The sequence below is a fragment of the Streptomyces sp. NPDC029041 genome, from assembly GCF_040637515.1.
Lineage (GTDB): Bacteria > Actinomycetota > Actinomycetes > Streptomycetales > Streptomycetaceae > Streptomyces.
On record NZ_JBEZWO010000006.1, the window covers coordinates 228,782 to 281,356 of the forward strand.

39 protein-coding genes and 1 pseudogene (1 of these 40 running past the window's edge) are annotated in these 52,575 nt (G+C 70.6%); 16 read left to right on the forward strand and 24 right to left on the reverse strand.

Going from position 1 to position 52,575, the window contains the following annotated elements:
* Both AB0F04_RS17195 and AB0F04_RS17200 read right to left on the reverse strand, forming a co-directional pair.
* A protein-coding gene (locus AB0F04_RS17195; protein WP_362042330.1) for a GMC oxidoreductase crosses the window boundary here: on the reverse strand, nt 1-1,323 show its 5' portion. The gene continues 234 nt to the left of window position 1, outside the view; the window shows 1,323 of its 1,557 coding nt (coding positions 1-1,323); the start codon lies at nt 1,321-1,323; its stop codon lies beyond the left edge, outside the window.
* 24 nt (nt 1,324-1,347) lie between these two features.
* Nucleotides 1,348-2,814, reverse strand: coding sequence for an aldehyde dehydrogenase family protein (locus AB0F04_RS17200; protein WP_362042332.1), 1,467 nt, complete (start codon nt 2,812-2,814; stop codon nt 1,348-1,350).
* Nucleotides 2,815-3,071: 257 nt separating this feature from the next.
* Here AB0F04_RS17200 and AB0F04_RS17205 point away from each other — a divergent pair.
* From AB0F04_RS17205 to AB0F04_RS17215, 3 genes and pseudogenes are all read left to right on the forward strand, one after another.
* Nucleotides 3,072-3,831 (forward strand): annotated as a pseudogene (locus AB0F04_RS17205) (DUF4142 domain-containing protein).
* Nucleotides 3,832-3,917: 86 nt separating this feature from the next.
* Nucleotides 3,918-4,688: a TIGR04222 domain-containing membrane protein gene (locus AB0F04_RS17210; RefSeq protein WP_362042334.1), complete on the forward strand. Its 771-nt coding sequence runs from the start codon at nt 3,918-3,920 to the stop codon at nt 4,686-4,688.
* 115 nt (nt 4,689-4,803) lie between these two features.
* Nucleotides 4,804-6,414: an alpha/beta hydrolase gene (locus tag AB0F04_RS17215; protein WP_362042336.1), complete on the forward strand. Its 1,611-nt coding sequence runs from the start codon at nt 4,804-4,806 to the stop codon at nt 6,412-6,414.
* A gap of 1 nt (nt 6,415) precedes the next feature.
* On the opposite strand, the gene hemQ is transcribed toward AB0F04_RS17215, so the two are convergent.
* Nucleotides 6,416-7,147, reverse strand: a complete 732-nt coding sequence (gene hemQ / locus AB0F04_RS17220; protein WP_362042337.1) for a hydrogen peroxide-dependent heme synthase — start codon at nt 7,145-7,147, stop codon at nt 6,416-6,418.
* Nucleotides 7,148-7,151: 4 nt separating this feature from the next.
* Nucleotides 7,152-8,597 carry a protoporphyrinogen oxidase gene (hemG, locus tag AB0F04_RS17225; protein ID WP_362042339.1) on the reverse strand — a complete coding sequence of 482 codons (1,446 nt, stop codon included), beginning with the start codon at nt 8,595-8,597 and terminating at the stop codon, nt 7,152-7,154.
* Nucleotides 8,598-8,756: 159 nt separating this feature from the next.
* On the opposite strand from hemG, the gene AB0F04_RS17230 reads away from it, so the two are divergent.
* Nucleotides 8,757-9,749 (forward strand): DUF4349 domain-containing protein, encoded by a 993-nt coding sequence (locus tag AB0F04_RS17230; RefSeq protein ID WP_362042340.1) that lies wholly within the window; start codon nt 8,757-8,759, stop codon nt 9,747-9,749.
* A gap of 27 nt (nt 9,750-9,776) precedes the next feature.
* Entirely contained in the window at nt 9,777-11,165 is a 1,389-nt protein-coding gene (locus tag AB0F04_RS17235; RefSeq protein ID WP_362042342.1) for an FAD-dependent oxidoreductase, read from the forward strand.
* A 126-nt stretch (nt 11,166-11,291) separates the two neighbouring features.
* On the opposite strand, the gene AB0F04_RS17240 is transcribed toward AB0F04_RS17235, so the two are convergent.
* On the reverse strand, nt 11,292-11,624 hold the full coding sequence (locus AB0F04_RS17240) for a hypothetical protein (RefSeq protein ID WP_053667853.1): 333 nt from the start codon (nt 11,622-11,624) through the stop codon (nt 11,292-11,294).
* A 114-nt stretch (nt 11,625-11,738) separates the two neighbouring features.
* Nucleotides 11,739-12,806 carry a uroporphyrinogen decarboxylase gene (gene hemE / locus AB0F04_RS17245; protein ID WP_362042344.1) on the reverse strand — a complete coding sequence of 356 codons (1,068 nt, stop codon included), beginning with the start codon at nt 12,804-12,806 and terminating at the stop codon, nt 11,739-11,741.
* 102 nt (nt 12,807-12,908) lie between these two features.
* Between hemE and AB0F04_RS17250 the strand changes: the two genes are divergently transcribed.
* From AB0F04_RS17250 to AB0F04_RS17260, 3 genes are all read left to right on the forward strand, one after another.
* On the forward strand, nt 12,909-13,583 hold the full coding sequence (locus tag AB0F04_RS17250; RefSeq protein WP_362042345.1) for a DUF3000 domain-containing protein: 675 nt from the start codon (nt 12,909-12,911) through the stop codon (nt 13,581-13,583).
* A gap of 356 nt (nt 13,584-13,939) precedes the next feature.
* Nucleotides 13,940-14,602: a response regulator transcription factor gene (locus tag AB0F04_RS17255; RefSeq protein ID WP_003993737.1), complete on the forward strand. Its 663-nt coding sequence runs from the start codon at nt 13,940-13,942 to the stop codon at nt 14,600-14,602.
* 187 nt (nt 14,603-14,789) lie between these two features.
* Nucleotides 14,790-16,079, forward strand: a complete 1,290-nt coding sequence (locus AB0F04_RS17260; protein ID WP_362042347.1) for a ribonuclease D — start codon at nt 14,790-14,792, stop codon at nt 16,077-16,079.
* Nucleotides 16,080-16,163: 84 nt separating this feature from the next.
* On the opposite strand, the gene AB0F04_RS17265 is transcribed toward AB0F04_RS17260, so the two are convergent.
* The 3 genes from AB0F04_RS17265 to AB0F04_RS17275 are packed head-to-tail and all read right to left on the reverse strand — an operon-like array spanning nt 16,164 to nt 19,254.
* A complete protein-coding gene (locus AB0F04_RS17265; RefSeq protein WP_362042348.1) occupies nt 16,164-16,994 on the reverse strand; it encodes a carbohydrate ABC transporter permease in 831 nt (276 codons plus the stop codon).
* Nucleotides 16,991-17,941: a sugar ABC transporter permease gene (locus AB0F04_RS17270; RefSeq protein WP_362042349.1), complete on the reverse strand. Its 951-nt coding sequence runs from the start codon at nt 17,939-17,941 to the stop codon at nt 16,991-16,993. Before AB0F04_RS17270 ends, AB0F04_RS17265 begins: the two co-directional genes overlap by 4 nt.
* The gene (locus AB0F04_RS17275; RefSeq protein ID WP_362042351.1) at nt 17,941-19,254 is read right to left on the reverse strand and encodes an ABC transporter substrate-binding protein; all 1,314 of its coding nucleotides are present in this window, start codon (nt 19,252-19,254) and stop codon (nt 17,941-17,943) included. The genes AB0F04_RS17270 and AB0F04_RS17275 overlap by 1 nt, the downstream gene beginning before the upstream one ends.
* A 163-nt stretch (nt 19,255-19,417) precedes the next feature.
* Here AB0F04_RS17275 and AB0F04_RS17280 point away from each other — a divergent pair, with 163 nt between their 5' ends.
* From AB0F04_RS17280 to AB0F04_RS17295, 4 genes are all read left to right on the forward strand, one after another.
* Nucleotides 19,418-21,823 (forward strand): glycoside hydrolase family 2 protein, encoded by a 2,406-nt coding sequence (locus tag AB0F04_RS17280; protein WP_362042353.1) that lies wholly within the window; start codon nt 19,418-19,420, stop codon nt 21,821-21,823.
* Nucleotides 21,820-22,854 (forward strand): LacI family DNA-binding transcriptional regulator, encoded by a 1,035-nt coding sequence (locus AB0F04_RS17285; RefSeq protein ID WP_362042355.1) that lies wholly within the window; start codon nt 21,820-21,822, stop codon nt 22,852-22,854. The genes AB0F04_RS17280 and AB0F04_RS17285 overlap by 4 nt, the downstream gene beginning before the upstream one ends.
* 208 nt (nt 22,855-23,062) lie before the next feature.
* Nucleotides 23,063-24,280 (forward strand): acetyl-CoA C-acyltransferase, encoded by a 1,218-nt coding sequence (locus AB0F04_RS17290; RefSeq protein WP_362042357.1) that lies wholly within the window; start codon nt 23,063-23,065, stop codon nt 24,278-24,280.
* Nucleotides 24,277-26,406 carry a 3-hydroxyacyl-CoA dehydrogenase NAD-binding domain-containing protein gene (locus AB0F04_RS17295; protein ID WP_362042359.1) on the forward strand — a complete coding sequence of 710 codons (2,130 nt, stop codon included), beginning with the start codon at nt 24,277-24,279 and terminating at the stop codon, nt 26,404-26,406. Before AB0F04_RS17290 ends, AB0F04_RS17295 begins: the two co-directional genes overlap by 4 nt.
* A gap of 134 nt (nt 26,407-26,540) precedes the next feature.
* On the opposite strand, the gene AB0F04_RS17300 is transcribed toward AB0F04_RS17295, so the two are convergent.
* Entirely contained in the window at nt 26,541-27,560 is a 1,020-nt protein-coding gene (locus AB0F04_RS17300; protein ID WP_362042361.1) for a hypothetical protein, read from the reverse strand.
* 66 nt (nt 27,561-27,626) lie between these two features.
* On the opposite strand from AB0F04_RS17300, the gene AB0F04_RS17305 reads away from it, so the two are divergent.
* On the forward strand, nt 27,627-27,998 hold the full coding sequence (locus AB0F04_RS17305; protein ID WP_362042363.1) for an NTP pyrophosphohydrolase: 372 nt from the start codon (nt 27,627-27,629) through the stop codon (nt 27,996-27,998).
* A 39-nt stretch (nt 27,999-28,037) separates the two neighbouring features.
* On the opposite strand, the gene AB0F04_RS17310 is transcribed toward AB0F04_RS17305, so the two are convergent.
* From AB0F04_RS17310 to ngcE, 9 genes are all read right to left on the reverse strand, one after another.
* Nucleotides 28,038-29,552 (reverse strand): amino acid permease, encoded by a 1,515-nt coding sequence (locus AB0F04_RS17310; RefSeq protein ID WP_362042365.1) that lies wholly within the window; start codon nt 29,550-29,552, stop codon nt 28,038-28,040.
* 146 nt (nt 29,553-29,698) lie between these two features.
* The gene (gene dxs / locus AB0F04_RS17315) at nt 29,699-31,621 is read right to left on the reverse strand and encodes a 1-deoxy-D-xylulose-5-phosphate synthase (protein ID WP_362042367.1); all 1,923 of its coding nucleotides are present in this window, start codon (nt 31,619-31,621) and stop codon (nt 29,699-29,701) included.
* Nucleotides 31,622-31,803: 182 nt separating this feature from the next.
* Complete coding sequence (locus AB0F04_RS17320) at nt 31,804-33,096, reverse strand: sugar ABC transporter permease (protein WP_362042368.1); 1,293 nt, start codon at nt 33,094-33,096, stop codon at nt 31,804-31,806.
* Nucleotides 33,093-33,884 (reverse strand): ATP-binding cassette domain-containing protein, encoded by a 792-nt coding sequence (locus tag AB0F04_RS17325; RefSeq protein WP_362042370.1) that lies wholly within the window; start codon nt 33,882-33,884, stop codon nt 33,093-33,095. Before AB0F04_RS17325 ends, AB0F04_RS17320 begins: the two co-directional genes overlap by 4 nt.
* A gap of 188 nt (nt 33,885-34,072) precedes the next feature.
* A complete protein-coding gene (locus tag AB0F04_RS17330; protein WP_362042813.1) occupies nt 34,073-35,173 on the reverse strand; it encodes a sugar ABC transporter substrate-binding protein in 1,101 nt (366 codons plus the stop codon).
* A gap of 133 nt (nt 35,174-35,306) precedes the next feature.
* The gene (locus tag AB0F04_RS17335; RefSeq protein WP_362042372.1) at nt 35,307-36,518 is read right to left on the reverse strand and encodes an ROK family transcriptional regulator; all 1,212 of its coding nucleotides are present in this window, start codon (nt 36,516-36,518) and stop codon (nt 35,307-35,309) included.
* 459 nt (nt 36,519-36,977) lie between these two features.
* On the reverse strand, nt 36,978-37,901 hold the full coding sequence (locus AB0F04_RS17340) for a carbohydrate ABC transporter permease (RefSeq protein WP_362042374.1): 924 nt from the start codon (nt 37,899-37,901) through the stop codon (nt 36,978-36,980).
* Nucleotides 37,902-37,904: 3 nt separating this feature from the next.
* A complete protein-coding gene (locus tag AB0F04_RS17345) occupies nt 37,905-38,831 on the reverse strand; it encodes a sugar ABC transporter permease (protein ID WP_362042376.1) in 927 nt (308 codons plus the stop codon).
* Between the two features lie 44 nt (nt 38,832-38,875).
* Nucleotides 38,876-40,330, reverse strand: a complete 1,455-nt coding sequence (gene ngcE / locus AB0F04_RS17350) for an N-acetylglucosamine/diacetylchitobiose ABC transporter substrate-binding protein (RefSeq protein ID WP_362042378.1) — start codon at nt 40,328-40,330, stop codon at nt 38,876-38,878.
* A gap of 368 nt (nt 40,331-40,698) precedes the next feature.
* Between ngcE and AB0F04_RS17355 the strand changes: the two genes are divergently transcribed.
* Both AB0F04_RS17355 and AB0F04_RS17360 read left to right on the forward strand, forming a co-directional pair.
* Nucleotides 40,699-44,496, forward strand: coding sequence for a GH92 family glycosyl hydrolase (locus AB0F04_RS17355; RefSeq protein ID WP_362042379.1), 3,798 nt, complete (start codon nt 40,699-40,701; stop codon nt 44,494-44,496).
* Between the two features lie 20 nt (nt 44,497-44,516).
* Nucleotides 44,517-46,499 carry an alpha-glucuronidase gene (locus AB0F04_RS17360; RefSeq protein ID WP_362042381.1) on the forward strand — a complete coding sequence of 661 codons (1,983 nt, stop codon included), beginning with the start codon at nt 44,517-44,519 and terminating at the stop codon, nt 46,497-46,499.
* Between the two features lie 22 nt (nt 46,500-46,521).
* On the opposite strand, the gene AB0F04_RS17365 is transcribed toward AB0F04_RS17360, so the two are convergent.
* From AB0F04_RS17365 to AB0F04_RS17385, 5 genes are read right to left on the reverse strand one after another with little or no spacing between them, the layout of a single operon-like run.
* Complete coding sequence (locus AB0F04_RS17365) at nt 46,522-47,205, reverse strand: hypothetical protein (RefSeq protein ID WP_362042383.1); 684 nt, start codon at nt 47,203-47,205, stop codon at nt 46,522-46,524.
* The gene (locus AB0F04_RS17370; protein ID WP_362042385.1) at nt 47,202-47,324 is read right to left on the reverse strand and encodes a hypothetical protein; all 123 of its coding nucleotides are present in this window, start codon (nt 47,322-47,324) and stop codon (nt 47,202-47,204) included. Before AB0F04_RS17370 ends, AB0F04_RS17365 begins: the two co-directional genes overlap by 4 nt.
* Nucleotides 47,321-48,976 carry an extracellular solute-binding protein gene (locus tag AB0F04_RS17375; protein WP_362042386.1) on the reverse strand — a complete coding sequence of 552 codons (1,656 nt, stop codon included), beginning with the start codon at nt 48,974-48,976 and terminating at the stop codon, nt 47,321-47,323. Before AB0F04_RS17375 ends, AB0F04_RS17370 begins: the two co-directional genes overlap by 4 nt.
* 43 nt (nt 48,977-49,019) lie before the next feature.
* On the reverse strand, nt 49,020-49,892 hold the full coding sequence (locus AB0F04_RS17380; protein WP_362042388.1) for a carbohydrate ABC transporter permease: 873 nt from the start codon (nt 49,890-49,892) through the stop codon (nt 49,020-49,022).
* On the reverse strand, nt 49,886-50,878 hold the full coding sequence (locus AB0F04_RS17385; protein ID WP_362042389.1) for an ABC transporter permease subunit: 993 nt from the start codon (nt 50,876-50,878) through the stop codon (nt 49,886-49,888). Before AB0F04_RS17385 ends, AB0F04_RS17380 begins: the two co-directional genes overlap by 7 nt.
* 231 nt (nt 50,879-51,109) lie before the next feature.
* Here AB0F04_RS17385 and AB0F04_RS17390 point away from each other — a divergent pair, with 231 nt between their 5' ends.
* Nucleotides 51,110-52,096, forward strand: a complete 987-nt coding sequence (locus tag AB0F04_RS17390; RefSeq protein WP_362042390.1) for an acetylxylan esterase — start codon at nt 51,110-51,112, stop codon at nt 52,094-52,096.
* Nucleotides 52,097-52,575 lie beyond the last annotated feature (479 nt).

Below are 52,575 nucleotides of genomic sequence, written 5' to 3' on the forward strand. Positions count from 1 at the left end.
GCCGTACTCCGACAGGTCGGCGTCGGAGAGGACGTCCGGGCCGGGCGCGACCTCGCGGACGAGCCAGTCGCGCAGCGGGGCGGTCGCGGCGACCTCGCGCGCCACCTTCAGGCCGTCCACGATGGTGCGCTCGTCGTGGCCCTCGGGGTCGGTGAAGTACCGGAAGTCCAGGGCGGGGTGCTCGGCCGGGTTGTTGCTGCGCAGCCACATGCGGCCGGTGGAGCGGGCCCGCGGCACGTTCGGCGTCATGCACACCCCGTGCCGCGGTACGGGGTAGCCGAGGCGTTCGGTGTTGACGGTGAACGGCACCTGGTAGAAGTGGAACATCAGGTCGGGGCGCGGCTGGCTCTTGTCGCGGCGCAGGAACAGGCCGGCGTCGGAGTCCATCGCGGAGTTGGGCGGCAGCGGCCCCGCGGTCTCCCAGACGATCACGGACTCGGGGTGGTCCAGCAGGTTCTCCCCGACGCCGGGCAGGTCGGCCCGTACCGCGATGCCCAGGGCGCGCAGGTCGTCGGCCGGTCCGATGCCGGAGAGCAGCAGCAGGCGCGGGGTGTCGATGGCGCCCGCGCACAGCAGGAGTTCGCGCTCGGCGCGCACGGTGGCGGGTTCGCCGTCGGCGCCCCGGACCGCGACCCGGGTGAGCCGGCCGGAGGCGTCGGGGATCAGCCGGTGGGCCCAGGTCTCCAGTTTCAGTGTGAGGTTGGGCCGGTCCAGCACCGGGTGGACGTAGGCGACGGACGCGGAGGAGCGCAGGTTGCCCTCCGGCTGGTAGGCCAGCGAGAAGAAGCCGGTGCCGTCGGTGAAGGGTTGGGCGTTGAAGTCGTCGACGACGGGGACGCCCAGGGCGCGGGAGGCCGCGGTGACGAAGTCCTCCGCGATGGGATTGCGGTCGGCCTCGGCCACCGGGACGATCCGTGTGAGCAGCCGGTCGCGGTAGGGCAGGATCGTCGCCGGGTCCCAGCCGGAGCAGCCGCCGCTCACCCAGTCGTCGAGGTCCTGCGGCAGCGGCAGGAAGCTGATCAGGGTGTTGTGCGAGGAGCAGCCGCCGAGCACACGGGCCCGGGAGTGCAGGATGTGCGAGTTGCCGCGCGGCTGCTCCACGGTGGTGTAGCCGTAGTCGTACTCCGAGCCGAGCAGGTCGATCCAGTTGCGCAGGCGCAGGATGCGCTCGTCGCCGACATCGCTGGGGCCGCCCTCGATGACGCAGACGCGGCAGTCGGGGTCCTCGCTCAGCCGGGCGGCGAGCACACAGCCGGCGGTGCCGCCGCCGACGATGACGTAGTCGTAGGCGGACTCGTCGCCGTGCGCGGGAGTGGTGGCCATGCGGTGCCTTTCTTCGGTGGCCGGTCAGCCCTTGAACCAGCCGGAGGGGGCGGGGGCGAGGTTCTGGTAGATGTGCTTGGCCTCCTGGTACTCGCGCAGCCCCGTGGGGCCGAGTTCGCGCCCGACGCCGGAGCGGCCGAAGCCGCCCCACTCGGCCTGCGGTACGTAGGGGTGGAAGTCGTTGATCCACACGGTTCCGTGCCGCAACCGCTGGGCGACGCGCTGGGCGCGGCTCGCGTCCGAGGTCCACACGCCGCCGGCCAGGCCGTAGCGGGTGTCGTTGGCCAGTTCCACCGCCTCGTCCTCGCTGCGGAAGCGCTCGACGGTGACCACCGGGCCGAAGACCTCCTCCTGGACGATGCGCATAGACCGGTCGCAGTCGGCGAAGATCGTCGGCAGCAGGAAGAACCCGCGGCTGAGGGCCGGGTCGTCGGGGCGGGTACCGCCGGTGACGAGCCGGGCGCCCTCCTCCTTGGCGACGGCGATGTAGCCCTCGACCTTCTCGCGGTGTTCGGCGGAGCTGAGCGGTCCGCTCTCGGTGCCCTCCTCCATGCCGTTGCCGAGCCGGATCGCGCGGGCGCGCTCGGCGACGGACTCGACGAACCGGTCGTGCAGCGCGTCCTCGACGAGCAGGCGCGAACCGGCCGAGCAGACCTGCCCGGAGTGCAGGAAGGCGGCGTCGAGGGCGTAGTCGACGGCGGCGTCGAAGTCCGCGTCGGCGAAGACGATGTTGGGGTTCTTGCCGCCCAGTTCCAGGGCGATGTTCCGCGGCCCCTCGGCGGCGCTCGCCATGATGGCCCGGCCGGTGTGCAGGCCGCCGGTGAAGGAGATCAGGTCGACGTCGGGGTGGCCGGTCAGGGCCGCGCCGACGGTCGCCCCGGAGCCCAGCACGAGGTTGGCGACGCCGGGCGGGGCTCCGGCTTCCTCGATGAGCCGGATCATGGTGATGGTGGTGAGGGGTGTGGTCTCGCTGGGTTTCAGGACGAAGGTGTTGCCGGCGGCGAGGGCCGGGGCGACCTTCCAGGAGGCCTGCAGCAGCGGGTAGTTCCAGGGGGCGATGAGCGCGCACACGCCGACCGGCTGGTAGACGACGCGGCTGAGGACGTCCGGGCCGACGTCGACGACCCGGCCGCCGTCCTTGCCCGCGAGTTCGGCGTAGTAGCGGAAGGCGTTCGCCACGTCCTCCACGTCGATGCGGGCCTCGGCGAGCGTCTTGCCGGTGTCGAGGGTCTCGGTGCGGGCGATGTCCTCCCGGTCGCGCAGCAGCAGGTCGTGCACGCGCAGCAGGAGGTCGGCCCGGCGGCGGGAGGGGGCGTTCGCCCAGTCCTCCTCGGCGAAGGCGCGCCGGGCGGCGCGCACGGCACGGTCGACGTCGGTGGCATCCGCCTCGTCGACGGTGGTGACGACCGAGGCGTCATAGGGGTTGACCACCTCGCGCCGGCCACCGCCCGCCGCCTGCGTCCACTGGCCGTCGATGTACAGCTCACCCACCGCGGGGCCTCCTTCGCGTCCGGCCGGAGCCCGATCGGCTCGACGGTCAGCAACATGGCCCATCGCACGGGCGGCGGCCACGGGGCACACCGCCGCGACGGCGTCCGGGCGGCCCAGAGGACCCGGGTGGGCTAGTCGCCCGGGTCACGGCCTGCGCGCTCGAGTGCCCGTACGGCAGTTGGCGTAGACCCGGAAGTCACATGTCACTCCGCACCCGAAGCGCACTGGCGTGCGGTGCCGTGTCAGGAGGCACCACCATGCGACCGCGACCCCCCGTCAAGGGCCGAGGCGTCTTCAGCGGCACCGGACTCGTCGTCATGTGCCTGACGGCCACGCTCGCCGCGCTGGTCTTCCCGGTCTGGTCGTACACGGACCGGCCGGGACCGGTACCGAACGCGCTGAGCGCCCAGACCCTGCGGACGAGCCACGGTCCGCTGTCCGCACTGGACCAGGACTTCCTCACGAAGGTCCGGCTGGCGGGACTGTGGGAGCTGCCCGCGGGGCGGCAGGCACAGTCGAAGGGGACGACACCGGCCGTACGGACGGCCGGCCGGCATCTCGTCGAGGGGCACCGGTTCCTGGACGAGCGGGTCCGCGGCGTCGCCGCCCGGCTGCACCTCGGCCTGCCCGACGAGCCCAGCACTCGGCAGAAGCAATGGCTGGACCGGCTCGGCCGGGCGCGAGGAGCACGGTACGACCGCGAGTTCGCCACCCTTCTGCGGCTGGCGCACGGCCGGGTGTTCCCGCTCGTCGCCCAGGTCCGGGCGAGCACTCGCAACACCCTGGTGCGCGAACTCGCCGACGACGCCAACACGACCGTCTCGACCACATCAAGGCGTGGAGGCAACGGGCTGCGTCGACTTCGACGCCGTGGCCCGCGACTTGGCCGACGCCGGCGCTCCCCCGGCCACCGGCCCGGGGCCGGCCGTCCCGCCGGCCACGCCGCCTTCCGCACCCTCGTCGCCCTCGCCCGCGTACACGCTCCCGCCGCCCGCCTACAGTCCGCCACCGGGCTGAAGCGGAACGTCACATACCGACAACACTCGGTCCGGATTGTGAACAAGGCATGGTGTTTTCGGGACCGTGTCACATACAAACAACATATGCTCTGGGTTCTTTTCCTGCTGGCGGCCTGGGCCGTGGCCGGCACGGCGTGCACGCGTCTGTGCCTGGCCGCCGTACGCGCCGCAGCCGTGGAGGCGGACACCGGCTCCGGTCGTGAACTCACCCTGTACGAGGCCGCGTTCCTCTCCGGCGGCCCCCGCCGGGTCGCCGACGTCACGCTGGTCGCGATGGCCCGTCAGCGCCGGCTGCTCCTGGCGCACACCGGCTGGGCCACGGTGGTCGACCCACGCGGGCGGGACGAGATGGAGCGGTCGGTGATAGGGGCCATCGGTCCCGCGGGGCAGTCCCGGATCGCGCCGGTGCGGTCCACGGCCGCCGCGGCCGACGCGGTGCGCGGGATCGCCGACGGGCTGGTGCGCGCGGGGCTCGCGGTGCCGGACAGCGCCCGTACGACGGTCGCGTCGGCCGTCCGGCAGGTGCGCGTGGCCGCCCTCGCCGTCCTCGGGCTGGGCGTGGCCGCGCTGCTGACGCCCGCTCCACCGGACATGCCGCGGCATCTGGTCGCCTTGTGGTTCGCGCTGCCGCTCGCCCTGGCCCTGAGCTGCCTGGCCGTCGCCCGGGTCGAGATCCACCCCTACTCCCGCTGGGCCTCCCCGGCCGGGCGGCGGTTGCTCGGCACGCTGACCCGGACCGCGGACGGCACCGCCGACGACCGCACGTATCTCACCTCGGTGGCCGTGCGCGGCGTCAGCGCGATCGGCGAACCGGACCTGCGCGCCGCGTTCGCGCACCGCGAGTCGCACGACTGACCGGACGGGGGCGCACACGGGGCACACAGCCCGACACCGGCGGACGGTGCTTGCCTTCCCCCCCTCACCGAACGAAACATCCCTTTCGTCGCCACCGTGCATCGAAGGGATACGCATGAGAGCCGCCCTCCTCTACTCGGCCGCCGGGTCGTTGCTGCTGAGCACCCTCGTCGGGGCCCCGGACATCAAGGATCCGGCGGGGGCGGCGGAGCGGCGCGGCGCCGCCGTGGCGGCCGCGCGGGCCAGGGCGGCCGGTGTCGACTTCGGCCCCTGCCCCGACGCGCAGGACCTGCCCGGCAGCATGCGGTGCGGCACGGTACGCGTCCCGCTGGACTACGCCCGCCCGGACGGCGAGCAGATCGAACTCTCCGTCAGCAGGGCCCGGGCCACGCGGAAGGACCCGCGCCGCGGCGGGCAGCCCGTCGGGCGGCAGGGCGCCCTGGTCTACAACCCGGGCGGGCCGGGCGCCACCGGCCTGTACTTCCCGCTGATCGGCCTGCTCCCCGAGTGGAAGCGGATCGCGGCCGCGTACGACCTCGTCGGCTATGCCCCGCGCGGGGTCGGCCGTTCGGCGCCGCTGTCGTGCACGGACCCGAAGCGGTACTTCACGGGGCCCTCGCAGTCACCGGCCCACCCCTCGGAGTCGTACAAGGAGGAACGCGTCGCACGGGCGAAGGCGTACGCGCGCGGCTGCGCCGAGCGCGTGGGCGACTCCCTGCGGCATTACCACTCCCTCAACAACGCCCGCGACCTCGACGTGCTGCGCGCCGCGCTCGGCGAGGAGCGGCTGACCTTCATGGGCTCGTCGTACGGGACGTACTTCGGTGCCCTGTACGCCACGATGTTCCCGGGGCACGTGCGGCGGATGGTGTTCGACTCGGTGGTCCACCCCGGGCCCCACCGGATCTGGTATCGCAACAACCTCGCCCAGTCGGCGGCGTTCGAGCGCCGCTGGGCGGACTTCCGGACCTGGGTCGCCCGGCACCACGGCGTGTACGGGCTGGGCGCGACCGCGCGGGAAGTGCTGCGCAGCTACCGGCGGGCGAGCGCGCGGCTGGCCGCCGAACCGGCCGGCGGGAAGGTCGGACCGGGCCAGCTGCAGGGGGCGTTCCTGCAGGCCGGGTACTACGACGACCAGTGGCCGCACCGCGCGCACGCGCTGTCGGCGTACCTCAAGGGTGACCCCAAGCCCCTGATCGAGCAGGCGGGACAGCAGCCGGAGGCGGCTGCCGAGGCGGAGAACGCACGCGCGGTGTACCTCGCCGTCGAGTGCAACGACGCCCCCTGGCCCACGGACTTCACGGTGTGGGACCGGGACAACACCCGGCTCGCGCGGATGGCGCCCTTCGAGACCTGGGACAACGTGTGGACGAACCTGCCGTGCGCCTACTGGCGGGCGCCCCGGCAGCGGCCGCTCGACGTCGGCACCGGCCCGGGCGAGCTGCCGCCGACGCTGATCCTGGCCGCCGAGCGGGACGCCGCCACCCCGTACGACGGGGCCCTCGACCTCCACCGCCGTCTCGCGGGCTCGGTCCTGGTGACGGAGCGGGACGCCGGCGCCCACGGACTGGCGGGCGGCCCGAACGGCTGCGTCAACGGCCACGTGGAGGCGTATCTGCTGGAGGGACGGCTGCCGGGCCGGCGTACGGACTGCGCCCCGCACGCCGAGCCGAAACCGACGGCCCCGGACAGGCCCGGGGCCTCGGCTCTCAGAGGCGTCCGCTGAGTCAGGCCAGCGAGGCGACCAGCTCGGCGACGTCCTTGCGGCGGCCCGTGTAGAACGGCACCTCCTCGCGGACGTGCATACGGGCCTCCGAGGCGCGCAGATGACGCATCAGGTCGACGATGCGGTACAGCTCGTCGGCCTCGAAGGCGAGGATCCACTCGTAGTCGCCGAGGGAGAACGAGGCGACGGTGTTGGCGCGCACGTCCGGGTAGCCGCGGGCCATCTTGCCGTGGTCGGCGAGCATGCGGCGGCGGTCCTCGTCGGGCAGCAGGTACCAGTCGTAGGAGCGCACGAAGGGGTAGACGCTGACGTAGTCGCGGGGCGTCTCGTCGGCGAGGAACGCCGGGATGTGCGCGCGGTTGAACTCGGCGGGACGGTGCAGCGCCATGTTCGACCAGACGGGCTCCAGGGCGCGGCCCAGCTTCGTCCGGCGGAAGAGGTTGTACGCCTCCTGCAGCGCGTCGCTGGTCTCCGCGTGCCACCAGATCATGAGGTCGGCGTCGGCACGCAGGCCCGAGACGTCGTAGGTGCCGCGGACCGTCACGTCCTTGGCGGCGAGCTGGTCGAACAGCTCCTGGACCTCGTCGGCGTACCCGGCGCGGTCCTCGGGGAGGACGTCCTTCAGCTTGAAGACGGACCAGAGCGTGTAGCGGATGACCTCGTTGAGGTCCTTGGCCAGCTTGCCCTTGTTCGGGATCCTGCCGGACTCGGGGGTAGGGGCGTCGTTGCTCATGGCCTCATTCTCCCGCTCCGCCGTGCAGGCTCTGCACCGGGTGGGCGGTGAGCTCCTGCACAGTGACCGGGTCACCGTGGACCTGGTCGACGGCGGCGTACGCGCTCGCGATGCAGGCGGGGATGCCGACGCCGTCGTACGCGGCGCCGCAGACGGCGAGGCCGGGGAGGCGGGCGATGTGCTCGCGGATGCGGGCCACGCGCGCGTGGTGGCCCACGGGGTACTGGGGCAGGCCGTCGTCCCAGCGGGTGACGCGGGTGGCGACAGGGGTGGCGTCGAGGCCCGTCGCCGCCTTCAGGTCCTGCCGGGAGACGTCGGCCAGCTCGCTGTCGTCGCGCTCGAGGATCTCCGTCTCGCCGTACCGCCCGACGGAGGTGCGCAGGACGACCAGGCCGGGGTTCTCGTCGGCGATCCAGCCCCACTTCTGCGAGGCGAACGTGGACGCCTTGATGGTGTGGCCGTCGACCGGCGGTACGAGGAAGCCGCTGCCGTCGGGCAGGGCCGTCTCGCTGCGCCGGTAGGCGAGGGTGACCAGGGCCATGGAGGCGTACTCGACGCCGTCGAGCCCGGCGGCGGCCCCGGGGCTCTCGGCGCGCAGCAGCCGGGCGGCCTCGGGGGCGGGCGCGGCGACGATCACGGCCTCCGCGAACCACTCGCGCTCACCGGAGACGACGTGCCAGCCGCCTTCCGGGGTGCGCCGCAGCCCGGTCACGGCCGTACCCGTGAGGATCTCGCCCCCGCGGGCCAGGACCGACTCCGCCACCGCGAGGGGCAGGGTGCCGACGCCGCCCCGGATGCCCATGAAGACCGGGCCGGTCTGCCGGGCCGCCGCCGCCTTGGCCTGGAGCTCGCGGACTCCCGCCGTCAGGGAGGTGTGGCTCCGGGCCACCTGGAAGAGCTGCGGGACGGCCGCACGCATGGAGATGCGGTACGCGTCACCCGCGTACACCCCGCCGAGCATGGGCTCCAGCAGGCGGTCGACGACCTCGCGGCCGAGGCGCTGCGCCACGTACTCCCCGACCGCCACGTCGTCGCCGACCTCGGTGCGGGGCAGCTCGGCGTCCCGCCCGATGCGGGCGAGGCCCTCCTCGGACAGCACCCCGGCCAGGGCGGACGCGGTGCCGGGCACGCCCATCACGTGCCCCTTGGGGAAGGGGCGCAGGGCACCGCGGGTCCACAGCGAGGCCGTCGCCGTGGCCGGGGGCTGGAGGCGGTCGGCGAGGCCCACCTCGCGGGCGAGCTCCACCGCCTCGGGGCGGCGGGCCAGCAGCGATTCGGCGCCGAGGTCCACGCGGGCGCCGGCGACCTCGCCGGGCAGCAGCTTGCCGCCGACCCGGCCGGAGGCCTCCAGCACGGTCGCCCGCGCCCCGCGGTCCAGCAACCGGTGTGCGGCGGCCAGCCCCGCGATACCCGCTCCGATGACGACGACCCGCCCTTGGATTTCGCGCATGCCCCCAGCCTCTCAGACCCCACCGACAGCGCCGCCGCGCCCCGGTGTCCTCGACGAGTCCCGACCGTGACCGCATCGGAACCGTCCCGGGCCAAACGATCGGCACCCCCCGGGCGTCGAAGAAGCGTCAGCAGAATCGACCCTCGGGGGGATGCCCGTATGCGCACACGACGATCCGTACGACACCCCGCGTCGGCCCTGGCCGCGCTCCTGGTGGCGGCCGCCCTCGCGCTCACGGGGTGCAGCGCCGGGGACGACGCGTCGGGCGGCAGCAACTCCGCCGCCGATCACGGGGCGGACGACAAGGGCGTCTCGGGCGAGGCCGCCCCCGGCGGCCCCGCGAGCGGCGCCAAGGCGACGGCGCCGCCGAAGCCCGCCGCCAGCCACATCATCCGCACGGCCTCCCTGACCGTGCGGGTCAAGGACGTCCCGAAGGCCCTGGACGAGGCCCGCACCGGCGTGGAGAACGCGGGCGGCTACGTCGGCAACGAGACCACCACCCGGGATGCCGAGGGCCATGAGCGCACCCGGGTCGTGCTGCGGGTGCCCGTCGAGAAGTACGACGAGGTCCTCGCCGGCCTGGAGGGCTCCGGCAAGCTCCTCGACCGCAGCGCGAAGGCCGAGGACGTCACCGACCAGGTCGTGGACGTGGAGAGCCGGATCAAGACGCAGCGCGCCAGCGTGGCCCGGATCCGCGAGCTGATGGACCAGGCCACCAAGCTCAGTGACGTGGTGACCCTGGAGGGCGAGCTCAGCACCCGCCAGGCCGACCTGGAGGCGCTGCTCGCCCGGCAGAAGTCCCTGGAGGACCGCACCAGCCTGGCCACCATCACCCTGTCGCTGTCCGAGACCCCGGTGAAGAAGGCGGCCGAGGACGGCGATCCCGGGTTCGTGGACGCGCTCGCGGGCGGCTGGAGCGCCTTCGTGACGATGCTGCGCTGGCTCGCGGTGGCGTTCGGCGCGGTCCTGCCGTTCGCGGCGGTGGCCGCGCTGATCGTCCTGCTGTGGCTGCGCGTCGTACGCCCCCGCCTGCCGCGCCGCCCCGCGCCGGCGCCCACGGCGACCGCGCTCGGCCCGCTGCCGACGGCCCGGCCGGCGCCGGAGTCGGCGCCGGAGTCCACGCACCCGCGACACCCGGGTGAAGGGGACTGAAGTGCCCTGCTCCCGTAGCGTGTTCGCATGAACATGAGCCGTGCACGGGAGCGACTGGTCGTCATCGGCGGTGACGCCGCGGGCATGTCCGCGGCGTCACAGGCGCGCCGCCTGAAGGGTCCCGGCGAGCTGGAGATCGTGGCGTTCGAGCGGGGCCACTTCACGTCGTACTCGGCATGCGGCATCCCCTACTGGGTCGGCGGCGACGTCACCGACCGGGACGAACTCGTCGCCCGCACCCCCGAAGAGCACCGCGCCCGGGAGATCGGCCTGCGCCTGCGCACCGAGGTGACGGAACTCGACCTGGACGGGCAGCGGGTACGCGCGCGTGACGTCGATTCCGGCGAGGAGTCCTGGACGTCGTACGACAAACTCGTGATCGCGACCGGCGCCCGGCCGATCCGGCCGGACATGCCCGGGGTCGATGCGGCCGGGGTGCACGGTGTGCAGACGCTGGACGACGGCCAGGCGCTGCTCGACACGCTGGAGGGCACGCGTGGCCGCCGCGCGGTGGTGGTCGGGGCCGGCTACATCGGCGTGGAGATGGCCGAGGCGCTCATCAAGCGCGGCTACGAGGTGACGGTCGTCAACCGGGGCAGCGAGCCGATGTCGACCCTCGACCCGGACATGGGCTGCCTGGTGCACGAGGCCATGGAGGGCCTCGGCATCACGATGGTGAACGACGCCGAGGTCACGAAGATCCTCACCGGTGACGGGGGACGGGTCAGGGCGGTCGTCACACAGGAGAGCGAGTTCCCTGCGGACGTCGTCGTGCTCGGTATCGGCGTCCGCCCCGAGACGGCCCTCGCGCGGGCCGCCGGCCTCCCCCTGGGTGCGCACGGCGGTCTGCTCACGGACCGCTCGATGCGGGTGCGCGGGCAGGAGAACGTCTGGGCCGGCGGCGACTGCGTCGAGGTCCTGGACCTGGTCTCGGGCCAGGAGCGGCACATCCCGCTCGGCACGCACGCCAACAAGCACGGCCAGGTCATCGGGACCAACGCCGGCGGCGGCTACGCCACCTTCCCGGGCGTGGTCGGTACGGCGGTCAGCAAGGTCTGCGACCTGGAGATCGCCCGCACGGGCCTGCGCGAGAAGGACGCCCACCGCGTCGGGCTCCGCTTCGAGTCCGTCACCATCGAGTCGACGAGCCGGGCGGGCTACTACCCGAACGCCTCTCCGATGACGGTCAAGATGCTCGCCGAGCACCGCACGGGCCGCCTCCTCGGCGTCCAGATCGTCGGCCGGGAGGGCGCGGGCAAGCGGGTCGACATCGCGGCCGTCGCCCTCACGGCGGGCATGACGGTGGAACAGATGACCGCCCTGGACCTCGGCTACGCCCCACCGTTCTCCCCGGTCTGGGACCCGGTCCTGGTGGCGGCGCGCAAGGCGGCGGCGAAAGTGCGCGGATCGTCGTGAGGCGGGGCGCGGCCACGCCCTCAGGGGCGCGGGGCTGCAGCGATGTGCGGCTCCGCCGCGTGGGCGCGACGAGCCACCACGCGCCCGCAGCCGCCGCCCCACCCGCACCCCTACGGCGAAACGGCCTTATGCAGTCCCGGCCGTACCGGTGATCCGGTCGATCGCCTGCCGCGCCTGCTCCGCCGGCGGCCGCGACGGCAACGAGGACACCGACGCGGCCCCGGCCGTCACCGCCGGCGGCTGCTCCCCCGCCGGCTTCGCGTGCGACGCCACCCGGGTCGACCGCAGCCGGTGGCTCACCGCCTCCTCCAGCGTCACGGGCCGCCGCAGCTGGGTCGCCAGCCGCCCCGCGTCCTGGCCTAGGCGGGCCACGTCCTCCCAGGGCAGCCGCACCACCAGTGTCAGCTCCGCCTCCCCGTCGGGCAGGGCGTGCATCGCGGGGGTCACTCGGTCGTTCATCGCCTGTTCCTCACGTCGGCCCCGCGACCCGCCTTCCCCGCGCCGCGGGCGGTTGCCGACACATACGCACGCCCGTGCGGCCGCGTTCACCGAAGCGGCCGATCGGGCCCCACGTCAGCGCGCGGTCAGCGTGTGCACGTGCTCCACGAGCCGCGTCAGCGCGTCCGGGTCCGTGGACGGCATGACGCCGTGGCCGAGGTTGAAGACGTGACCCTCGAGGTCCTTCGCCGAGTCCAGGACCTCGCGGGTCTTGGCCTCGACGGCCTCCGTCGGGGCGAACAGCACGGTCGGGTCGAGGTTGCCCTGGAGTGCCTTGCCGGGGCCGACCCGGCGGGCGGCCTCGTCCATCGGGACACGCCAGTCGACGCCCACGACGTCCGCGCCGGCCTCGCCCATGAGGCCCAGCAGCTCGCCGGTGCCGACCCCGAAGTGGATGCGCGGCACGCCGTACCCGGCGACGGCCTCGAAGACCTTCGCCGAGGCCGGCAGGACCGAGCGGCGGTAGTCGACGGGGGCCAGCGCACCGGCCCAGGAGTCGAACAACTGGACCGCCGAGGCCCCCGCCTCGATCTGCACCCTGAGGAAGGCGGCGGTGATGTCCGCGAGGCGGTCGAGCAGGTCGGCCCACAGCCCGGGGTCGCCGTACATCATCGCCTTGGCGTTCTCGTACGTACGCGAGGGGCCGCCCTCGACGAGGTAGCTGGCGAGCGTGAAGGGGGCGCCGGCGAAGCCGATGAGGGGCGTGGCGCCGAGTTCGCGGGTGAGCAGGCCGATGGCCTCGGTGACGTAGGAGACGTCCTCGGGGGTGAGGTCGCGCAGCTGCGCCAGGTCCTCCCGGGTGCGGATCGGGCGCTCGACGACCGGGCCGACGCCGGGCTTGATGTCCAGGTCGATGCCGATGGCCTTCAGCGGGACGACGATGTCGCTGAAGTAGATCGCCGCGTCCACGCCGTGCCGGCGCACCGGCTGAAGCGTGATCTCCGTGACCAGGTCGGGCCGCATGCAGGACTCGAGCATCGGGATGCCCTCGCGCACCTTCCGGTACTCCGGCAGTGAGCGCCCGGCCTGCCGCATGAACCACACCGGTGTGTGCGGCACGGGCTCGCGCCGGCAGGCCTTGAGGAAGGCGGAGTCGTATGCGGCGGACGGCTGCTGGGCCCGAGGGGCGTCGTTGGCACTCACGGGGCCAAGTTTCGCACGCCGCCGAACGGCGTGATTCAGCCCCTGGAGAGGCGCGGGGTGTCTAGCCCCGCACCCGGGCTCCGGTCCCCGTAATCTTCCCGCATGGCTGCGGCTCAGGGACGACTGTCGGACGGCGCTGGCGGAATGGACGAAGCGAAGGACACCGAGAACGACCGGCGGGAGGCGGACTCCGCCCCGCTGCCCTTCCGGGCCGCCGTCGACGCGCTCAGGGCGGCGCGGCTGCGGCCCCAGATCGAGATCGAGCCGACGCCCCCGCCCAGGCGGCTCGCTCCTCACAGTTACGCGCTGGAGGCCGCGGTCGTCGACGGTGACCAGGATCTGGCCGACGGCCGGCTGGTGCTGCTGCACGACCCGGCCGGGCACGACGCCTGGCGCGGCACGTTCCGGCTGGTGACGCTGGTGCGTGCGGAGCTGGAGCCGGAGATGGCGGCGGACCCGCTGTTGCCGGAGGTGTGCTGGTCCTGGCTGACCGGCGCGCTCCAGGCGCGCGGGCTGGCCTACGGAGAGCCGAGCGGCACGGTGACGCGCGCGAGCTCCCACTACTTCGGCGGGCTCTCCGCGCGCCCGGCCGCCTCGCAGATCGAGATCCGTGCGTCGTGGACGCCGCGCGAGGGCCTGGGCGGCGTCCCGGACACGGCCGCGCACCTGGCGGCCTGGTGCGATCTGCTCGCCCAGATCGCGGGGCTGCCCCCGGCCGTTCCCGGAGACGCCTCGGTGGTGACGCTGCCCCAGCGGCGAGGCCCGCAGTCCCGCTGACCGGCCCCTGACCGGCCCCTGACCGGCCCCTGATCGCCCTCTGACCGCCCCGCACTGATCGACCTTGTGCGGGGCGGTCAACCATGTCCGGTCGACGATCACACCTGAGTACCCCTCTTGGCCGAATCACTTTGTCGATACGGCCACTTTCAACCGCGTATCGACACAGACCGAAACCGTTCGACCTTCGAATGATCGACCGCGTGTCCGAATTGCACGGATTGTTATCACCGATTCGTGATCATTCTCTAAAGGCGGACGCGTTCGGTGCCGAAGACGACTGTGACCTTGAAAGCACGGTTCGTCCCGGCTTCACCCCCCACGAGCCGGCCCCGTCCCGCACCCCAGGAGGCCTGGTGTCCGTTCTCCTCGAGCAGCCCGCAAGCCTGGTCGCCTACCGCCCGAACAAGCCGACCGCCATGGTGGTCGTGGCCGACCCCCGCGTCCGCTCCACCGTCACCCGCCACCTGTGGGCGCTCGGTGTGCGCGACGTCATCGAGGCCTCGTCCATCGCGGAGGCTCGTCCCCGCATCGGCAACCCCCGCGACATCTGTGTCGCCGACGTCCACCTGCCGGACGGCTCCGGCCTCACGCTCCTGTCGGAGACCCGCGCCGCGGGCTGGCCCAACGGGCTCGCCCTCTCCGCCGCCGACGACATCGGCGCCGTGCGCAACGCACTCGCCGGCGGCGTGAAGGGTTACGTCGTCACCGGCACCCGTACCAACGTCGGGCTCCCCACCCGGCCGGGCGCCGCCCCCATCGGCGCCGCCGCCGCACGACTGCACCGCCGCCCCCCGGGTGCCCCGAGCCACCCGGGCGGCTACCGCGAACTGTCCGGTCGTGAGGTCGAGGTGCTGCGGCTGGTCGCGGAGGGGCAGTCGAACAAGGCGATCGGCGTCTCGATGGGCCTGTCCGCCCTGACCGTCAAGAGCCACCTCGCCCGCATCGCCCGCAAGCTCGGCACGGGCGACCGCGCGGGCATGGTCGCGGTGGCGCTGCGGACGGGGATCATCCACTGACCCGCTGCGCCGTGACCCCTCGGTGATCCCGTCTCACGTGACACGGGACCGGCCGTCGGCCCCGTCCACGCCACCCTCGGTTCGTGAACCCGCTGCTTCCCCGACATGACTGGTTTGCGACCCTCGAGCGCCCGTCGCCGGAACGTTCCGTCGGCGGGCGCTGTCCATACACGGATACCCTTGACATGTGACCGACGCCCACGACACCGCAGCAGACAGCTCACTGCGAACCACCGGAGGCGCCCCTCCGGACGACGGCGGATCTTCTGCTACGGAGGCGCCGACCCCTCTGCTGGAGCCGCGAGAGGGCATTCCGCCCGTCATCGCGGACGAGACCGCACTGGCCCGGGCGGTCGCCGCCTTCGAGGCGGGTTCCGGGCCCGTGGCCGTCGACGCCGAACGCGCGTCCGGCTACCGCTACGGGCAGCGCGCCTACCTCGTGCAGCTGCGCCGCGAGGGCGCCGGATCGGCCCTGATCGACCCCGTCGCCTGCCCCGACCTGTCCGCCCTCGGCGAGGCCCTGTCCGGCGCCGAGTGGGTGCTGCACGCCGCCACCCAGGACCTGCCCTGCCTGCGCGAGATAGGCATGGTGCCGACCCGGCTGTTCGACACGGAGCTGGCCGGGCGGCTCGCCGGGTTTCCCCGGGTCGGCCTCGGCGCGATGGTCGAGAGTGTGCTGGGCTTCGTGCTGGAGAAGGGGCACTCCGCCGTCGACTGGTCGACCCGGCCCCTGCCCGAGCCCTGGCTGCGGTACGCCGCGCTCGACGTGGAACTGCTCGTCGACCTGCGCGACGCGCTGGAGAAGGAGCTGGACCGGCAGGGCAAGCTGGAGTGGGCCCTCCAGGAGTTCGACGCGATCGCCTCGGCTCCGCCGCCCGAGCCCCGCAAGGACCCGTGGCGGCGTACGTCCGGCATGCACAAGGTGCGCCGGCGGCGGCAGCTGGCCGTCGTGCGCGAGCTGTGGCAGACCCGGGACCGGATCGCGCAGCGGCGGGACGTCTCGCCGGGCAAGGTGCTCGGGGACGCGGCCATCGTCGAGGCCGCGCTGGCGGTTCCGGCCAATGTGCACGCGCTGGCCGCGTTGAACGGTTTCGGCCACCGCGTGGGCAAGCGACAGCTGGAGCAGTGGCAGGCGGCGGTGGACCGGGCGAAGGCGCTGAGCGAGGCGCAGCTGCCGCAGCCGGGGCAGCCGGTGGCCGGCCCGCCGCCGCCGCGCGCTTGGGCCGACAAGGACCCCGCGGCCGCGGCGCGGTTGTCCGCGGCCCGGGCCGGGGTGTCGGCGCTGGCCGAGCAGCTGGGCATGCCGCAGGAGAACCTGATCACGCCGGACACGGTGCGGCGGGTGTGCTGGGAGCCTCCGGCGGTGGTGGACGCCGAGTCCGTCGCTGCGGCGCTGGCCGGGCACGGGGCCCGGCCGTGGCAGGTGGAGCAGGTGACGCCCGTTCTCGTGGAGGCGCTGTCCGTCAAGGAGGCCTAGCCGCCGTCGGGCTTCTCGTCGTACGGCGGCTGCGGGGTGGTTTTCGGCTTGTCGCGCAGTTCCCCACGCCCCTTCGGGGCACCATCACTTGGTCGCTCCCCGGGTGAAACCGTTGTAGATGAACCGCTGGAGGAACAGGAAGACGACCAAGGTCGGGACGATCACCAGGATCGCGCCCGCCGAGATCGTCTCCCAGTGGGCTCCGAACGGGCCCTTGAAGCGGAACAACGACGTCGAGATCACGCCAAGATCTTCGGACGGCATGTAGAGGAACGGGATGTAGAAGTCGTTGTAGACGGTGATCCCCTTCACGATCACGACCGTGGCGATCGCCGGCTTCAGCAGCGGGAAGATGATCCGGCGGTAGACGGTGAAGGCGCTGGCACCGTCCAGACGGGCGGACTCGTCGAGGGAGACCGGGATGGACCGGACGAACTGCAGGAAGATGTAGATCGAGACGATGTCCGTGCCCATGTAGAGGGCGATCGGCGCCCACAGGCTGTCGAACATGCCGAAGCTGTTGACGATCTGGAAGGTGGCCACCTGTGTGGTCACACCGGGGACCAGCGCGGCGAGCAGGAACAGGGCCAGGACCGCCTTGCGGAAGCGGAACCGGAAGCGGTCGATGGCGTAGGCCGTCATCGAGCCGATGAGGACCGTGCCGCCGATGGCGACGACCAGGATGATCGCCGTGTTGCCGAAGGCCGAGAGCATCCTGCCGTCCTGGAACGCCGTCACGTAGTTGTGGACGTTCAACGGGTCGTCGGGCAGTGCGAGCGCTCCGCTGCCGTCGGCCAACTCCCGCTCGGATTTGAGGGACGTCAGGAACACCGCGGCGAGCGGGAGCAGGACCACCGCGGTCGCGGCGATCAGCGACAGGTACACGAGGGCGCGGGTCACCGCGCGGGGGGTCATACGAGGTCCACCTTGTCGTCGGGGGCGAGGCGCCGCTGCACCCAGGTCACCGCCAGGACGATCAGCAACAGCACGACCGCGGCCGCCGAGGCGAGCCCCGTCTTGTTGAACTGGAACGCCAGCTTCACGGTCTGGATCACGAACGTCTCGGTGCCGGTCGCGCCGCCCGTCATGATGTACGGGATCTCGAAGACCGACAGGGAGCCCGAGATCGAGAGGATCACGGTGAGGGACAGCACCGGTCTGATGCCCGGCGCGATGATGTGGCGGAACTGGTGCCAGCGGTTCGCGCCGTCCAGTTCGGCCGCCTCGTACAGCTCCCCGGGGATCGACTGGATCGCGCCGAGGAACAGCACGAAGTTCAGGCCCAGGTAGCGCCAGACGGAGACGCCGGCCAGGGAGGTGTTCGCCGACTCCGGGGTGCCGAGCCAGGCCCGGTCGCTCTCCACGCCGAACAGGCTCAGCACCGAGTCGAGGGTGCCGCCGTCCTGGAAGAAGTAGAGGAAGACGAACCCGATCGCCACCCCGTTGATCAGGTAGGGGAAGAACAGCACGCCCTTGAAGAAGTTCCGGAAGCGGACGTCGAAGCTGAGGATCGTGGCGAAGTAGAGGGCGGCGACGATCTGGACGACGGAGGCCGCCAGGTAGTAGCCGCTGACCCAGAAGACCTCGAACAGCTCGGACCGGGTGAAGAGTTCGGTGTAGTTCTCGGCGCCCGTGTAGTGCAGTTCGGGGCTCACTCCGTCCCAGTCGGTGAAGCTGTACGCGACCATGTTGGCGATCGGTGCGTAGGTGAAGACGATCAGGAGAGTGAGCGGGGCGAGCAGGAAGAGCCAGGGGGTGGCCCCGCGCCGCAGACGTGCCGGGCGCGGGGCGGGAGCCGGGGCCGGGGCGGCGGTCGCCTGCGCGGCGGCCTCGACGGCCGCCGTCTCGGTGGCGCCCGTCATCAGGACCCCAGTGACTTCTGCGTCTCGGTCCACTTCTCGCCGAGGCCGTCCAGGAAGTCGTCCGGGTCGCCCTTCCTGGCGCCGCGGGCCAGGTCGACGAGTTCCTGACGGTAGTCGGGCTGGTAGATGCCGATCTCGGACCGGTTGTCGATGGTCTTCACCTCGGCGCCCTTGCTGTCGTCGAGTTCGAGGAGCTTGACGCCCGCCTCCTCGTACGGCTTCAGGACGCCGGGCAGCGGGGCGTCCTTGAGCGGGGACAGCGCCAGGTTGTCCTGCGCGTAGCCGGACTTCTCGGTGAACCAGTCGATCCAGGCGCGGGCGGCCTCCTTGTGTGAGGAGTTGACGTTGACGGCCTGGTTGTAGTCGGGCGACGTCACCGCGCAGAACGTGCCGTCCTTCTGGGCGGGGAAAGGCATGAACCCGATGTCGTCCGGGTCGGCGCCGGCCTGCTTCGCCGCGCCCTGCATCTGGATGACCGCCCAGGAGCCGAGCCACATGGTGGCGATCTCGCCCTTGGCCAGCTTGGGCTTGGACGCCTCCCAGTTGGTGGTCGTCGGGTCCTTCTCGACCAGCCCTTCGTGCACGATGTCGTACAGCAGGGTGTCCGCCACGCGCAGGTCGGCGCCCTCGGCCCAGGGGTTGCCCTCGGCCAGCCTGGTGGTGGCCTGCTCGTCACAGCCGACCGAGCCGTTGACGCCCGTCCACTGACTGAGCGGCCACTTGTCCTTGAAGTTGGTGTAGTAGGGGATCGCGTCGGTCTTCGACTTGATCGCCTCGAGGCCGGCGAGGAACTCGGCCGGAGTCGTGGGCCATTCGGTGACCCCGGCCTGTCTCCACACCTTCTTGTTGTAGATGAACCCCGGAAGGGCGCCGAGCGGGCTCTGGCCGTAGACCTTGCCGTCGACCGTCGTGAAGTCGGTGAAGCGGTACTTCTCGCTCCGCTCGGCCTCGCTGCCCAGCGAGGCGAAGAACCTGGGGTAGTCCTTCTTCTCGATCACCGAGGGGATCATCAGGACGTCCCCGTAGTTCTCCGTGTTCATACGGATCTTGACTTCGCCCTCGTAGTCGGTGATGCCGTCGAACTCGACCTTCACCTTGGGGTACGTCCTGTTGAACTCGGCGGCGTACTTCTTCATCGTCCCGTCCTGCACGAGGTCGGTGCGATGGGTGAGGACGGTGATGGTTCCGCTGACCTTGGCGGGATCGTCGGGCGCCTCGGCGTCGGCGCCCTTGGCGGAGCCTCCGGTGCCGGTGCAGCCGGAGGCCAGCACGGCAGCGCCCGCGACGAGGGCGAGGAGGGTACGGCGGTTCATGTGCATCAGCTCCGTTCGCTGAGGGGAACTCGGGACGGACGAGCACGTGCGGTATGGCTGGTTCGGAACTCTGACAGCGCTTGCTCAACCGGTAAAGTCCCAATTCCGCCAACGATGCGAAAGCGACACCCGACTCTTCACTGAACCGGTTAAGGGAGTGCGCATGCTGGAGGCCACACCGCTCGGCGACGGATGGATCCTGCGGCACGACTCGGACAGGCTGCCGGCCGCCGTGCCGGGGTGCGTGCACACCGACCTGATGGCGGCCGGGGTGATCCCGGACCCGTTCCTCGGCCGCAACGAGACCGAGGTGGCCTGGGTGGGGCGCCGCGACTGGACGTACGAGCGGGACCTCGACGGCTCGTCGGCGCAGGAGCAGACCGACCTGGTCTTCGACGGGCTCGACACCGTCGCCGAGATCTCCCTGGACGGGCGGCTGCTGGGCAAGGTCCGCAACATGCACCGCTCGTACCGGTTCGACGTGACGGGCCTGTCCGGGCGGCTGTCCGTGCGGTTCGTCTCGGCGTACGCGGAGGCGGAGGCCGTGCGCGGCCGGCTGGGCGAGCGGCCGGCCGCCTACGCGGAGCCCTACCAGTACCTGCGCAAGATGGCCTGCTCCTTCGGCTGGGACTGGGGGCCCACCCTGGTGACCGCCGGGATCTGGCGGCCGGTGCGCCTGGAGCGGTGGTCGACGGCCCGGATCGCCCGGGTGCGCCCCCTGGTGACCGTCGAGGAGAGCGCCGGTGTCGTCGAGCTGGCCGTGGACGTGGAGCGGACCCGGGTCGAGGCCCCCCTCGCCGTGGAGGCGACCGTCGCGGGGGTGCGGGCGCGGGCCGAGATCGAGGGGGCGGGCGGGGTCGTACGACTGCGGGTGCCGGACGCGGAGCTGTGGTGGCCGCGCGGGTATGGTGAACAGCCGTTGTACGAGGTCGAGTTGAAGCTGCTGCAGGGCGAGGACACCCTGGACGTGTGGCGGCGGCGTATCGGCTTCCGGACGGTGGACCTGGACCGGGGACCCGACGCGCACGGCACCGGTTTCACCCTCGTCGTCAACGGCGAGCGGCTCTTCGCGCGGGGCGTCAACTGGATCCCCGACGACGTCTTCCCGTCCCGGATCACCCGCGAGCGCTACCGGGAGCGCCTGGCGCAGGCGGCCGGCGCGGGCGTGGATCTCGTACGGGTCTGGGGCGGCGGGATCTACGAGAGCGAGGACTTCTACGACGCCTGCGACGAACTCGGGCTGCTGGTCTGGCAGGACTTCCCGTTCGCCTGCGCGGCCTACCCGGAGGAGCAGCCGCTGCGCGGCGAGGTGGAGGCCGAGGCGCGGGAGAACGTCGTACGGCTCATGCCGCACCCCTCGCTGGTGCTGTGGAACGGCAACAACGAGAACCTGTGGGGCTTCCGGGACTGGGAGTGGGAGCCGCGACTGGCCGGGGACTCCTGGGGCGAGGGCTACTACCTGGGCATGCTGCCGCGCGTGGTGGCCGAGCTGGACCCGACCCGGCCCTACACGGCGGGCAGCCCCTGGTCGGGGTCGTGGGACCACCACCCGAACGACCCGGCGCACGGCACCCACCACTCGTGGGAGGTGTGGAACCGGGAGGACTACGCGGACTACCGGCTGAGCGTGCCGCGTTTCGTCGCCGAGTTCGGCTGGCAGGCGCCGCCCGCGTACAGCACGCTGCGCCGGGCCCTGCCCGGGGAGGAGCTCGCGCCGGACTCCCCCGGCATGCTGCACCACCAGAAGGCCGACGACGGCAACGGCAAGCTGGAGCGGGGCCTCGCGCGGCATTTCGCCGTGCCGGAGGGCGACTTCGGCCGGTGGCACTACCTGATGCAGCTCAACCAGGCGCGGGCGATCGCGGCCGGGATCGAACACTGGCGTGCGCACTGGCCGGTGTGCGCGGGCACGATCGTCTGGCAGCTCAACGACTGCTGGCCGGTGACGTCCTGGGCGGCGATCGACGGGGACGGCCGGGAGAAGCCGCTGTACCACGAGCTGCGGCGGCTGTACGCGGACCGGTTGCCCACGTTCCTGGCGGGGGACGGCGGCCTGGAGCTGGCCGCCGTCAACCAGGCGGCCGGGGACTGGACGGGGGCGCTCACCCTGCGCCGGATGTCGGTGGCGGGCGAGGTGCTGGGGCGGACGGGTGTGAAGTTCACGGCCGGGCCACGGGCCGTGGCCCGGGTCGAGGTGCCGCGCGCGCTGACGCCGGCCGGGCCGAAGGAGTTCCTGGTCGCCGACGTGTGGGGGTCCCCCCGCTCGAGCGAAGCCGAGAGTGGGGGAGGGCTGCGGGCGGTGTACTTCCCGCTGCCGGACCGTGACGTCGCCTATCCGCAGCCCGAGTTCGATGTCGCGCTCGCCCCGGACGGCATCACCGTGACCGCTCGCACCCTGGTCCGGGACCTGCTGCTGCAGGCGGACCGGCTGGAGCCGGGGGCGCGGGCCGACCGGGGGCTCGTCACCCTGCTGCCGGGCGAAGAGGTGACCATCGGGGTGCGCGGCTGGAAGACTCCGGACGCGGAGACCGCCCGTTCGGCCCTGTACTGCGTGGAGCCCACCCGATGACGGCAACGCCACCCCCTCGCGTCACCATCAAGGACGTCGCCGCGCGCGCCGGCGTCTCGAAGGGCGCCGTGTCCCTCGCCTTCAACCACAAGCCCGGGCTCTCGGGAGCCACCCGGGACCGCATCTTCCGGGCGGCGCGCGAACTGGGCTGGGCGCCGAGCCTCACGGCGCGGACCCTGGCCGGATCACGGGTGGACGTGGTGGGCCTGGCGGTGTGCCGGCCGGCGCGGGTCCTGGGACTCGAACCCTGGTACATGGAGTTCGTCTCCGGCGTGGAGAGCGTGCTGGCCGAGCACTCCAGCTCGCTGCTGCTGAGGCTGGTGCGGAACATGGACGAGGAGGTGGGCGTCCAGGAGGCGTGGTGGCGGGCGCGGCAGATCGGCGGGTCGATCCTCGTCGACTTCCGCGCGGACGATCCGCGGGCGGCCATGACGCAGCGCCTCGGGATGCCGGCGGTCGCCGTCGGCCATCCCTCGCTCACCGGCGGGCTCACGTCGGTGTGGACGGACGACGCCACGGCCGTGGCGGAGGCGGTGCGGTATCTGGCCGCCCTCGGGCACCGCCGCATCGCCCGGGTGGGCGGGGCGGCGGACCTCGGGCACACGGCGATCCGGACGGCGGCGTTCGACGAGGCGGCGGGGGCGCTGGCGCTGGCCGGGGCGTGGCAGGTGGCGACGGACTTCTCGGGGGACGCGGGGGCGCGGGCGACGCGCTCGCTGCTGACCGCGGCACCGGCCGACCGGCCGACGGCGATCGTGTACGACAACGACATCATGGCGGTGGCGGGCCTGTCGGTGGCGGCGGAGATGGGGCTTCGGGTGCCGGAGGACGTGTCGCTGCTGGCCTGGGACGACTCGCAGCTGTGCCGGCTGACGCATCCGACGCTGTCGGCCATGAGCCATGACGTGCACGGGTTTGGAGCGGAGGTGGCCAGGACGCTGTTCTCGGTGATCACCGGGGGTGAGGGTGGGTCGCATCCTGTGCCGACTCCTGTGCTGACGCCTCGGGGGTCCACTGCGCCGCCTCGGTAGGGGCCCGTACGGGGGTGCGGGCCGTGTGTGGTTGCTCGCGCAGTTCCCCGCGCCCCTGAAAGCAGGGCGCTGCCCTCATGGGGTGTGACCTTCACCGCTCCGCCTGCCAGGGGTGTGCAGTCACGTTACTCATAAGTAGCATGGGGCTGAGCGCGCGCTCAGCGCATCGCAGCAGCAATGCAGATCCTGACCCTGGAGGAGAGCCATCGTGCCTCGTACCGTCAGGGACGTCGTCTTCGTCGACGGCGTCCGCACCCCGTTCGGCAAGGCGGGCCCGAAGGGCATCTACCACGAGACCCGTGCCGACGACCTCGTCGTGAAGGCGATCCGGGAGCTGCTGCGCCGCAACCCCGGACTCGACCCGAAGAAGATCGACGAGGTCGCCATCGCCGCGACCACGCAGATCGGTGACCAGGGCCTGACCATCGGCCGCACCGCCGGGATCCTCGCGGGTCTCCCGCAGTCCGTGCCGGGCTACTCCATCGACCGCATGTGCGCCGGCGCCCTGACCGCCGTCACCTCGGTCGCCGGTTCCGTCGCCTTCGGCGCCTACGACATCGCCATCGCGGGCGGTGTCGAGCACATGGGCCGCCACCCCATGGGCGAGGGCGTGGACCCGAACCCGCGGTTCGTCTCGGAGAAGCTGGTCGACGAGTCGGCTCTCTTCATGGGCATGACTGCGGAGAACCTCCACGACCGCTACCCGCAGATCACCAAGCAGCGCGCCGACGAGTACGCCGTGCGCTCCCAGGAGAAGGCCGCCAAGGCGTACGCCAACGGCAAGATCCAGGCCGACCTGGTGCCGGTCTCGGTCCGCCGCACCAACGCCGAGGCCGGTGAGACGGGCTGGGGCCTGGTCACCGCCGACGAGCCGATGCGCCCGGGCACGACCCTGGAGAACCTCTCCGGTCTGAAGACCCCGTTCCGCGTCCACGGCCGGGTCACCGCCGGTAACGCGGCCGGTCTGAACGACGGCGCCACCGCCTCGCTCATCGCCTCCGAGGACTTCGCGCGGGAGCACGACCTCCCGGTGAAGATGCGCCTGGTCTCCTACTCCTTCGCGGGTGTGGAGCCGGAGGTCATGGGCTACGGCCCGATCCCGGCGACGGAGAAGGCGCTGGCCCAGGCCGGTCTGTCGATCTCCGACATCGGCCTGTTCGAGATCAACGAGGCCTTCGCCGTCCAGGTCCTGGCCTTCCTGGACCACTACGGCATCGCCGACGACGACGAGCGCGTCAACCAGTACGGCGGCGCCATCGCCTTCGGCCACCCGCTGGCCTCCTCCGGCGTCCGCCTGATGACGCAGCTGGCCCGCCAGTTCGAGGAGCAGCCGCACGTCCGCTACGGCCTGACCACCATGTGCGTCGGCTTCGGCATGGGCGCGACGGTCATCTGGGAGAACCCGCACTTCGAGGGGGACAAGTGAGCACCACCGCCGAGCTTCTGAAGCAGGCTTCCGAGCTGTTCCCGGACGAGGTCGTCACGAGTGCGCACGTACGCCACTTCGACCTGCCGCTGGGTGCGGGCCGTTTCGCCCTGATCACCCTGGACAACGGCCACGACCACACCAAGCCGACCACCTTCGGCCCGGCATCGCTGGCGAACCTCAACGCCGCGATCGACCAGGTCGAGAAGGAGGCGGCGGACGGCGAGATCACCGGCGTCGGCATCACCGGCAAGCCGTTCATCTTCGCGGTCGGCGCCGACCTCAAGGGCGTGGAGATCCTCAAGGAGTACGAGCACGCGCTCGCCATCGGCAAGGGCGGCCACGAGGTCTTCAAGCGGCTGTCCCAGCTGGCCGTGCCGACCTTCGCGTACTACAACGGCGCCGCGATGGGCGGCGGTGTCGAGGTCGGTCTGCACTGCACCTACCGCACCGTCTCCGCGGCCCTGCCGGCGTTCTCGCTGCCCGAGGTCTTCCTCGGCCTGGTGCCCGGCTGGGGCGGCTGCACGCTGCTGCCGAACCTGATCGGCCCCGAGAAGGCCGTCTCGGTGATCGTCGAGAACAGCCTCAACCAGAACAAGCAGCTCAAGGGCAAGCAGGTCTACGAACTCGGGATCGCCGACGCGATCTTCGAGGGTGCTGACTTCCTGGAGCAGTCGCTGATCTGGACCGCGACCGTCCTCAAGGGCGAGATCCAGATCGAGCGCCCGGTGATCGACCGCGGCGAGGGCTGGGACCAGGCCGTCGCCAAGGGCCGCTTCATCGCGGACTCCAAGGTGCACGGCGCGGCCCCGGCCGCCTACCGCGCGCTGGACATCATCGCCGCCGCCAAGAACGGCGACCTCCAGCAGGGCTACGACGCCGAGGACAAGGCCCTCGCCGACCTCATCATGGGCGGCGAACTGCGCTCCGGCATCTACGCCTTCAACCTGGTGCAGAAGCGCGGCAAGCGCCCGGCCGGCGCCCCGGACAAGAACCTGGCCCGCCCGGTCACCAAGGTCGGCGTCGTCGGCGCCGGTCTGATGGCCAGCCAGCTCGCGCTGCTGTTCCTGCGCCGCCTGGAGGTGCCGGTCGTCCTCACGGACATCGACCAGGAGCGCGTCGACAAGGGTGTGGGCTACGTCCACGCCGAGATCGACAAGCTGCTCGGCAAGGGCCGGATCAACCAGGACAAGGCCAACCGCCTCAAGGCGCTGGTGTCCGGTGTGCTGGACAAGGCCGAGGGCTTCGCGGACGCGGACTTCGTCATCGAGGCCGTGTTCGAGGAGATCGGCGTCAAGCAGCAGGTGTTCGCCGAGGTCGAGGCGGTCGCCCCGGCGCACGCGATCTTCGCGACCAACACCTCGTCCCTCTCCGTCTCGGAGATGGCGTCGAAGCTGCAGCACCCCGAGCGGGTCGTGGGCTTCCACTTCTTCAACCCGGTCGCGGTCCTGCCGCTGCTGGAGATCGTGCGCGGCGAGAAGACCGACGACGCCTCGCTGGCCACGGCCTTCGCCGTCGCCAAGAAGCTGAAGAAGACCGCGGTCCTCACCAAGGACGCCCCGGCGTTCGTCGTGAACCGCATCCTGACCCGCTTCATGGGCGAGATCCAGAACATCATCGACGAGGGCACCCCCGTCGAGGTCGCCGAGAAGGGCGTCGAGCCGCTCGGTCTGCCCATGTCGCCGCTGGTCCTGCTGGAGCTGGTCGGCCCCGCGATCGGCCTGCACGTCTCGGAAACCCTCAACAGGGCGTTCCCGGACCGCTTCACGGTCTCCCCGAACCTCGCGGCCGTCGTCAAGGCGGGCAAGCGCGGCTTCTACGTCTACGACTCCGGCAAGCCGGAGCTCGACCCGGAGGTGGCGGCGCTGCTGAAGCAGGGCGACACCGTCCTGACGGAGGAGCAGGTCCGCGACCGCGTGCTCGACGCGGTGGCGCAGGAGATCGGCATCATGCTCGACGAGGGCGTCGTCGCCGAGGCCCAGGACATCGACCTGTGCCTCATCACGGGCGCCGGCTGGCCCTTCCACTTGGGCGGCATCACGCCGTACCTGGACCGCGAGGGTGTCTCGGAGCGCGTGAACGGCAAGAGGTTCCTGGCGCAGGGCGTGGCGAGCGTCCCGGCGTAACGCGCTGTTCCTGAGGGGGGCGGGGCGCACGGTGACGATCCGTGCACCCGCCCCCCTTTCTGCATCCCTCCACGGATAGCGGAGGCGAACGACAAGTCCGTCTTCGGCGACAAGAGCCACCGTGGAGCAAGCGGTCAGATCTCCCGCCAGGCCTCCAGTGCCAGCCCCGGCTCGTCCTTGCGGCGGGTGAGCAGCACGGTCCCCGTCGACGGCGACAGGGAGGCCGCGACGACCTCCTCGTGCTCGTCGAGGGCCACCGACACGACGGCGTCGGCAGGCAGCCGGGGGCCGGACTCGGTCCACCAGGCACCGGCCGACTCCTGCTCGGTCGGATACGCGGCGAAGGCGACCCGGCCGCTCGCCGACCGCTGGGCGAGCACGGTGCAGTCGTACCCCTCGATGACGCACCGCACGGCGGAGACGGGCCCCGGGCCGGCGGAGGGCAGCAGGGTCACCGGCTTCTCACCGGGACGCCAGGCGCACAGGTCGCCGGAGCCGTCGGTGAAGAAGAGGGTGGTGTGCTCGGCGGACGTGGCGAGCGCGCGCAGCGTGCCCGGACGTACGGGAGTGTCGATGCCCTCGGCCCGCACCGGCTTCTTGCCGTCCGACTCCTGCCGCCAGCGCAGGATCCCGCCGGGTACGGCGGCGTACAGCTCGACCAGCCCCGACTCGCCGGTGACCGCGGCCAACTCGCCCTCGACGTCGTGCCCTTCGAGGTCCAGCCAGCCTCCCCAGCCGCCCTTCACCTTCTGGTTGCGCAGGCTGACGCCGCCCTTTCCATTGCGGACGAAGACATAACCGCGCCCCGCCCCGTCCACGGTCACGGCGGGCGGCCCCGTTCGGTCGCCCTGCTTGTCCGGGTGACCGATGGGAGTCCAGTCCAGGGGCGCGAGGTGGGGGCGGAAGTGCGTGGTGTGCACGAGCCCTGACTCGCCCGGGGCGGTGGGCCGCCAGGCCGCTAGGTGGGCGTAACCGTCGGCGCCTTGCCCGGCCGCCGCCTCCGGGTGCAGCTTCTGGGCACCGCCGACGGTGCGCGGGTCGTCCTCCCAGGGGCCGCCGGGGCCGCGCTCGGCCCGGCACAAGACGGCGTCGCCGGAGGGCAGATACACGGTGAGGCGGCCGTCGCGGCCGCGGATGAGCCAGTCGCCGTTCACCAGTTCACTTTATGCGGGCCCCACGGCTCGGCGCGCGGCCCACCCCCACCGTGCGACCCTGGCCGCATGAACGAGCCTTCGCCTCTCCTCGTCGTGGTCGACGCCGCGAATGTCGTCGGGTCGGTACCGGACGGCTGGTGGCGCGACCGCCGGGGTGCGGCGGAACGGCTGCGGGACCGGTTGGCCGCGGAGGAAGTTCCTGCCGTGTCCGGCCCGGTGGAGATCGTCCTGGTGGTGGAGGGGGCCGCGCGGGGCGTGGAGTCCGTGCCCGGGGTGCGGGTGTCGTCGGCGCCGGGCAGCGGGGACGATCACATCGTCGAGGTGGTCGCGTCGGCCGGCGACCGTCCCGTCCTGGTCGTCACGGCGGACCGGGAGCTGCGGCGGAGGGTCGGGGAGCTGGGGGCGGAGGTGGCGGGGCCTCGGTCGGTCCGCCCGTAGGACACGGCCCCGAACCACCACCCGGCGGCCGGACGAAGGCTACGGCGTGCCACCCCCCACGCTCGGCTGCTCCTCCCCCGCCTCACCGCGGGCGAGACGGCTGTGGGTACGGCCGTACAGGAAGTAGACGAGGAAGCCCGCGGCCATCCAGATGGCGAAGCGGACCCACGTCTCGGCCGGCAGGTTGATCATCAGCCACAGCGACGCGCACACCGACAGGATCGGGATGACCGGCACCCACGGGGTGCGGAACGCCCGGGGCAGGTCGGGTCGGCTCCTGCGCAGGATGATCACACCGATCGCGACGACCACGAAGGCGAACAGCGTGCCGATGTTCACCAGCGCGGCGAGTTCGGTCAGCGGCGTGAATCCGGCGAGGATCGCGATGATCACACCGAGCAGGATGGTCGGCCGGTGCGGCGTCTTGAACCGAGGGTGCACGTGCGAGAAGAACCGCGGCAGCAGCCCGTCCCGGCTCATCGCGAAGAACACCCGGGTTTGCCCGAGCAGCAGGATCATGCAGACCGTCGTCAGGCCGACCGCGGCGCCGAAACTGATGAAGCCCGCGAACCACGGATGCCCGGTCGCCTTGAACGCGTCGGCGAGCGGGGCGTCGACGGACAGCTCGCTGTAGTGCTGCATGCCGGTGACGACGATCGAGACGAGGACGTACAGCGTGGTGCAGATCGCGAGGGAGCCGAGGATGCCGCGCGGCATGTCGCGCTGCGGGTTCTTGGTCTCCTCGGCGGCCGTGGCGACGACGTCGAAGCCGATGAAGGCGAAGAACACGACCGACGCGGCGGTGAAGATCCCCATGACGCCGAAGTTGGACGGCGCCCAGCCGAACATGAGCTGGATCAGTGGCGAGTCGAGACTGGACCCGGCCTCGACGGGCTTCTCCTTCGGGATGAACGGGTCGTAGTTGTCGGCCTTCACGAGGAACGCGCCCGCGATGATCACGACGAGGACGACCGTCACCTTGATGGCGACGACCAGCGACGTGATCCGTGCCGACAGTTTCATGCCGAGCACGAGGATGCCGGTCAGGACGAGGACGAGCACGGCGGCGAGGATGTCGAAGCCGAAGGCGTCGGCGCCCTCCCTGCTGCCCAGACCCGCGGGCATCGTCCAGCCCGCGTTGTCCATGAGCGACTGGATGTAACCGGACCAGCCGACGGCCACCACCGCCGTACCGAGTGCGAACTCCAGAACCAGGTCCCAGCCGATGATCCAGGCGGGCAGTTCCCCCAGGGAGGCGTACGAGAACGTGTAGGCGGACCCGGCGACCGGGACCGTGGAGGCGAATTCGGCGTAACAGAGCGCGGCCAGGGCGCAGGCGACGCCGGCCGCCACGAACGCCAGAGCCGTCGCGGGCCCCGCGTTGTCCTTGGCGACTGTGCCGGTGAGAACGAAGATGCCGGTACCGATGATCACACCGACGCCGAAGACGGTCAGATCCAGCGCGGACAAGGACTTCTTGAGCGCGTGTTCTGGCTCTTCGGTGTCGAGGATGGACTGCTCGACCTTCTTCGTCCGGAAGAGGGTACTGCTCACGGGGTACCTCCCACGCTTGTCGTCCTCGACATGATCGAGAGGTGGCACCATCCGTATGCCCCGGCACGGGCCAATTCACGCCAATGGGCCGGTTCCACCACCCTCATGGTGGGGAGACCGGCCCATCCCGAACCCGTTCGGCCGCGTCAGTCGCGCGCGGCGTCCACGGCATCCGCCGCACTGCGCTCGAAGCGCCCGTCCAGCTTGGCGACCAGCCCGGTCACCTGCCGGGCGATGTCCGGCGCGGTCAGACCGATCTCGGCCAGGACCTCCGCACGCGAGGCGTGGTCGAGGAACCGCGGCGGGATGCCGAAGTCGCGCAGCGGGACATCCACACCCGCGTCACGCAGCGCCTGCGCGATCGCCGAGCCGACCCCGCCGACCCGGCTGTTGTCCTCGACGGTGACGACCACGCGGTGCTGCTCGGCGAGCGGGGCCATGGCCTCGTCGACGGGCTTGACCCAGCGCGGGTCGACGACGGTCGTGGAGATGCCCTGCTTGTCGAGCAGGGCGGCGATCTCCAGGCACATCGGCGCGAGGGCGCCGACGGAGACCAGCAGCACGTCCGGCCGGTCGGTGCCGGGCTCGCGCAGGATGTCCATGCCGCCGACGCGCCGCACGGCGGGCACGGCGGGGCCGACGGCCCCCTTGGAGAAGCGGACCACGGTCGGCGCGTCGTCGACGGCGACGGCCTCGCGCAGCTGGGCGCGCACCTGGTCGGCGTCGCGCGGGGCGGCCAGCCGCAGGCCGGGCACGACCTGGAGGATCGACATGTCCCACATGCCGTTGTGGGAGGCACCGTCGGTACCGGTGACCCCGGCACGGTCGAGCACGAAGGTGACGCCGCACTTGTGCAGCGCCACATCCATCAGGACCTGGTCGAAGGCGCGGTTGAGGAACGTGGCGTACACGGCGAACACCGGGTGCACGCCGCCGGTGGCCAGGCCGGCCGCGGAGACGGCGCCGTGCTGCTCGGCGATGCCGACGTCGTAGACGCGCTTGGGGAAGCGCTTGGCGAACCTGTCCAGGCCGACCGGCTGGAGCATCGCGGCCGTGATGGCGACGATGTCCTCGCGCTCCTCGCCGAGCTTGACCATCTCCTCGCCGAAGACGGAGGTCCAGTCGGCGCCGGAGCTGGCGATCGGCAGGCCCGTGTCGGGGTGGATCTTGCCGACGGCGTGGAAACGGTCCGCCTCGTCCTGGAGGGCGGGCTGGTAGCCGCGGCCCTTCTCGGTGAGGCAGTGCACGATGACCGGACCGCCGAACCGCTTGGCCTTGGCGAGCGCGGACTCCAGGGCCTCCAGGTCGTGCCCGTCGATCGGACCGACGTACTTCAGGCCGAGGTCCTCGAACATGCCCTGCGGGGCGATGAAGTCCTTCAGCCCCTTCTTGGCGCCGTGCAGGGTGTCGTAGAGCGGCCGTCCGACGACGGGCGTGCGCTCCAGGACCTCCTTGGTGCGGGCGAGGAAGCGCTCGTAGCCGTCGGTGGTGCGCAGGGTCGCCAGGTGGTTGGCGAGACCGCCGATGGTCGGCGCGTAGGAGCGCTCGTTGTCGTTGACGACGATGACGAGCGGGCGGTCCTTGGCGTCGGCGATGTTGTTCAGCGCCTCCCAGGCCATGCCGCCGGTCAGGGCGCCGTCACCGATCACGGCCACGACGTGGTCGTCGCGCTCCATGATCTGGTTGGCCTTGGCGATGCCGTCGGCCCAGCCGAGGACCGTCGAGGCGTGCGAGTTCTCGATGACGTCGTGCTCGGACTCGGCCTGCGAGGGGTAGCCGGACAGGCCGCCCTTCATCTTCAGCTTCGAGAAGTCCTGACGGCCGGTGAGCAGCTTGTGGACGTAGGACTGGTGGCCGGTGTCCCAGAGCACCTTGTCCTTGGGCGAGTCGAAGACCCGGTGCAGGGCGATGGTGAGCTCCACCACGCCGAGGTTGGGGCCGAGGTGACCGCCGGTCTTGGAGACCGCTTCGACGAGGAAGCTCCGGATCTCCTCCGCCAGCTGGTTCAGCTCCTCCAGGTTGAGCCGGTCCAGATCGCGCGGTCCCCTGATTCGGGTCAGCAGCGGCACCCGTGCCTCCTTGCAGTAGAGCTGTTGCCGGGCTTGTCGAGTCTAATGTTCCGCCTCTGCGGGCGGCGCCGTGGCTGTGCGTCGTACGTCACGCGTTCGGCTCTACCCATGGTGCGCCACGCCTACGACACACCTGTGCCCGGCACCTGGAAGGTGCCGGGCACGGACGGGTTCCGCGGGTGCTACGCGCGCCCGGCGGTCTTCTGCGTCTTGCGGGTCACGGCGTCGATGACGACCGTGGCCAGCAGCACACCACCGGTGATCATGTACTGCACCGGGGAGGCGATGCCCTCCAGGGCGAGGCCGTACTGGATGGACACGATCACCAGGACACCGAGCAGCGCGTTCCAGGTGCGGCCGCGGCCGCCGAACAGCGAGGTGCCGCCGATGACCGCCGCGGCGATCGCGTTCATCAGCAGGTCACCGCCGCCGGCGCCCTGGTTGGCCGCGGCGATCTTGGAGGCGATGAACAGGCCGCCGACCGCGGCGAAGGTGCCGGAGATCGCGAACACCGAGATCCGGACCATCTCCACGTTGATACCGGCACGGCGGGACGCCTCGACGCTGCCGCCGAGCGCGAACACCTTGCGGCCGTACGCCGTGCGCCGCAGCACGAAGTCCGTGACCAGCAGGACCACGATGAAGATCACCACGGCCAGCGGCAGGCCCTTGTACTGGTTGAAGACGATCGCGACGGTGAAGGCGACGACGGCCAGCAGCACGGTCCGCACGATGGTCTCGCTCAGCGGCCGCGACGGCACGCCCGCGGCCTCGCGGCGCCGGTTGCCGAGGAAGGAGCTGAGGAAGAACCCCGCGGTCACCACCGCGGCCAGACCGTACGCGGCGGCCACGTCGGAGAAGTAATAGCTGGTCAGCTGGGCCACGACCCCGTCCGGGTCGAGGTTGATCGTGCCGTTCTCGCCCAGGATCTGGAGCATGAGGCCGTTCCAGAACAGCAGACCGGCCAGCGTGACGGCGAAGGCGGGGACGCCGATCTTGGCGAAGAAGAAGCCGTGCAGCACACCGGCGACGGTGCCGGTGAGGATGGCCAGCACGAAGGCGAGCCACTCGTTCATGCCGTTGGTGACGTTCAGCACCGCGAAACTCGCGCCCGCGACACCGGACACCGAGCCGACCGACAGGTCGATCTCGCCGAGCAGCAGCACGAACACGATGCCGACGGCGATCATGCCCGTGCCGACCATGGCGACGGACATGTCGGACAGGTTGCCCGCGGTGAGGAAGTTGGGGTTCAGGCTCGTGAAGATGAGCCAGATGATCGCCAGGCCGATGACGACGGGGATGGAGCCCAGGTCACCGGACTTCATCTTCCGCTTGAACTCGGTGACGTAGCCCTTGAGGCCCTGCTCGCGCACCAGCAGCCGGGGGTCGACGACCGTGACCGCGGCCTTGGCCGCCTCGGGGTTCTCCACGACGTGGTCGTCGGGAGCCGTGGAGGTCTTGTCGATGCTCACTTGGAAACCTCCCCGTTCGTGCGCGCCGCACGGCGGGTCACGGCGTTGTCGGTGGCGCCGGTGATGGCGGAGATGATCTCTTCCTGCGAGGTCGACTTGACCTCGAAGATGCCGTTGTTGCGCCCGAGGCGCAGCACGGCGACCTTGTCCGCGACGGCCTTAACGTCGGCCATGTTGTGGCTGATGAGGATCACGGCGTGGCCGCGCTCGCGCAGCCGCTCGACCAGGTCGAGGACCTGGGCGGTCTGCTCGACGCCGAGGGCGGCGGTGGGCTCGTCGAGGATGACCAGCTTGGGCTCGCCGAGCATGGAACGGGCGATGGCCACGGTCTGGCGCTGACCGCCGGAGAGCGAGGCGATCGGGATGCGCACGCTGGGGATGCGGATCGACAGCGTGTCGAGCAGCTCGCGGGAGCGGCGCTCCATCTCCACCTCGTCCAGGACGCCGCGCTTGCGCAGCTCCCGGCCCAGGTAGAGGTTGCCGACGACGTCGATGTTGTCGCAGAGCGCGAGGTCCTGGTAGACGGTCGCGATGCCCAGGTTCTGGGCGTCGTGCGGCTTGGTGATCTGGACGGACCTGCCGTCCCATTCGATGACGCCCTCATCGATGGGGTGCACGCCGGCGATCGTCTTGACCAGCGTGGACTTTCCGGCGCCGTTGTCGCCCACCAGGGCGACCACTTCACCGGCGTGGACCTCAAGCTCTACGTCGGTGAGCGCCTGAACGGCACCGAACCGCTTGGAGACCCCGCGCAACGCCAGCACGGGCGTAGCGGACACGTGAACCATCTCCTTCGCCGCCTGACCCGGCGGGAGGTTGTGCAGAAGGGTGGGAGGAGTGATCCGTCCGGCGCCCCGCGGAGCTTGCGGGGCTGATGTGGCGGGGCGCCGGAGGAACTCGGGGGCGAACCGGTCCCCGCATGGAGTCACGGGAGTCCGGCTCGGACTCCCGTGCTCCGCGGGGACGTGGCGGTTGCCTACTTCAGACCGATCTTGTCGCAGGCGGCCTTGTACTTGCCCGCGCAGATCTCGTTCACGGTGTAGATGCCGTCCTTGATGACGGTGTCGTTGATGTTGTCCTTCGTCAGCGAGACGACCGGGACGAGGACGGAGGGGACGGCCTTGGTGGTCGGGCTGTCGACCTTGTCCTTGGCGATCGAGTCGAGCGACTTGCCCTGGGCGAGGGCGACGGCCATCTCGGCCGCGACGTCCGCCTCCTGCGGGTAGGGCTTGTAGACGCTCATGTACTGCTCACCGGTGACGATGCGCTGCACACCCGCGAGTTCGGCGTCCTGGCCGGTGACGGGGATGTCGGCGATGCCGGCGGCCTTGAGGGCCGTGATGATGCCGCCCGCCATGCCGTCGTTGGCGGAGTAGACGCCGACGATCTTGTCCTTGCCGAGGGCGGAGATGGCGCCCTCCATGTTGGAGTTGGCGTTCTCCGGCTTCCACTCCTTGGTGTCGTACTCGCGGCCGACCTTCACCTTGCCGTCGAGCACGGAGTGGGCGCCCTGCTTGAACTGGGCGGCGTTCGGGTCGGTGGCGGACCCGTTCATCATGACGATCTGGCCGTCCTTGGCCTTGGAGCCCAGGGCCTTCAGCAGGGCCTCGCCCTGGGTCTTGCCGACGGTGACGTTGTCGAACGAGGTGTAGGCGGAGATCGGGCCCTCGGCCAGGCGGTCGTAGGCCACGACGGGGATGCCGGCGTCCTTGGCCTTCTTCACCGAGCCGGCGATGGCCTTGGAGTCCACGGCGTCCACGATCAGCACGTCGACCTTGTTCGACACCATCGTGTCGACCTGCTGGTTCTGCTTGGCGGCGTCCTGGTTGGCGTTGGCGTAGACGACCTCACCCTTGTCGTCGGTGAGCTCCTTGACCTTCTTCTCGATGAGCGGCCGGTCGAACTTCTCGTAACGGGCGGTCGCGTTCTCGGGAAGGAGCAGGCCGACCTTGATGTCGTCGCCCTTCTTGGCGGACCCGGTGGAGTCGGCGTTGTCGCCCGACTCCTTGGCGCTGCCACAGGCAGCAAGCGAAACGGCCATCGCACCGGCGGCAACAGCAACAGCGGCGCGACGCATACGCGTGTTCACTTCAGAAACCTCCCTGACGAGGCCGCGACATTGCGGCCGAGGTGGCTGGAAGTCAACTCGGCCACACGTGCGACGTCAAGAAGTAAATCCTTAACGAGATGGCAACGGTGCCATCCGTTCTCTAAGTGAAGGCAGGGGTGGCTGCCCGCAGCGCGCCGGGAGCAGTTCCGTCCAGAAGGGTCGAATCGCCCATCTCGCTGAGGGCGAGAGCGAGCGCTCCGAGCACCTCCGCACGGCCTCCGAGGGCGCCGGGGAGAACGGACAACTGGCGTGCCGCACTGGGGATCGCGTAGCGGCCGACGGACTCCCGGATCGGCCCGAGCACCAGCTCACCGGCCTCGGCGAGATCACCGCCGAGGACCACCCGGCTCGGGTTCAAGAGGTTGCAGAGATTGGCCACTCCACTGCCGATGTGACGGCCGACGTCGGCGATCACCCGACGGCAGCCCGGATCTCCGTCCCGCGCGAGCCGTACGACGCCTTCCATGGTCAGGTCGGTGCCGTGACTGGACTGGAGAAGCGGGAGCACGTAGCGCGCGGCCGCGAAGGTCTCCAGGCAGCCGCGGTTTCCGCAACGGCAGACCGGGCCGGACTCATCGAGTGTAATATGTCCGATTTCTCCGGCGGTGCCGCCGGGGCCGCGGTAGATCCTGCCGTTGATCACCAGGCCTGCGCCGACGCCGCTGGCGACCTTGATGTAGGCCAGGTCGCGCACGCCTCGTCCGCTGCCCCAGACCATCTCGCCGAGAGCGCCGAGGTTGGCGTCGTTGTCTACGTGCACAGGGACGCCGAGGCGGCCGCCCAGTTCCTCGGCGGGCTTGGTGCCGGTCCAGCCGGGGAGGATGGCGGTCGAGCCGAGGGTGCCGGACTCGACGTCGATGGGGCCGGGGACGCCGAGGCCGACGCCGGCGATCTTGGAGCGGTCGACGCCGGTGGCTTCCATCAGGCGGGTGACCAGCTGCTCCGCGCGGTCGAAGCCCTGCGTGGACGAGGCGTCGACGTCGAGGGGCTCGGATTCCTCCGCCAGGACCTGGTGGGCGAGGTTGCCGATGGCGACGCGGAGGTGGGTGTGGCCGAAGTCGACACCGATGACGATGCCGGCGTCGCCGCTCAGCGACACGCTGCGGGCCCTGCGGCCGCCGGCGGAGGTCGGTGTGACCTCGACGGTGCCGCCGTCCTTCAGCTCCCGGACGATGTTGGAGACCGTGGCCGCGGACAGGCCTGTCGTCCGCGCGATCTCGGCCTGGGTGAGGGAACCCGCCAAGCGCACGGCCCGTACGACCCGCTCGAGGTTGGCTCGGTGCAGCGATGACTGCGACCCCGGAGTCTCCACGACGACCTCCTGCGCGCGGGGCCGCATCGATGGGGCCCCGTCTATGTCCAACTAGTGAACTCTAAGCTGAGCCGTTCGGGTTGCCTCCCGTCAAGAGGTTGAACTGATTCCGGGGTGTGTACGAGTCGTTGCGGAGCGCTATGTGGGGGTACGCGCTTTCTGCCTGCGGCGCCCGTGCGGGTTCGGTGGAGTGGACGTCTTCGCGTGGCGCCGGGTGGGGGTCGGGGCCGCGCCGGGGGGTGTCCGTCCTCGGAACGTCGCGATGGGGTTGCGTGCCGACTGACTGTTCGTCGACGCGACAACCGCTGCGGGCGGACACCCCCCGACACGGCCCCTTCTCGCCGTACGCGGGTGCGGGAGCGCTCTGGCCCAGCTGCGGGCATGCGTATCGCTGGGGGCGGCACGGGTGGGCGCAGCAGTACCTCGTCGCGCCGGGCTGCTCAACGCCCCGGCCCCGGGCTACTTCAACGCCCCCGCCGTCAGCCCCTGCACCACCTGCCGCTGGAAGATGACGTACGCGGCGAGCACCGGCAGCATCGCCATCACCAGGCCCGCGAAGAGGCCCGACCAGTCGCCCTTGTAGCCCTGGCTGACCGCCAGCTGGACCAGGCCCTGGGTGAGGACCCGCTTGTCGGGGTCGGTGTTGAGGACCGTGGGGAGCATGTACTGGTTCCACTGGCCCAGGAAGTTGAAGATGCCGACGCTGATCAGGCCCGGCTTGGCCATGGGCAGCATGATCTGGAAGAACGTGCGGCTGTGGGAAGCGCCGTCCACGAAGGCCGCTTCGGCGATGGACGTCGGCAGGGTGCGGAAGAACGCCGTGAGGAAGAACACCGTGAACGGCAGCGAGTAGGCGATGTAGACCAGGATCAGGCCGTGGATGGTGTTCAGTAGGCCCATGTTGTTCACGACGTAGAACAGCGGGACCAGCGCGAGCATGATCGGGAAGCTCATGCCGCCGATGAACAGGAAGTAGATGAAGCGGTTGCCCGGGAAGTCGAAGCGGGCCAGGACGTAGGCCGCCATGGAGCCCAGGACCAGCGTGCCGATGAGTGAACCGCCCACTACGAGGACCGTGTTGAGGAAGTAGTCGCTCATGTTGGCCTGGGTCCACGCCCGCGACCAGTTGTCGAAGTGCAGGGCGTCCGGGAGCGACCAGGGGGAGCTGAAGATGGAACGGTCGTCCTTGAAGGACGTCATGACCGCCCAGAGCAGCGGCATGACCACCATGACCGCCCAGATGACCAGGACGCCGTGGGAGAAGACGTTGAGGACCGTGCCCTCCTTCTTCTCCTTCGCGGGAGGGGGCGGCTCGAGGACCGTCTTGGTGATCGGGGCTCCGGACTCGGCCGGGAGCGGCGCGGGGGTTTCGGTCGTCTTCATGGGTCAGTACTCCAGCCGCTCGCGACGGCCCAGCCGCATCACCACGGCGGCGAAGGCCAGCGTGACGACGAGCAGGGCGACACCGATGGTGGTGGCGTAGGCGGCCTGCCCGTCACGGAACGCCTTCTGGTACACGTACAGGACCATGACGGTGGTCGAGTAGTCGGGACCGCCCGGCCCGGTCGTCATGATCTGCACGACCGCGAACGACTCGGCGCCCAGGGCGAGGATGCCCATGTAGACCCAGCCGGACTGCACCGTGTCCCAGAGGAGGGGCAGGGTGATCCGGAAGAACGTGGTGACGCGGTTCGCGCCGTCCAGCAGGGCCGCCTCGTACATGTCCGAGGGGATGGAGGCCATGCCGGCGGAGAAGAGGACCACGAAGAAGCCGACCGTGGACCAGACGAGGACCCCCATCACCGCCCACAGGGCCTGATCGGGGTCGCCCAGCCAGAGGGGCTGGACATCGTCCAGGCCGATGCCGCGCAGGAGCGAGTTGATCGCGCCGCTGTCCGGGTTGTACGCGAACGCGAACAGCAACGCGACGATGGCGATCGAGAGGACCTGCGGGAAGAAGTAGACGATCTTGTAGAACGAGGAGCCCCGGACACCGGTGACCACCGGGCCGTTCTTCCTCTTTCTGCCACCCACATTGATCATGAAGGCGAAGAACAGCGCGAGGCCGATCGTCACCACCGGCAGCAGGAGGGCGAACAGCAGGCTGTGCTGCAACGACTTCCAGAAGATGTCGTCGTCGAGCATGCGGCTGTAGTTGTCGAAACCGACCATCTTGAATTCGGGACTCAGGCCGGTCCAGTCCGTGAACGAGTAATAGATGGACTGGATGAACGGCCAGACCACGAAGAGCGCGTACAGTCCCAGGGGCAACGCGAGGAAGCCCACGATGAACCGGTACTTGCCGTGCTGCATCGCCACTCCGGTGCCGTGTGCGGAATTGGGGTTTTCCGGTGCCGTTACTGGTGCTTGTAGTGCTTGATGGAGTCGTCCTTGGCGGCCTCGTCGGCAAAGCCCTGGATCTTCTTGATGGCCTCGGCCGGGGTCAGGCGGCCGGCCATCATCTCGCCCAGCCCGGAGACGCCGATCTTCTCCTTCTGCAACTGCACGTACCAGTCCTGCATACGGGGATTCACCACGTTCTCGCCGGCCTTGTCCAGTGCCGCGACACCGGATTTCAGTCCGGGGGTGAGGGCGATGCCGTCGGTGCCGCCGTTGTACGCGGTCAGCGACTTCACCTTGCCGGTGAAGTTCTTCGAAGAGGCCTCGCTGAGCATGATGCGCAGCTGCTCCATGCCGCCGGGGGCGTTCTTCGCCTTGGCCGGGACGATGAAGGGCTCGCCGCCGGAGGCCCAGATGGTGCCGAACGGCATCTTGTCGGAGGAGTCGATGCCGGTGGGTGCGGAGACGGCCAGATTGAAGTCCTCGGGGATGACGTTGGCCGACTCGTTCTCCACCCAGGAGCCGTTCGGGATGAACAGCGCCTTGCCCTCGGCCCAGGCGGTCTGCGACTGGATGTGGTCCAGGCCGGGGGTGCCCTTGAGGACGTAGCCCTTCTTGTAGAGCTCGTAGTACGCCTCGAAGCACGCCTTGACGGCCGGGTGCTTCCAGGCGTTCGGCTCCAGGTTGTCGATCGCGTCGAGGACCTCGCGGCCGCCGACCTTCCCGATCATCGGGTAGAGCGAGAACGGGATGTAGTACGGGTATTTGCCCGCATACGTCCAGCCCGCCATGCCCTTCTTCTTGGCCTTCGCGCAGACCGCGAGCATCTGGTCCCAGGTCTCGGGGTACTGCTCGTCGAGCGAGTCCAGGGCCTTCTGCGAGTACCAGACGCCGTACACCGTGTAGGCGTAGTAGAGGATCCAGACCTTCTCGCCGTCGAACTGGCCCATCTCCACGATGCCGGGACGCAGCGTGTCGCGGACCTTCTTGGCCGGGTCGTCGTAGGAGGGCGCGTCCAGCAGCGGGGTGAGGTCGGTGAGCTGGTTCTTGCCGACCAGGACGCCCATGTCCATCTGCTCGGCGCCGGAGTTGTCGATGAGGTCCGGCGGGGTGCCCTGGTTGAAGCGGGGCTGCAGGGTGGACTGGATCTTCTGGGTGGCGGAGAACTTCACCTGGACCTCGGGGAAGTTCTTCTCGTAGATCTTCACGGCGTCCTCGGCGTATTCCTTGCCGAAACCGCCGTCGAACAGGACGAATTCCATGCCGGCCGTGTCGTTGACGGCGAGCGGGTTCTTCGCGGTCTTCTTGCCGGCCTTGGCCTTGTCGCCGCTGTCGTCGCCGCCGCTGCTCGCGCAGGCGGACAGCAAACTCATAGTGGGGACGGAGATCAGCCCGAGCGCGGCGGACCTCTTGATCAGATCACGGCGGCCGACACCCTCGGTGCCGTGGTTCTCGGCGGAAGTGGATCCCATGCTCAAGTCCTCGCCTTCTCCAGGACTCAGGCGGTGAACCGGATCCTCCCCGGCACCGCGATCGGGTCACGCTGGGTCGTGCAGGAACGTGCGGGTGGTGATGTGCAGATCGGGTGAAGCGTGCGACAGGTATAGTCCACTTCCCGCCGGTGGATCAACATCGAACACAGAGTTGGCCGTGGGTCTTATCCGAGTTGAGACCTCGCGGAAGTATGGACGGCCTGTGGATGCTCCGCCGGAGATATCCCGGTCACGGCGCCCGAATGCCACAGGCAACACCCTTGACACTCCCTGCCACTTGGGCGACTACTGGTCCTTGCGCGATGAAGGTGACAACGTTGTCCACTGCGCAGGGAGGGTACCCGTTGATGCAGCGGAAAGCTCGGCACGGATGGGGTTCGGCGGTCGTGTCGGCGACCGCCTTCGCTTTGGCCCTGGGTTCGCAGGGCGTTGCGGTCGCACTGCCGCAGACCCCCGTGAAACCCGATCGGGAATTCGCCTCCTCCTTCGAGCCGGACGACCCTGTTCCGGACTGGCTCAACGCCGTCGACACCGCCCCCGACGGCGGCAAGCGGGCCGCGGGCGTCGACGGCGGCTACAGCAGCGGCATACCGGGCAACGTGACCGACCGCGTCACGGAGGTCCGGGCCGGCGGCGAGAACACGGGCGGCGGCGAGGTGAAGGAGAACCTCGTCGACGGCGAACCGAGCACCAAGTGGCTCACCTTCGAGGCCTCCGGCTGGGTCGAGTTCGACCTGGACAAGCCGGCCGAAGTGGCGCGTTACGCGCTGACGTCGGCCAACGACCACGCCGAGCGCGACCCGAAGGACTGGGCCCTGAAGGGCTCCGCCGACGGCAAGGAGTGGAAGACCCTGGACACCCGCTCCGGCGAGACCTTCCCCGAGCGGTTCCGGACGCAGACGTACGACCTCGCCGAACCCGGTGAGTACCGGCACTTCCGGCTGGACGTCACTGGGAACAACGGGGGCGACATCCTCCAGCTCGCCGACCTCCAGCTGTCCACGGGCGGCACCGACGGGCCCGTCCCGCAGGACATGCTCTCCCTGGTCGACCGCGGTCCGAGTGGCTCCCCCACCGCCAAGGCGGGCGCCGGATTCACCGGGAAGCGGGCCCTGCGGTACGCCGGCCGGCACACCGCCGACGGGCCGGCGTACTCGTACAACAAGATCTTCGACGTGAACGTGGCCGTCGGCCGGAACACGCGGCTGGCCTACCGCGTCTTCCCGTCGATGGCGGACGGCGACCTCGACTACGACGCCACCAACGTCTCCGTCGACCTCGCCTTCACCGACGGCACCCACCTGAGCGACCTGCGCGCCACCGACCAGCACGGCTTCCCGCTGACCCCGCGGGGGCAGGGCGCGGCGAAGATCCTCTACGTCAACCAGTGGAACCACGTGGCCTCGCGGATCGGGTCGGTCGCGGCCGGGAAGACCGTGGACCGGATCCTCGTGGCGTACGACTCCGCCAAGGGACCGGCGCGGTTCCGGGGCTGGCTGGACGACATCGGCATCGAGTCCGTCGCACCCGAGCGGCCGAAGGCGCACCTGTCCGACTACGCGGTGACGACCCGGGGCACCAACTCCAGCGGCGGCTTCTCGCGGGGCAACAACTTCCCGGCGACGGCGGTACCGCACGGCTTCAACTTCTGGACGCCGGTGACCAACGCGGGTTCGCTCAATTGGCTGTACGACTACGCGCGGGCGAACAACGCGGACAACCTGCCGACGATCCAGGCGTTCAGCGCCAGCCACGAACCGAGCCCTTGGATGGGTGACCGGCAGACCTTCCAGGTCACGCCGTCCGTGGCCACCGGGACCCCGGAGTACGGGCGGGAGGCCAGGGAGCTGGCCTTCCGGCACGAGAACGAGACGGCGCGGCCGTACTACTACGGGGTGCGGTTCGAGAACGGGCTGAAGGCCGAGATGGCACCGACCGACCACGCGGCGGTGCTGCGCTTCACCTACCCCGGCGACGACGCGAGCGTCCTCTTCGACAATGTCACCGATCAGGCGGGGCTGTCCCTCGACAAGGAGAACGGGGTCGTCACCGGCTACTCGGATGTGAAGTCCGGGCTGTCGACGGGGGCGACCCGACTGTTCGTCCACGGCGAGTTCGACCAGCCGGTGACGGAGGGCGACTCCAGCGGCGTCAAGGGACATCTGCGCTTCAAGGCCGACGACCGGACCGTCACCCTGCGCCTGGCCACCTCGCTGATCAGCCTCGACCAGGCGAAGGACAACCTGCGCCAGGAGATCCCGGAGGGCAGGTCCTTCGAGGCGGTGAGGAAGGGCGCCCAGCGGCAGTGGGACCGGCTGCTCGGCCGGGTCGAGGTCGAGGGCGCGACCCCCGACCAGCTGACGACCCTGTACTCCAGCCTGTACCGGCTCTACCTGTACCCGAATTCCGGATTCGAGAAGGTCGGCGGCAGGCATCGTTACGCCTCGCCCTTCTCCCCCATGCCGAACCCGGACTCCCCGACGCACACCGGCGCGAAGATCGTCGACGGCGAGGTGTACGTCAACAACGGCTTCTGGGACACCTACCGGACGACCTGGCCCGCCTACTCGCTCCTGACCCCGTCCCGGGCGGGCGAGCTGGTCGACGGGTTCGTGCAGCAGTACAAGGACGGCGGCTGGACCTCCCGCTGGTCCTCCCCCGGCTACGCGGACCTCATGACGGGCACGTCCTCGGACGTGGCGTTCGCCGACGCGTACGTCAAGGGCGTCGACTTCGACGCGGAGGCGGCCTACGAGGCGGCGGTGAAGAACGCCACGGTCGTACCGCCGAACCCGGGCGTCGGCCGCAAGGGCATGACCACCTCACCGTTCCTCGGCTACACGAGCACCGAGACCCACGAGGGACTGTCCTGGGCGCTGGAGGGCCACCTCAACGACTACGGCATCTCGCGCATGGGCCGGCGGCTCCACGAGGAGACCGGCGAGCGGCGCTACAAGGAGGAGTCGGAGTACTTCCTCAACCGCGCCCGGGACTACGTGAACCTCTTCGACGCGAAGGCCGGCTTCTTCCAGGGCCGTGACGCGAAGGGCGACTGGCGGGTGGAGTCCTCGCGGTACGACCCGCGGGTGTGGGGTCACGACTACACCGAGACGAACGGCTGGGGGTATGCGTTCACCGCTCCGCACGACAGCCGGGGTCTGGCCAACCTGTACGGCGGCCGGAAGGGCCTCGCGGACAAGCTCGACGACTACTTCTCCACCCCGGAGACCGCCTCCCCCGAGTTCGTCGGCTCCTACGGCGGTGTTATCCACGAGATGACCGAGGCGCGGGACGTCCGGATGGGCATGTACGGGCACTCCAACCAGGTCGCCCACCACGCGATCTACATGTACGACGCGGCCGGGCAGCCCTGGAAGGCGCAGGAGAAGGTCCGCGAGGTGCTGTCCCGGCTGTACACGGGCAGCGAGATCGGGCAGGGCTACCACGGTGACGAGGACAACGGGGAGCAGTCGGCCTGGTTCCTGTTCTCCGCGCTCGGCTTCTACCCGCTGGTGATGGGCAGCGGCGAGTACGCGATCGGATCGCCCCTGTTCACCGAGGCGACCGTGCATCTGGAGAACGGGCGCGAGCTGGTGGTGAAGGCGCCGCGCAACAGCGCACGGAACGTGTACGTGCAGGGCTTGAAGATCAACGGCCGTGCGTGGACGAAGACTTCGCTGCCGCACGCACTGGTCGCCAAGGGCGGTGTCCTGGAGTTCGACATGGGCGCGCGGCCGTCGTCCTGGGGCACGGGCGAGCACGCCGCGCCCGTGTCGATCACCCGGGACGACGAGGTGCCGACGCCCCGCGCGGACGTGCTGGAGGGTGACGGCGCCCTGTTCGACGACACATCCGCGACGGACGCGACGGTGACCTCCGTGGACCTGCCGGTCCCGAAGGGCGCCGAGGCGGCCCAGTACACGCTGACCTCCTCGGCGGACCGGACGAAGGCACCGGCCGGCTGGAGGCTCCAGGGCTCCTCCGACGGGACGACTTGGCGGACGCTGGACCGGCGCACCGGTGAGTCCTTCACGTGGAACGGACAGACCCGCGCGTTCTCCGTGAGGTCACCGGGTACGTACGAGAGGTACCGCCTGGTCCTCGACGGTGAGGCAACCCTGGCGGAAGTCGAACTGCTCTGCTGAGCAGCCGAGTTGGGGGTCCGATGCCGCTTGCTGTGCCCGTCCTGCCCGAGGGTGTCGATCCGGCCTGGTTACCGCCCGCCGCGTTCCGGGCGGTCGGCGGACGGCGGACGCTGATCCGGGGGTCGGATCCGCTGGTGGAGACGGTGCACGGGGAGGTGGCCGAGGCCTGCCGGAGGTTCGGGGGCCGGGTCGTACGGGACGCCGTCGCCGACGGCGCGTACGACCTGGTTCTCGGCCTCGGTACCGGTGAACCCGGTGACGAGGGCTTCACCCTCGCGCGGGAGGGCGGCACGACGACCGTCACCGCCTCCGGCGGCCGGGGGCTGCTGTACGGACTGTTCCACGTGGTGCGCCTCGGGGAGGCGGCGTTCCGGGGTGAGTGGGCGCCGCAGGCCCATCACCCCGCGCTCGCGCTGCGCATGCTCGACCACTGGGACAACGTGGCCGTGCACCCGGTCATGGGCCAGGTGGAGCGCGGGTACGCGGGCGGCTCGCTGTTCTGGCGGGAGGGCAGGGCGCGGGGCGAACTCGAGCGGGTGCGGGCGTACGGCAGGCTGCTCGCGGCGTGCGGGATCAACGCGCTGAGCGTGAACAACGTCAACGTGCACGCGGCCGAGGCGCTTCTGCTGACCGACCGCATCGGTGACGTGGCCGAGATCGCCGGGGCGTTGCGCCCCTACGGCATCCGCACCCATCTGTCGGTCTCCTTCGCGTCCCCGATCACCCTGGGCGGTCTGCCCACCGCCGACCCGCTGGACGAGGCGGTGCGCGGCTGGTGGGCCGAGGCGACCCGCCGGGTGTACGAGGCGATCCCCGACTTCGGCGGGTACGTGGTGAAGGCCGACTCGGAGGGGCAGCCGGGGCCGTTCGCGTACGGCCGCAGTCACGCCGAGGGCGCCGATCTGCTCGCGGCGGCGCTGGAGCCGTTCGGCGGCACGGTGCACTGGCGGGCGTTCGTCTACGACCACCGCCAGGACTGGCGGGACCGCACGACCGACCGGGCCCGGGCCGCGTACGACCACTTCGTGCCGCTGGACGGGCAGTTCGCGGCCGGTGCCGTGCTCCAGGTGAAGCACGGGCCGATGGACTTCCAGGTGCGCGAACCGGTCTCGCCGCTGATCGGGGCCATGCCGCGGACCCGGCTGGCGGTGGAGCTGCAGATCACCCAGGAGTACACCGGGCAGCAGCGGCACACCTGCTGGCTGGGGCCCATGTGGAGCGAAGTGCTGCGGTTCCGGCACCGACCGGGCGTGACGGTGGGCGAGTCGGCGCGGGGCGGGCTCGTCGCCGTGTCCAACGCGGGTGACGACCCGTTCTGGACGGGGCATCCGCTGGCGCAGGCCAATCTGTACACCTTCGGGCGGCTGGCCTGGCAGCCGGACGCCGAGCCGGGCGCGGTGCTCGACGAGTGGATCGCACTCAGCTTCCCGGACGCCCCCGCACGGCTGGCCGACGGGCTGCACGCCGTGCTGGACGGCTCGTGGCGGACGTACGAGAAGTACACCGCTCCCCTGGGGGTCGGCTTCATGGTGCAGCCGGGGCACCATTACGGGCCGAGTGTGGAGGGGTACGAGTACAGCCCGTGGGGGACCTATCACTTCGCCGACCGGGACGGCGTCGGGGTCGACCGCGGTGTGACGGGCGGTACGGGGTTCGCCGGGCAGTACGGCACACCGTGGGCCGAGCTGTACGAGTCGCCGAAGACCTGCCCGGACGAGCTGCTGCTGTTCTTCCACCACGTGCCGTACGGGCATGTGCTGAAGAGCGGGAAGACGGTGGTCCAGCACATCTACGACACCCACTTCGAGGGGGTCGAGGAGGTCGAGGAGGCCCGGGCGGTGTGGGATTCGCTGGCCGGGCTGGTGGACCCGGCGCGCCATGCCCGGGTGGCGGAGCGCTACGAGGAGCAGCTCCGCAGTGCCCGTGAGTGGCGCGATCAGGTCAACAGCTACTTCTTCCGCGCGTCCGGGGTGCCGGACGCGCGGGGGCGGCGGATCTTCTGAAAGACCGCCACCCCGTTGAGCGTCATGCGGTGAAGTGCTCGCGCGTCTCGGCGATCACCGAGCGGCTGCCATGCAGCAGGGACAGCAGCAGAGGGGCGGCCAGCAGCGCGGGAAGGGCCTCGGTCAGCGCGGTCGCCGACGCGGCCGTCAGGATCAGCAGGGAGGCGGCGGCGAGAGTGGCGCGGCCGTGGCGGAACAGGAAGTACGCGGCGAGGCGGGCGGTGTCCCGGGCGCGGAAGGCGAACAGGGACGTGAGGACGAGGGCGTGTGCGCCCCAGAGCAGGGAGCCGGTACCGATCAGCGCCAGCAGCAGCGCCCACCAGCCGGGCAGGCCGGTGGCGGAGAAGTGCGTGAGGGTGAAGACGATGACCGTCAGCCACAGCAGCAGGGGTGCCCACAGCTTCAGTGCCGGTACGGCGTTGAGCCGCCAGCCGCGCAGACAGGCGCGGCCCGGGTGCAGCTCGGTGAGGTCGCGGCTGCGGTGGTGGAGGGCGTAGAGGGCGGCGGACAGGGCCGGCCCGAGGGGCAGCAGGCACAGGGCCGCGAGGGGGAGGTTGGCGGGGTCGGGACCGAGCAGCAGCAGTGCGGCCGGCCCCGGGGAGGCCGTGAGGAGGAGCAGCACCTCGACGGTCAGGAGGGTGTGGATCAGGGCGCAGACCCGGGAGAGGGTTCCGGTGCCGAAGTCGGGGGCGCGCACGGTGCTCATGCGGCGGCCTCCCGGCCGGGCAGCCGCCGCACGTGCCGGTGGCCCTGCCTCGAGAGGGGCCGGTGCGCCGCCGTGCCGTGGGTGAACCCGCCGCTCGGCGCCTCGGGGACGCGGATCACCCGTTCTCCTTCCTGAACCGCTCGTAGGCCTTGTTGTGCAGGTCGACGAGTTGCTGCATGTTCTTCGACTTCAGCTCGGCGAGGTAGGAGTTCCACTGGGACAGCGGGCGCTTGCCGAGGACGAACTGGAGGGTGTTCTGGATGACGTGGTCCTTCAGCGGGGTCTCCCAGAGGGTGGCCTGCTCCTGCTCGAAGGACTGCAGGGGGTGGGCCGGGTCGACGGGCAGTTGCCGGCGCTGGGCCATGGCGTCCTGGAACTTCTTCTCGTCCGGGCTGAACATCGAGGAGACGAGCTCCCAGCTGCCACCGTAGGCGAAGACGCCGTTGTAGAAACCGAAGTCCTTCTGCATGTCCTTCGGGGCGTCCGGGTCGGAGCCCATGAGGCTGATGCCGGGCTTCGGCCGGTACCGGCCTCCCGAGCGCGTGTGGGTGACGCCCTCGATGCCCCACCGGGCCAGCCGCTGGCCCTCGTCGGAGTACCAGAGCCAGTCCACGAACTGCATCATGGCGACGAAGGTGTCGCTCTTCAGCGCCTTGCTGGAGATCATGACACCGTTCTCCAGCCGGCTGCCGCCCGGCACCACGGGGCCGGCGGGCCCGAGCGGCACCGGCACCATCTCGATCCTCGCGCCCTTGACCTGCTTCTCCAGGTTGTACCGGTAGTCCTGCACCAGCACCTGGGGGTTGGCGCTCATCGCGTAGGACTTCTCGGCGAGCAGCTTCTGCAGCGCCTGGTCGTCGGTCTGGCTGAAGCTCTCGGGGTCCATGAGCTTCTCGGCGACGAGTCTGCGCAGGTACTCGACCATCTGGCGGTAGGCGTCCTGCGCGCCGGTGAAGACGTACTTCTGCGCCTTGTGGTCGAAGCTGATGTTGTCGTACGTCCAGCCCGCCTTCACCCCGTACGCCTGGCCGAGGTAGCTGAACAGGGCGCCGCAGGGGAACGGGGTGTTGGTGCTCCAGCGGTCGGTGAGGGGATACGTGCCCGGGCGCTCCTGCCTGAGCGTCTTGAGGACGTCGTACACCTCGTCCCAGGTGGTGGGCAGGCTCAGGCCGTGCTGGTCGAGGACGTCCGTGCGGAAGGACAGCGAGTAGTTGGCCTTGGTCTTCTCGTGCAGGCCGGGCAGCAGGTAGTAGTTGCCGTCGGACTGGCGGATCGAGTCGAGCTCGGGCTCCAGCCTCCACTTGCGCACCTTCTCGCGGAAGTTCGGCATCAGCTTCACGTAGTCGCTGACCGGGAGGATCGCGCCCGAGGAGACGAAGGCGACCTCGGAGGGGTGGTACGTCTTCGGGATCAGGAAGGGGGCGTCGCCGGCGCCGATGAGCACGCTGCGCTTCTTCTCGTAGTCGGCGAGCGGCACGTCGACCGGCTTGAGGGTCACGCCGGTGCGCTTGGTCAGCTCCTTCCAGAACAGCCAGTCGTTCTTCATGGGGTAGACCGGGTTGTTGTTGTGCAGCACCGCGAAGGACAGCGGCCGGGAGGCCTTGAACTGCTGCCCGGCCCGGTAGTTCTTCATGGCCCCGTCCTGCTTCTTCGACAGGTCCTTGCCGTCCCCGCCGTCGTCACCGCCGCCGCAGCCGGTGACCGTGGCGAGGCCGATGAAACCGGCCGCGGCGAGTACCTGGCGCCGCGACAGCCGTCCTTCGTTCTTCACGGGAACCCCCTTGTTCCGTAGTCGAGTTGAGGAGCAGAACCGGTCAGCCCTTGACCGCGCCGAGCATCACGCCCGAGACGAAGTAGCGCTGGACGAACGGGTACACACAGAGGATCGGCAGGGCGGTGAGGACGATGGTGACCGACTGGATGTTGGCGCCGACCTGGCTGAGCTGCTCGGTTCCGGCACCGGCGTTGCCGCCGCCGGTGGCGCCCTGGATGAGGTTGCGCAGGTAGACCGTGACCGGCATCAGCTCGGTCCGGTCCATGTAGAGGAACGCGCTGAACCAGGAGTTCCAGAAGGACACCGAGTAGAAGAGCACCATGGTCGCCACGACCGCCTTGGACAGCGGCAGCACGATCCTCAGCAGGGTGCCGTAGGTGCTCAGGCCGTCGATCTGCGCGGCCTCCTCCAGCTCCGTCGGCAGGTTCTCGAAGAAGGCCTTCATCACCAGCAGGTTGAAGACACTGATCGCGTTCGGCAGGGCGATCGCCCAGACGCTGTTCTTCAGGCCGAGGCTGGTGACCAGGAGGTAGTTCGGGATCAGGCCGCCGGTGAAGAACATGGTGAACACGGCGATGCCGACGAGCACACCCCGGCCCTTGAGCTGCTTCTTCGACAGGACGTAGGCGTAACAGGTCGTCAGGACCATGGCGACGGCCGTCGCCACGACCGTGTAGAGCACGGTGTTGCCGTAGTTCCGCCAGAACATCGAGTCCTGGAAGACGATCCGGTACGTGGTGAGGTTGAACCCCTTGGGCAGCAGGGTCACCTCACCGGCCCGGATCTGCCGCTCCCCGCTGAAGGACCGCGCGAGGATGTTGACGAACGGGTAGAGGGTCACCAGCACGACGAGCGTGAGGATCAGCCCGTTGACGCCCTGGAAGACCCGCTGGGGGCGGCTCGGCCTCACCACAGGCTCGTCCCCACGGTGCGGCGCGAGAGCGTGTTGGCGGATGTGATCAGGACCAGGCCGATGACCGCCTCGAACAGGCCGATGGCGGCGGCGTAGCTGAAGCTGTTGGACTCCACGCCGGAGCGGTAGACGTACGTCGAGATCACATCAGCGGTGGGATAGGTCAGCGGGTTGTACAGCAGCAGCACCTTCTCGAAGCCGACCGCCATGAACGTGCCGACGTTGAGGATCAGCAGCGTGATCATGGTGGGGCGGATGCCGGGCAGGGTGACGTGCCAGATCTGCCGCAAGCGGCCCGCGCCGTCGATGCGGGCGGCCTCGTACAGGTCCTCGTCGATCGTGGTGAGCGCGGCGAGGTAGAGGATCGTGCCCCAGCCGGCGGTCTGCCAGATCTCGGAACCGACGTAGACGGTGCGGAACCACCCGGGCTCCTGGATGAAGCGCACCGGGTCGTGACCGAGCAGACCCAGGACGTGGTTGACGGGGCCGTCGCTCGCGAGCATCTGCATCGTGATGCCCGCGACGATCACGATCGACAGGAAGTGCGGGAGGTACGACACCGACTGCACGAACCGCTTCAGGGAGCGCCTGCGCACCTCGTTCAGCAGCAGTGCGAGCACGATCGGGATCGGGAAGCAGAAGACGAGCGTGAGCCCGCCCAGCCACAGGGTGTTGCGGAACACCTGCCAGAAGGTGGGGTCGCTGAGGAACATCCGCACATAGCGCAGGCCCACCCATTCCTCACCGAAGATCGAACCGCCGGGCTCGAAGCGCCGGAAGGCGATCACGTTGCCGATCATCGGCAGATAGCGGAAGACCAGGAAGAACAGCAGCGGCAGGATCGCCAGCGAGTACAACTGCCAGTCGCGGCGCAGTGCCCGTCGCCATGCCCTCCGGGTGGGCGCCCGCTTGCCGCCCAGGGGAGCGGCCCGGGCCGGCGGCTGGTCCGTTGAGCCCGGTGGGGCCGAAGTGGTGGACGTGCTCATTGCTCGGGCCTCCCGTGGACATGGGACGCGGAACCGAAACTTTCGAGCTCTTGCCGGTAACTTGCGGCAACCTATGGGGCCGAGAAAGCGCTGTCAATGGGTGCTGCGGCACTCGAGAGGGACGCCTGTGGCGCGTTGGAAGCCCATAGGAGCTGGGTATGACTCCGGAGTCAATCACCCTTGCCCGTTCGCAAGTTTCTGGATGACCACCGACTCCTGCGAGGTGCTGCCGTGCCGGCGTTCGACCTGTCACCGACCGAACTGGAGCACCATCGCCCGGACATCGAGGAGCCGGCCGACTTCGACGCGTTCTGGCAGGACACCCTGACGACGGCCGGGGAGGCGGAACCACTCGTGTCGGTGCGGCCCGTGGAGACGGGCCTGCGGCTGACGCAGACCTGGGACGTGACGTTCCGGGGTTTCGCGGGCGACCCGGTGCGCGCGTGGTTCAGCCGGCCCGCCGGGGCGGATGAACCGCTGCCCGCCGTGGTCGAGTTCGCCGGCTACGGGCGCGGTCGCGGCCTTCCGCACGAGCGCCTGACGTGGGTGAACGCCGGGTACGCGCACCTGCTCATGGACAACCGCGGTCAGGGCGACCAGTACGGGTGCGGCGGCGGCACACCCGATCCGCACGCCGTCGCACCGGGCGGGCCCGGGCCGGCGGTGCGCGGGCTGCTCGCCGCCGAGGACTACCACTACCGGCGTCTGATCACGGACGCGGTGCGTGCCGTCGCGGCCGTACGAAAGTTGCCGGGGGTCGATCCGGGGCGGATCGCCGCCGCGGGCAACAGCCAGGGGGGCGGACTGGCCCTGGCGGTCGCGGGGCTCGTGCCCGGGCTGGCGGCACTGCTGAGCACGGCGCCGCTGCTGTGCGGGATCCGGCGCGCCCTGGACCTCACGGACACCGGGCCCTACGGCGAGATCGCCGCCTACCTCTCCGTCCACCGGGGCGCCGAGCGTGCCGCCTTCCGGACCCTGTCCTATGTCGAGGGCGTTTCCTTCGCCCGCCGCGCGCAGGCCCCGGCCCACTTCGGGGTGGGCCTGCGGGACACCGTGTGCCCGCCGAGCGGGGCATACGCCGCCTTCAACCGCTACGCCGAACTGACCGGCACGGACCCGCGCAAGGAAATCCACGCCTATCCGTTCAACGGGCACGAGGGCGGCGACGCGGTGCACGTGCGGCGCCAACTGGACTGGCTGCACGGGGTACTGAGCTGACGGGCCGGGGCGGCGCAAGGGCTGCGACGCAGCGCAGGTGCGGCGGCGACCGGACTGGCTGCACGGGGTGCTGGCCTGACGGGCCGGGGCGGCGCTAGGGCTGCGACACGGCGCACGTGCGGCGCCAACTGGACTGGCTGCACGCGGTGCTGACCTGACAGGCCGGGACGGCGCAAGGGCTGCGACACGGCGCACGTGCGGCGCCAACTGGACTGGCTGCACGCGGTGCTGACCTGACAGGCCGGGACGGCGCAAGGGCTGCGACGCGGCGCACGTGCGGCGGCGACCGGACTGGCTGCGCGCGGGTGCTGGCCTGACAGGCCGGGACGGCGCAAGGGCTGCGACACGGCGCACGTGCGGCGGCGACCGGACTGGCTGCACGGGGTGCTGACCTGACAGGCCGGGACGGCGCAAGGGCTGCGACACGGCGCACGTGCGGCGCCAACTGGACTGGCTGCACGCGGTGCTGACCTGACAGG

Coding starts and splice junctions, on each gene's coding strand:
- AB0F04_RS17210 (WP_362042334.1), top strand. CDS start 3,918: ATGCTCTGGGTTCTTTTCCTGCTGGCGGCCTGGGCCGTGGCCGGCACG.
- AB0F04_RS17215 (WP_362042336.1), top strand. CDS start 4,804: ATGAGAGCCGCCCTCCTCTACTCGGCCGCCGGGTCGTTGCTGCTGAGC.
- hemQ (WP_362042337.1), bottom strand. CDS start 7,147: ATGAGCAACGACGCCCCTACCCCCGAGTCCGGCAGGATCCCGAACAAG.
- hemG (WP_362042339.1), bottom strand. CDS start 8,597: ATGCGCGAAATCCAAGGGCGGGTCGTCGTCATCGGAGCGGGTATCGCG.
- AB0F04_RS17230 (WP_362042340.1), top strand. CDS start 8,757: ATGCGCACACGACGATCCGTACGACACCCCGCGTCGGCCCTGGCCGCG.
- AB0F04_RS17235 (WP_362042342.1), top strand. CDS start 9,777: ATGAACATGAGCCGTGCACGGGAGCGACTGGTCGTCATCGGCGGTGAC.
- AB0F04_RS17240 (WP_053667853.1), bottom strand. CDS start 11,624: ATGAACGACCGAGTGACCCCCGCGATGCACGCCCTGCCCGACGGGGAG.
- AB0F04_RS17250 (WP_362042345.1), top strand. CDS start 12,909: ATGGCTGCGGCTCAGGGACGACTGTCGGACGGCGCTGGCGGAATGGAC.
- AB0F04_RS17265 (WP_362042348.1), bottom strand. CDS start 16,994: ATGACCCCCCGCGCGGTGACCCGCGCCCTCGTGTACCTGTCGCTGATC.
- AB0F04_RS17270 (WP_362042349.1), bottom strand. CDS start 17,941: ATGACGGGCGCCACCGAGACGGCGGCCGTCGAGGCCGCCGCGCAGGCG.
- AB0F04_RS17275 (WP_362042351.1), bottom strand. CDS start 19,254: ATGAACCGCCGTACCCTCCTCGCCCTCGTCGCGGGCGCTGCCGTGCTG.
- AB0F04_RS17280 (WP_362042353.1), top strand. CDS start 19,418: ATGCTGGAGGCCACACCGCTCGGCGACGGATGGATCCTGCGGCACGAC.
- AB0F04_RS17285 (WP_362042355.1), top strand. CDS start 21,820: ATGACGGCAACGCCACCCCCTCGCGTCACCATCAAGGACGTCGCCGCG.
- AB0F04_RS17305 (WP_362042363.1), top strand. CDS start 27,627: ATGAACGAGCCTTCGCCTCTCCTCGTCGTGGTCGACGCCGCGAATGTC.
- AB0F04_RS17325 (WP_362042370.1), bottom strand. CDS start 33,884: ATGGTTCACGTGTCCGCTACGCCCGTGCTGGCGTTGCGCGGGGTCTCC.
- AB0F04_RS17330 (WP_362042813.1), bottom strand. CDS start 35,173: ATGCGTCGCGCCGCTGTTGCTGTTGCCGCCGGTGCGATGGCCGTTTCG.
- AB0F04_RS17340 (WP_362042374.1), bottom strand. CDS start 37,901: ATGAAGACGACCGAAACCCCCGCGCCGCTCCCGGCCGAGTCCGGAGCC.
- AB0F04_RS17345 (WP_362042376.1), bottom strand. CDS start 38,831: ATGCAGCACGGCAAGTACCGGTTCATCGTGGGCTTCCTCGCGTTGCCC.
- ngcE (WP_362042378.1), bottom strand. CDS start 40,330: ATGGGATCCACTTCCGCCGAGAACCACGGCACCGAGGGTGTCGGCCGC.
- AB0F04_RS17355 (WP_362042379.1), top strand. CDS start 40,699: ATGCAGCGGAAAGCTCGGCACGGATGGGGTTCGGCGGTCGTGTCGGCG.
- AB0F04_RS17360 (WP_362042381.1), top strand. CDS start 44,517: ATGCCGCTTGCTGTGCCCGTCCTGCCCGAGGGTGTCGATCCGGCCTGG.
- AB0F04_RS17365 (WP_362042383.1), bottom strand. CDS start 47,205: ATGAGCACCGTGCGCGCCCCCGACTTCGGCACCGGAACCCTCTCCCGG.
- AB0F04_RS17385 (WP_362042389.1), bottom strand. CDS start 50,878: ATGAGCACGTCCACCACTTCGGCCCCACCGGGCTCAACGGACCAGCCG.